The 41,952-nt window shown below is 39.7% G+C and carries 36 protein-coding genes; 26 read left to right on the top strand and 10 right to left on the bottom strand.

Annotation, left to right across the window (positions count from 1 at the left end; genetic code table 11):
• The 4 genes from Q1K78_RS12890 to Q1K78_RS12875 all read left to right on the top strand — a co-directional run.
• A partial coding sequence (locus tag Q1K78_RS12890) for an aromatic amino acid transport family protein (RefSeq protein WP_300179393.1) occupies positions 1 to 979 on the top strand: 979 nt, incomplete at its 5' end.
• Between the two features lie 85 nt (positions 980 to 1,064).
• Positions 1,065 to 2,231 (top strand): aromatic amino acid transport family protein, encoded by a 1,167-nt coding sequence (locus Q1K78_RS12885; RefSeq protein ID WP_300179390.1) that lies wholly within the window; start codon positions 1,065 to 1,067, stop codon positions 2,229 to 2,231.
• 69 nt (positions 2,232 to 2,300) lie between these two features.
• The gene (locus Q1K78_RS12880) at positions 2,301 to 2,660 is read left to right on the top strand and encodes a DUF2799 domain-containing protein (RefSeq protein ID WP_300179387.1); all 360 of its coding nucleotides are present in this window, start codon (positions 2,301 to 2,303) and stop codon (positions 2,658 to 2,660) included.
• Positions 2,661 to 2,715: 55 nt separating this feature from the next.
• Positions 2,716 to 3,075: a DUF2799 domain-containing protein gene (locus tag Q1K78_RS12875; RefSeq protein WP_300179384.1), complete on the top strand. Its 360-nt coding sequence runs from the start codon at positions 2,716 to 2,718 to the stop codon at positions 3,073 to 3,075.
• A 74-nt stretch (positions 3,076 to 3,149) separates the two neighbouring features.
• Here the strand turns inward: Q1K78_RS12875 and Q1K78_RS12870 are convergent, their stop codons facing one another.
• The 5 genes from Q1K78_RS12870 to pabB form a co-directional block, all read right to left on the bottom strand.
• Complete coding sequence (locus Q1K78_RS12870) at positions 3,150 to 3,701, bottom strand: hypothetical protein (protein WP_300179381.1); 552 nt, start codon at positions 3,699 to 3,701, stop codon at positions 3,150 to 3,152.
• A 204-nt stretch (positions 3,702 to 3,905) separates the two neighbouring features.
• Positions 3,906 to 5,267, bottom strand: a complete 1,362-nt coding sequence (locus Q1K78_RS12865; protein ID WP_300179378.1) for an L-serine ammonia-lyase — start codon at positions 5,265 to 5,267, stop codon at positions 3,906 to 3,908.
• Positions 5,268 to 5,363: 96 nt separating this feature from the next.
• Entirely contained in the window at positions 5,364 to 6,614 is a 1,251-nt protein-coding gene (locus Q1K78_RS12860; RefSeq protein WP_300179375.1) for an aromatic amino acid transport family protein, read from the bottom strand.
• A gap of 189 nt (positions 6,615 to 6,803) precedes the next feature.
• Positions 6,804 to 7,385, bottom strand: coding sequence for a CoA pyrophosphatase (locus Q1K78_RS12855; protein ID WP_300179372.1), 582 nt, complete (start codon positions 7,383 to 7,385; stop codon positions 6,804 to 6,806).
• 28 nt (positions 7,386 to 7,413) lie between these two features.
• On the bottom strand, positions 7,414 to 8,784 hold the full coding sequence (gene pabB, locus Q1K78_RS12850; RefSeq protein ID WP_300179369.1) for an aminodeoxychorismate synthase component I: 1,371 nt from the start codon (positions 8,782 to 8,784) through the stop codon (positions 7,414 to 7,416).
• Between the two features lie 168 nt (positions 8,785 to 8,952).
• Here pabB and Q1K78_RS12845 point away from each other — a divergent pair, with 168 nt between their 5' ends.
• The 6 genes from Q1K78_RS12845 to Q1K78_RS12820 all read left to right on the top strand — a co-directional run bounded on the left by Q1K78_RS12845 (position 8,953) and on the right by Q1K78_RS12820 (position 16,937).
• Positions 8,953 to 10,479, top strand: coding sequence for a fumarate hydratase (locus Q1K78_RS12845; protein WP_300179366.1), 1,527 nt, complete (start codon positions 8,953 to 8,955; stop codon positions 10,477 to 10,479).
• A gap of 147 nt (positions 10,480 to 10,626) precedes the next feature.
• Positions 10,627 to 10,983, top strand: a complete 357-nt coding sequence (locus Q1K78_RS12840) for a DUF2799 domain-containing protein (RefSeq protein WP_300179363.1) — start codon at positions 10,627 to 10,629, stop codon at positions 10,981 to 10,983.
• Between the two features lie 101 nt (positions 10,984 to 11,084).
• A complete protein-coding gene (locus Q1K78_RS12835) occupies positions 11,085 to 12,119 on the top strand; it encodes an efflux RND transporter periplasmic adaptor subunit (protein WP_300179361.1) in 1,035 nt (344 codons plus the stop codon).
• A gap of 2 nt (positions 12,120 to 12,121) precedes the next feature.
• Complete coding sequence (locus Q1K78_RS12830) at positions 12,122 to 13,201, top strand: efflux RND transporter periplasmic adaptor subunit (RefSeq protein WP_300179359.1); 1,080 nt, start codon at positions 12,122 to 12,124, stop codon at positions 13,199 to 13,201.
• Positions 13,201 to 16,278, top strand: a complete 3,078-nt coding sequence (locus Q1K78_RS12825; RefSeq protein WP_300179357.1) for an efflux RND transporter permease subunit — start codon at positions 13,201 to 13,203, stop codon at positions 16,276 to 16,278. Before Q1K78_RS12830 ends, Q1K78_RS12825 begins: the two co-directional genes overlap by 1 nt.
• Before the next feature lie 272 nt (positions 16,279 to 16,550).
• Positions 16,551 to 16,937 carry a DUF2750 domain-containing protein gene (locus tag Q1K78_RS12820; RefSeq protein ID WP_065591766.1) on the top strand — a complete coding sequence of 129 codons (387 nt, stop codon included), beginning with the start codon at positions 16,551 to 16,553 and terminating at the stop codon, positions 16,935 to 16,937.
• Positions 16,938 to 17,047: 110 nt separating this feature from the next.
• On the opposite strand, the gene Q1K78_RS12815 is transcribed toward Q1K78_RS12820, so the two are convergent.
• A complete protein-coding gene (locus Q1K78_RS12815) occupies positions 17,048 to 18,238 on the bottom strand; it encodes a cystathionine beta-lyase (RefSeq protein WP_300179354.1) in 1,191 nt (396 codons plus the stop codon).
• 143 nt (positions 18,239 to 18,381) lie between these two features.
• Between Q1K78_RS12815 and Q1K78_RS12810 the strand changes: the two genes are divergently transcribed.
• From Q1K78_RS12810 to Q1K78_RS12740, 15 genes are all read left to right on the top strand, one after another.
• Positions 18,382 to 18,732 carry a hypothetical protein gene (locus Q1K78_RS12810; RefSeq protein WP_065591768.1) on the top strand — a complete coding sequence of 117 codons (351 nt, stop codon included), beginning with the start codon at positions 18,382 to 18,384 and terminating at the stop codon, positions 18,730 to 18,732.
• 207 nt (positions 18,733 to 18,939) lie between these two features.
• On the top strand, positions 18,940 to 20,703 hold the full coding sequence (locus Q1K78_RS12805; protein WP_300179350.1) for a type I restriction-modification system subunit M: 1,764 nt from the start codon (positions 18,940 to 18,942) through the stop codon (positions 20,701 to 20,703).
• The gene (locus Q1K78_RS12800) at positions 20,696 to 21,964 is read left to right on the top strand and encodes a restriction endonuclease subunit S (RefSeq protein WP_300179347.1); all 1,269 of its coding nucleotides are present in this window, start codon (positions 20,696 to 20,698) and stop codon (positions 21,962 to 21,964) included. The genes Q1K78_RS12805 and Q1K78_RS12800 overlap by 8 nt, the downstream gene beginning before the upstream one ends.
• Before the next feature lie 174 nt (positions 21,965 to 22,138).
• A complete protein-coding gene (locus tag Q1K78_RS12795) occupies positions 22,139 to 23,431 on the top strand; it encodes an AAA family ATPase (RefSeq protein ID WP_300179344.1) in 1,293 nt (430 codons plus the stop codon).
• Between the two features lie 3 nt (positions 23,432 to 23,434).
• The gene (locus tag Q1K78_RS12790; protein WP_300179341.1) at positions 23,435 to 24,172 is read left to right on the top strand and encodes an HNH endonuclease; all 738 of its coding nucleotides are present in this window, start codon (positions 23,435 to 23,437) and stop codon (positions 24,170 to 24,172) included.
• Between the two features lie 26 nt (positions 24,173 to 24,198).
• Positions 24,199 to 27,417: an HsdR family type I site-specific deoxyribonuclease gene (locus Q1K78_RS12785; protein ID WP_300179339.1), complete on the top strand. Its 3,219-nt coding sequence runs from the start codon at positions 24,199 to 24,201 to the stop codon at positions 27,415 to 27,417.
• A 1-nt stretch (position 27,418) separates the two neighbouring features.
• Positions 27,419 to 28,135 carry a SprT family zinc-dependent metalloprotease gene (locus Q1K78_RS12780; RefSeq protein WP_300179336.1) on the top strand — a complete coding sequence of 239 codons (717 nt, stop codon included), beginning with the start codon at positions 27,419 to 27,421 and terminating at the stop codon, positions 28,133 to 28,135.
• Between the two features lie 194 nt (positions 28,136 to 28,329).
• The gene (gene yiaY / locus Q1K78_RS12775; protein ID WP_300179396.1) at positions 28,330 to 29,478 is read left to right on the top strand and encodes an L-threonine dehydrogenase; all 1,149 of its coding nucleotides are present in this window, start codon (positions 28,330 to 28,332) and stop codon (positions 29,476 to 29,478) included.
• A gap of 147 nt (positions 29,479 to 29,625) precedes the next feature.
• A complete protein-coding gene (gene ribA / locus Q1K78_RS12770) occupies positions 29,626 to 30,225 on the top strand; it encodes a GTP cyclohydrolase II (RefSeq protein WP_300179333.1) in 600 nt (199 codons plus the stop codon).
• 224 nt (positions 30,226 to 30,449) lie between these two features.
• Positions 30,450 to 31,703 (top strand): imelysin family protein, encoded by a 1,254-nt coding sequence (locus tag Q1K78_RS12765; RefSeq protein WP_300179329.1) that lies wholly within the window; start codon positions 30,450 to 30,452, stop codon positions 31,701 to 31,703.
• A gap of 168 nt (positions 31,704 to 31,871) precedes the next feature.
• Complete coding sequence (locus Q1K78_RS12760; RefSeq protein ID WP_300179326.1) at positions 31,872 to 33,275, top strand: di-heme oxidoredictase family protein; 1,404 nt, start codon at positions 31,872 to 31,874, stop codon at positions 33,273 to 33,275.
• A gap of 10 nt (positions 33,276 to 33,285) precedes the next feature.
• The gene (locus Q1K78_RS12755) at positions 33,286 to 34,305 is read left to right on the top strand and encodes an imelysin family protein (RefSeq protein WP_300179324.1); all 1,020 of its coding nucleotides are present in this window, start codon (positions 33,286 to 33,288) and stop codon (positions 34,303 to 34,305) included.
• Entirely contained in the window at positions 34,295 to 35,014 is a 720-nt protein-coding gene (locus Q1K78_RS12750; RefSeq protein ID WP_300179322.1) for a DUF1513 domain-containing protein, read from the top strand. The genes Q1K78_RS12755 and Q1K78_RS12750 overlap by 11 nt, the downstream gene beginning before the upstream one ends.
• Positions 35,015 to 35,109: 95 nt before the next feature.
• Positions 35,110 to 35,763, top strand: a complete 654-nt coding sequence (locus tag Q1K78_RS12745) for an MBL fold metallo-hydrolase (protein ID WP_300179319.1) — start codon at positions 35,110 to 35,112, stop codon at positions 35,761 to 35,763.
• Positions 35,764 to 35,966: 203 nt separating this feature from the next.
• A complete protein-coding gene (locus tag Q1K78_RS12740) occupies positions 35,967 to 36,353 on the top strand; it encodes a hypothetical protein (RefSeq protein WP_300179316.1) in 387 nt (128 codons plus the stop codon).
• A 160-nt stretch (positions 36,354 to 36,513) separates the two neighbouring features.
• Here the strand turns inward: Q1K78_RS12740 and Q1K78_RS12735 are convergent, their stop codons facing one another.
• Positions 36,514 to 37,431: a DUF3943 domain-containing protein gene (locus Q1K78_RS12735; protein ID WP_300179313.1), complete on the bottom strand. Its 918-nt coding sequence runs from the start codon at positions 37,429 to 37,431 to the stop codon at positions 36,514 to 36,516.
• 178 nt (positions 37,432 to 37,609) lie between these two features.
• Positions 37,610 to 38,782 carry an aromatic amino acid transport family protein gene (locus Q1K78_RS12730; RefSeq protein ID WP_300179310.1) on the bottom strand — a complete coding sequence of 391 codons (1,173 nt, stop codon included), beginning with the start codon at positions 38,780 to 38,782 and terminating at the stop codon, positions 37,610 to 37,612.
• Between the two features lie 239 nt (positions 38,783 to 39,021).
• Here Q1K78_RS12730 and Q1K78_RS12725 point away from each other — a divergent pair, with 239 nt between their 5' ends.
• Positions 39,022 to 40,257, top strand: a complete 1,236-nt coding sequence (locus Q1K78_RS12725; protein ID WP_300179307.1) for a CinA family nicotinamide mononucleotide deamidase-related protein — start codon at positions 39,022 to 39,024, stop codon at positions 40,255 to 40,257.
• Between the two features lie 52 nt (positions 40,258 to 40,309).
• Here the strand turns inward: Q1K78_RS12725 and yfaE are convergent, their stop codons facing one another.
• Positions 40,310 to 40,588 carry a class I ribonucleotide reductase maintenance protein YfaE gene (gene yfaE / locus Q1K78_RS12720; protein ID WP_300179304.1) on the bottom strand — a complete coding sequence of 93 codons (279 nt, stop codon included), beginning with the start codon at positions 40,586 to 40,588 and terminating at the stop codon, positions 40,310 to 40,312.
• A gap of 82 nt (positions 40,589 to 40,670) precedes the next feature.
• Positions 40,671 to 41,952, bottom strand: a 1,282-nt coding sequence (locus Q1K78_RS12715; RefSeq protein ID WP_300179301.1) for a sensor domain-containing diguanylate cyclase, incomplete at its 5' end; no start/stop codon positions are given.

Below are 41,952 nucleotides of genomic sequence, written 5' to 3'. Positions count from 1 at the left end.
TAATGTGGGTGGTGGATTAGGAATCAATACCAACGCACGTAGAACTTTAGGTAAAGGAGGACATCTAGTTACTAACGGTTTGCTGTATGCTTTACTGATCTGTCTCTTAATGGCTTATATCCTTGGGGCAGGGGATCTATTGAATAAATTATTACGTAATATTGGTTTTGATTTATCTCTAGTACAAAGCCAAGTTGCGTTTACTTTAATTGCGGGTGTAATTGTTGCATCTGGTACCGCGGTGATTGATAAGTTAAACCGCGTTTTATTTGCCATCATGTTGTTGATGCTTTTACTTACGCTTGTCTTCTTGGTTCCAGGAATTTCATTAGATAACTTAACTCAAGTATCAAACTCAAACCCATCAGAACTGATACAAACCAGTGCGATTATTTTTACTAGCTTTGGTTTTATGGTTGTTATTCCTTCATTAGTTTCTTATAACCATGAAGCAACACCTAAGCAGTTGAGAAACATGGTTATTGTTGGTTCTTCTATTCCTTTAGTTTGTTACCTAGTGTGGCTATATGCGGTGGTTGGTAACTTAACCCCTGAGCAAATTACGCACTTCTCTAATGTGTCAGAACTGATTTCAGTATTTAGTGCTGATCATGCATTTATTAATGCAGTACTTTCTAGTTTTACTGGTCTTGCATTATTAACGTCTTTCTTAGGTGTGGCGATGGCTTTGTTTACTCAAAATGAAGACACGTTTAAACAAAATAAAGTAGTGACTTACGTTATTAGCTTTATCCTACCTTTATTGGGTGCCGTTTTCGCAGCAGATCAGTTTTTATCTGTATTAAGCTATGCCGGTATTATTCTGGTTTTCCTCGCTGTATTTATTCCATTAGCGATGGTTATTAAACTTAGACAAACAGATATACATGCTAAAAGCTACTTAGCTGAAGGCGGGGTAGCAATGCTAATATTCTCGTTCATTTTTGGTAGTTTCTTACTGATATCACAAGTTATCTAGTTATATTGTGCTCTACTTTTTTATGAGTAGAGCACCTCTTTCTCGCTCTTAATGAGCCTCCAATCTCTAAAATTAAGAATAAGTAATGAATTTTAAATTATTTGGCAGTGCATTGATTTTATCTGGCACGGCACTTGGCGCTGGAATGTTAGCTATTCCAATGGTATTAGCGCAATTTGGTCTGTTTTACAGCACGTTACTGATGCTTGCTATTTGTGCAGGCACAACATATTCAGCTTTACTGTTAACCGAAGCATGCTCTAAAACAGAATTAGCTTTTGGTATTAATACCGTTGCGAATAGAACCTTAGGTAAGGGTGGCCAAGTGGTCACCAATATTTTGTTTTATTTACTGCTATTTTGTATGTTAATTGCCTATATTTTAGGAGCTGCTGACTTAATTAAGCGCATCTTCTCAATGTTTACTATTGAGATGAGTATTGAAACTGCTCAAATTGGTTTTACTCTTGTCGCTAGTGTATTTGTGGTGTGTGGTACTCAAATAATCGATAAGTTAAATCGTGTTTTGTTTTTGTTCATGGTTTCAATGCTTGCGATTACATTAGTGATATTAGTCCCTGGTATTTCAGTAGATAACTTAACGCAAGTAACGAATACAGATAAAGGAATGCTGCTCAATACCAGCACTATTTTATTTACTAGTTTTGCCTCTATGCCAGTTATCCCATCGCTTGTTGCGTATAACAAAGAAGCGACAAGTAAACAGCTTAGAAATATGGTTATTTTAGGATCAATCATTCCTCTGGTTTGTTATCTCGTTTGGTTGTATGCCGTTGTCGGTAATCTAAATGCAAATGATATTACGCATTTTTCTAATATTTCAGATTTGATCCAAACCTTTAGCGCTAAGAACGAATACATTGAAATCATTCTTTCTGTTTTTACGTCATTAGCGTTACTGACGTCATTCTTAGGGGTGGCAATGGCGCTTTATAACCAGAATAAAGATATGATCTCACACAATAAAATAGTGGTGTATGTGTGTACTTTTATTCTTCCACTGCTAGGTGCAAGCCTTGCCGCTGATCAGTTCTTATCGGTATTGGGTTATGCTGGGGTGATCTTAGTATTCCTCGCTATTTTCATTCCATTGGCGATGGTGATTGCTTTAAGAAAGAAAGTAAAAGAGGAAGATAAGTTACTGCCTCATACCTATCAGGCTGAAGGTGGGAAAATAGCCCTAGGAGTGACATTAATGTTTGGTCTTTTATTATTAATTAGCCAAATTTAATAGAAATTATGATCTAATCCTCTACAATTAACGTAAAAGGTAATGTGTTATTTGTAGAGGGTAAGCAAAATGAAAATTTTAATAATCAGTATCGCTGCTTTATTACTTGCAGCATGTTCAAGTACTCCAGCACCAACATCAAACGTAGACAGTGATTGGAATACCTTTGGTTATGAAAGAGCCATGAAAGGTTGGGTTGTTCAATCTAAATCAAAATTGACTAAATTAGCCGAAGGTAAGATGGTTAGTGATGCTAACTATCAAGCATACGTTACCGGTTATAATAAAGGACAGGAAGAATACTGTGATCAAAGCGCTTATATGCTAGGTGTCGTTGGTAAGCAGTATAACGGTATTTGTGATAAATCAGACCCGTTCTTCCGCCAAGATTATGTTAGTGGAATGCAATCTACGGCTGGTGGGATGTAATTTAGTTTAGTTACTTTATATTATTGGATGAATAGATAACAAGAGGGTAAGAGGTATGAGAGTAACCTTAATTGTGATTGTTTCACTTTTCCTTGCTGCGTGTTCAAGTACAGCACCATTAACATCTACACAAGACAGTGATTGGGGTACTTATGGTTTAGAAACTGGCCAAAAAGGCTGGAATTTTGAATCTAAAGAACAAATAGTCGAGCTTTTAGATGGCAAGGAATTTAAGGCTTCTAATTATGATGCGTATGTTGCTGGATATCAGAAAGGATTGCAGGGATATTGTGAGCAAGACGCGTTTGAGTTAGGAACTAAAGGCGGAGTTTATACTGGAGTTTGTGACAGTATAAATAAAGAGTTCAAATATGAATACTTACGAGGTAATAACTCGACTAAAAGAGGCATGTAATGTATATCTGATTACTTGTTAATTGATAAAAAAATGGTGGATAATTATCCGCCATTTTTATATGAAGATTTAAATCAGATCACTTTAATGATATTAAAGCGGCCCATTTTTTTTAAAATAGGTAAAAAATCTTTGTTCACTTCTAGCATGACTTTTTTGGCTTTACTGTAAGCACTTAATTTATCATTACCATTACCATGAGAGAATAAACGACTCTTTGGTTTATATTCGCCATCAACGATCTCTTTCCAACGAACAATATAATAATCAGTAGTACGAACTTCTCCAGAATGCAGAGTACGTTTTTTCGTGATGATATCTGGTTCTAGACTGTGAGGTAAGCGTTCAAATAGGCTAGGGTAGTTGAGTACCATACTCCAACAGTCCCCCCACAGTGCTTTGCCCATTTTATTGCGTTGTTTTATCGCTTCTTTCAAGGCTTTTTCTCTGCCTTCTTTTAAACAACCCACAGAGCGGTTATACATCCCATCATCGGGAGTATGGATGTGGATTTTAACGCAGTTAAATGAATGAGAAATAAAGCGGTGATCGCTATCCATCCCTGTCCATTCAGCTCGTAATTTTTGTGCTCTTGGAGAAAGTGTGTGCTTTTTCTTATTCATCATAGGAATGTACTAATTATTTGCATAAGGCCATTATTACAGTAACTGAGTCATTTGTTAATAGCTAGAGCGTTTTTATTCATTACTTTATTGTATATATTTAGTATAGGAAGAGATAACGAAAAAGGGGATAAGGGTGAACAAGAAGTGAGAAAAAATAAAAAGAGGGCGATATACGCCCTCATAATTCAGTAAAGTAAATTCTGATTAACAGATAACTTTAATCGCTAGGCCACCTTGAGAGGTTTCACGATATTTAGCATTCATGTCTTTACCTGTCTCAAGCATGGTTTCGATAACTTTGTCTAAAGAAACGCGAGGAGCAGATGAACGACGAAGCGCCATACGAGTTGAATTTATTGCTTTAACTGCGGCAATACCATTACGCTCAATACAAGGCACTTGTACTTGTCCAGCAACAGGATCACACGTTAAGCCTAGGTTATGTTCCATACCAATCTCAGCAGCCATACAGACTTGCTCAGGGCTTCCACCCATCAATTCAGCAAGACCTGCCGCAGCCATTGAACAAGCAACGCCCACTTCACCTTGACAACCTACTTCAGCGCCAGAAATTGATGCATTTTGCTTGTAAAGACCACCAATTGCGCCAGAAGCAGCAAAGTAACGGATGTAATCTTTTTCAGTTACTGTTTGAATAAACTTATCGTAGTAAGCTAAAACAGCAGGGATGATGCCACACGCGCCATTTGTTGGAGCGGTAACCACTCGTCCACCAGCGGCATTTTCTTCATTAACAGCGAATGCAAACATATTCACCCAATCGAGTACTTCCATAGGATCTGTCGAGGTTTTTTCAGAGGTAAGCAATTGTTGACGAAGTGCGGCTGCACGGCGAGGAACTCGAAGAGGTCCAGGAAGAAGGCCTTCAGTGTTCATGCCTTTTTCCATGCAATCGCGCATGGTTTTCCAAATTTTTGCAAAATAAGTACGAACTTCATCTTCTGCAAGAATCGTGTGCTCGTTCTTCATTACTAATGCACTAATAGATAGGCCATGCTCTTTACATAGATTAACTAGTTCTTCTGCACTATTAAAAGAATAAGGCACTTTAATTGGTGATTCTACTTCTTTACCAAAGTGTTCTTCATCAACGATAAAACCACCACCAATAGAGTAGTATGTTTTAGAGTAAGCTACTTCACCATCAATCCACGCATGGATTTGCATACCATTTTCGTGAAGTGAAAGGTTAGATGCGTGGAAGTTCATTCCACCGTCTTTTGGAAATTCTACTGTATGGCAATGCATGCCAACAGGTAGGCGTTCTGTTTCTTCTACACGAGCGATGAAGCCCGGAATAGAGTCAATATCTACGTGTTCTGGCGTGTTACCTGCCAGACCCATAATGATAGCGATATCAGTATGGTGACCTTTCCCTGTCAGTGATAATGAACCGTAAACATCAACAGTGATTTTAGTGATATCACGTAGTTTGCCCATACCACGTAAATCGTCGATAAACTCTTTACCTGCTTTCATTGGGCCAACAGTGTGAGAGCTAGAAGGACCAACTCCGATTTTGTAGATATCAAAAACACTAATCATGTTATTACCTCGAATAAGCCCCCAAAAGAGGGGGCTTTATAATCATTATTATTAACTTCGTATAACTTAGGTTTATATGAATTTATAAACTAGCTATTAAAGAGCGCCGTAGATTACAGAAGTAATCGCCGCAACACCACATAATGCTGTGAAGATTTGCACAGGTGCTGAAGTTTTGTACTTAGCCATAGCTGGTACTTTGCGCATTGCGAACACAGGCATTAGGAATAAGATAGCGGCAATCATTGGCGCACCCATTGTTTCAATCATTCCTAGGATACTAGGGTTAACGATAGAAACGATCCACGTAGTTACAACGATGAAGATTAGAGATCCTTTCTCAACAGTAGCAAGAGGTGCTTTTGTATGAGATTTAGTTAAACCTACAAGACCTTCATGAGCACCAAGGAAGTGACCGAAGTAGCTTGAAGTAATAGCAGCAAATGCAACGATAGGGCCCATGATAGAAATCATTGGAGATTCGTGTACGTTAGCTAGGTAAGAAAGAACAGAGATGTTCTGCGCTTGTGCTTGTGCTAGTTGCTCTGGAGATAGAGAAAGAACGACAGAGAAAACGAAGAACATAACAAAGCTCATCAGCATCATTGCGGCACCGCCAGTGATCATGTCAGTTTTAGCAACTGCATCTTCACCGTATACGCGACGTTGTTCTTTAGAGAACTGGCTGATCACAGGGCTGTGGTTGAAAGAGAAAACAATGATTGGAATTGCTAACCAAACAACTGAAGGCATAGAGCTCCAATCTGGGTCAACAGAAAACATTGATGTGTTCCAACCTGGGATTAAGTAGATAGACAATGCCATTAGGATGAATACAAGAGGGTAAACCATTGCTGATGTTGCTTTCAGCATTAGCTCTTTACCAAATACAACACCACATGTCATCAGAGTGATAAGAACACCTGAAAGTAACCAGCGTGGAATAGATTCCATACCCATTTGGTTAACCATGAAAGAGTCTACTGTGTTTGTAATACCAACACCGTAAATAAGTACAATTGGGTAAATCGCGAAAAAGTAGGCAAAAGTGATTAGGTTCGCGCCAGTTTTACCAAAATGTTCTTCTACTGTATCTGTAATGTCAGCGTCTGGGTTTTTAGCAGACAGAACAAAACGTGCCAAACTTTTGTGTGCAAACCAAGTCATTGGCGCAGCGATTAAAGCAAGAATAACTAGAGGCCAAAAACCACCTGCGCCCGCTTTAATTGGAAGAAATAAAACACCAGCACCTACCGCAGTACCAAATAGAGAAAGACACCATGTGAAGTCTTTATAAGTCCACTTTGTTTTTTTTGCACCTACTGATGCAGTATTTGTTGTTTGCATAATTTATATACTCTTAATTTTTTGGAACAGAAATTTTGGGAACGGCGCTATTGTCGTTATTTTGGCGAGAAAAACTTTGACCCAGATCGACTAATGAAAAAAGATGAATGAAGATCTAAAAATAATTGACAATGATCACAATAGATGTAGCGATAGTATTAGAAAAACTTAGCATTAATGCTAATTTATCTAAGTGTTAATGTAATTCATTGCGTGAATGATTTCAGCGGTAATACCCCAAATGAGTTTTTTCTCAAATGGGATAAAAATTAACTCGTAAGGGTGTTTTTTGTTAAAAACTTTATATCTTGTTGTGTTTTTAGGGTTGAGAAGATGCAATAGCGGTGCTTCGAATGTGCTACTAACCTCACCGTAATCGATTGCGGTAGTATAATTTTTATCAATGAGTGCGACTATAGGGGTTACTTTATAACCGGATATTGTTGGTATTGTGTTAAGTTTTACTAATGGGTTTATCTGTGATGGTAGGATACCAATCTCTTCATTTGTTTCACGAATTGCGGTATGAATAAGGGATAAATCAGAGGGTTCAACCTTGCCTCCGGGGAAGCTAATTTGACTTGGGTGGTGACGTAAATGTGACGCTCTTTGCGTTAAAATCAAATGCAAACCAGAGGGTCTTTTTACCAGAGGAACGAGCACAGCGGCAGGCTTGAAATTGTCATTTTCAAAGCGTGGGTGTTGCAATAATGAGTCACTATAAGAATTCGGCTTATTGAGTAGTAATTGGGTAAGTAAATATCTATCCATAAGCCAAATCCTTTATTGAAGCTGATGATTATAAAATAGGAAGAATTTTTCCTAATTTATGCAGTGTTTCTTCATATTCTAGTTCAACTTTACTATCAGCAACAATACCCCCACCAGCGGCAGCATATAATGTCTGTTTATAAGCAATTAACGTTCGAATAGTAATACTTGTATCCATCGAGCCACAACGGCTGAGATAACCAATACTGCCACAATATAAATTACGGCGATGTGGTTCTAGCTCTTCAATAATTTCCATCGCCCTTATTTTTGGAGCACCAGTGATCGAGCCACCAGGAAAAGAGGCTTTAAGTAGATCACAGGCGGAATATTCCGCTTTTAACTCACCAGTGATGGTACTTACAAGATGATGAACCGCAGGAAAAGATTCAATCTCGAACAGTTTCGGTACTTTTACTGATCCCGGCTTAGCCACTCGGCCTATATCATTACGCAGTAAATCGACAATCATCAAATTTTCAGAGCGATCTTTAGGGCTATTACGCAATATATCTGCTTCTTGAGCATCAAGTATTGGGTCATTTGAGCGTGGACGAGTGCCTTTAATGGGTTTGGTTTCTATTTGTTTATCTTTTACCTGTAAAAAACGTTCAGGAGATACGGAAAGAATCACTAATTCAGGAGTACGTATAAAAGCAGAAAATGGAGCCCCGTTATTCACCGCTAGCTTTTTATAAGCAAGCCATTCTGAGCCTTGATAATCAGCTTGAAAGCGTTGTGCTAAGTTAATTTGATAGCAATCACCTGACTGGAGATAGGCTTGAACCTTCTCAAATTTGGTCGCATATTCTGCTTGGGTCATATTTGATTGCCAATCAGACGTTAGTGAGAATTCTTGTTTTTTCTCTTTTATCGCTACAAATTGCTGTAACCAATCCAGACGATTACTACTTTCTGGTTGTATTAAAGTGAGTGTTGACGTTTTATGATCAGCAATTAATGCCCAATCGTAGATCCCAACCGCCATTTCTGCCGTTGGAATATCTTGTTCAGCGATAGAAGGTATAGATTCAACTCGACGACCTAAATCGTAGCTGAAGTAACCGACTGCTCCTCCAATAAATGGTAATTCGGCAATAGCATCGCAATGAGGCGTTAATCGTTCTTGATAGTGAGCAAGTAATTGAAAAGGACACGCTTTACTGGTTACAGGATCTCTTCCTACTACATTTATGTGAGTGACATCATGGTGAGTCTGTAAAGTGGCAATAGGGTCTGCAACTAAAATATCGTAACGATTATCAACGTGATTTTGAGCGGAAGAATGAAGCAACATTGCCCAAGGATGGTTTTCTATTGCAGAAAATAAATCAATCACAAAATTGGATTGATAATCAAGTAGGGTAATTTGTAGTTTTGCATCTAATTGATTGTTCATTTTGAGTTTTATAACCAGAATGTGATGAGCAACGATAGCCTTGAATAGAGAGCAAGAGTATCATACTGCAAGTTCTAAAAGAAAATAATAGATGGCGAATACTCACGTCATCATATAAAAACATACATACTTTACACGCCATGGAAGCACATATAATAAGAGGGTCTAATGATGACTGTTGGTAAAGAAACTATCATCCGTAATGAAGATGTGATCAGCTCTGTTGCTGATGCATTGCAGTATATTTCTTACTATCATCCACTTGATTTTGTTCAAGCGCTAGAAAAAGCGTATCACAAAGAACAAAGCCAAGCTGCGAAAGATGCGATAGCTCAAATACTAATTAATTCACGTATGTCAGCAGAAGGACGTCGTCCTATTTGTCAAGATACGGGGATCGTAACCTGTTTTGTTAATATAGGTATGAAGGTTCGCTGGGAAGGGGATATGACCGTCCAGCAAATGATAGATGAAGGAACTCGCCAAGCCTACACTAATCCAGATAACCCGCTTCGTGCATCAATATTATCTGATCCTGCTGGCAAACGTATTAATACCAAAGACAATACGCCATCGGTGGTGCACATCAATATGGTTCCGGGTAATACCGTTGAGATTCAAATCGCAGCAAAAGGCGGCGGTTCTGAAAATAAAACCAAAATGGTTATGTTAAACCCATCAGATGATATTGCGGAATGGGTAGAAAAAACATTGCCATTAATGGGCGCGGGTTGGTGCCCACCAGGTATGTTAGGCATTGGTATTGGTGGTACGGCAGAAAAAGCCGCGGTATTAGCGAAAGAATCGTTAATGGGTCACATTGATATTCAAGAATTGATAGACCGTGGTCCAGAAAATGCAGAAGAAGAACTGCGTCTTGATATCTTTAATCGTGTAAATAAACTAGGCATTGGGGCACAAGGCCTCGGTGGCTTAACAACGGTTGTTGATGTAAAAATTAAATCAGCACCGACGCATGCGGCTTCAAAACCTGTATGTATGATCCCTAACTGTGCAGCAACACGCCACATTCATTTTACACTTGATGGTTCAGGCCCTGCTGATCTTCAGCCGCCAAAGCTAGAAGAGTGGCCAGACATCACATGGGAAGCTGGCGCGAATACACGCCGTGTGAATCTTGATGGACTGACCAAAGCTGACGTACAAGAATGGCGCACAGGTGAAACGGTTCTATTAACCGGCAAGATTTTAACGGGTCGTGACGCCGCTCATAAACGTCTGCAAAGCATGATCGAAAGTGGCGAAGGTTTACCTGAAGGTGTCGACTTTAATGGTAAATTTATCTATTACGTTGGTCCTGTTGACGCCGTAGGCGATGAAGCGGTAGGCCCTGCTGGTCCAACAACATCAACACGCATGGATAAGTTTACTGACATGATGTTAGAAACGGGTCTGATGGGAATGATCGGTAAAGCAGAGCGTGGTCCTGCAACCGTTGCTTCTATTAAAGCCAAAAAAGCGGTGTATTTAATGGCCGTAGGGGGTGCTGCGTACCTCGTATCTAAAGCGATTAAAAAAGCACGCGTTGTTGCTTTTGAAGAGCTTGGAATGGAAGCCATCTATGAGTTTGATGTTGAAGACATGCCAGTGACGGTAGCGGTAGATTCAACGGGAGCTAATGCGCATCAAATTGGTCCAGATACGTGGAAAGTAAAAATTGCTGAAATGGAATAAATCTGTAAATAATTAGATTTATTCAATAATGTTAAGAAGCACTCAATAAAATGAGTGCTTTTTTTATATTTGCACCTTTAATGTAAATGAATTGAGTGTATTATGGCTTAATGTGAGTAAGTGTTTGATATTTAGTATGGAGGCGGGATGAAAACATTAACCATTGGTGTATTAATTGCCACTCTTGTTGGCTGTGCGTCTTCGACTCCCCATCAAGAAACAAAAAATGTAGATGACTGGTTTAGTATTGGTGAAAACAGAGCTAAAAATGGATTTCTAATTCAGTCAGAAAATCAATTAATCGAGAGTTATGCAAACGATGAGGTAACAACTCAATTTTATAATGCTTACCTTCAAGGGCATGAATCTGGAGTCAAAGCGTATTGTGCTCAAAACCCTTATATTTTGGGACTAAGCGAAGAACCATATTTTGGACTATGTGATCAAGATAATTCTAATTTCGCTGATGAATACCAAAAAGGCATTAATCACAAAAAGAATTAAATATAGAATTTTAATAATGAAATCTCATATGTTAGTCGGATGCAAAGAGAGAAATAAGCAATAATTCTTTCTATAACAATAATTTCAATAAGGAACAGTATATGTTCAAGAAAACGGCCATTGCAGCAGTGCTAGGCTCCGTTTTATTAGCCGGGTGTGATAGCAAGACGCCTCAAATAGCAGAGCCAGACTCTCGTCCTGCTAAAATAATGACAGTCTCTGTTGGTAATAATGAAACGTCTCGACTATTTCCAGCACAAGCGGAAGCTGGAGATAAAGCAGTACTTGCCTTTAGAGTTCCTGGGCAACTAAATACACTTGATGTGCATGCAGGACAGCAGGTATCAAAAGGGGAGTTGTTAGCGTCAATTAACCCGGATGAATACCGTTTAATTCAAAAGCAAGCTCAAGCACAATATCGATTAATCGATGTACAGTACCAGCGAGTTAAAAAACTACGTAAAGATAAAGTCGTTTCAGAACAAGATTTCGACACAGCGGTAGCAAATCGTAAAACAGCGAAAGCGACATTAGATCAAGCAACCGCAAACTTAAGTTACAGCAAACTTACCGCACCTTATGACGGCACCATTTCTTTATTACCAGCAGAAAACTTTGAATACGTAAGCGCAAAGCAATCGATCATGCATATCCAAACGAATGATCTGTTTTTTGTTGTATTCCAACTTCCTGATTATCTACTGCAACGATTCAGCTTCACAGAAGTCGTAGCTACCGTTTCTTTTGATTCGTTCCCTAACGTTAATTTCCCTTTAGAATTTGAAGAAGTTGATACTGAAGCAGACAGTAAAACATCGAGCTATACCGTTAAAATGAGCATGGCGAGACCGACTGGTCTAGGTATTCTTCCTGGTATGTCAGGTCAGGTAAAAGTCACTATTCCAAGTGGTGAGAGTGAACAGTTACCTCTATCTGCGATTGAGTATGAAGGCGAAACTGCTTATGTATGGCGAGTTGGTGAAAATGGCGTAATTGAAAAAGTTGAAGTGGAATTGAGTGAAAAACGTCAAGTGCTTTCAGGCTTAAACGATGGAGAACGAATCGTCATTTCGGGTACCACCAGTTTAGAAGATGGCATGAAAGTGCGTAAATGGGTTAAGGAAAGAGGATTATAAGCATGAAAAAATTAATGACGCTTTCTTTAATATCCACCGCTTTGATACTGAGTGGCTGTAAACCAGCCCCAGTTGATGTCGTGAGTGAACTGCCAAGAGTCGAGATTAAAACCATAGATTCTGGTTTGGTGAGTGATAAATTGTACCTCCCAGCAGTAGCAACTGCGGCAGATCGCTCGCATTTAAGCTTTCGCCTTTCTGGTGAGATCACTAACCTTAATGTTAAAGCCGGTGAAACGGTGAAAAAAGGCCAAGTGTTAGCGGTGTTAGATAAAACCGATTACAACATTGATGTGGATAATGCACGAGCACGATATAACGTGGCAAACAGTCAATACCGACGTTCAAAACCGTTAGTAGATAAAGGCTTACTTGCCAAATCACAATTTGATGAACTGGCTGCACAACGTCAAATTGCCTTAGCTGATTTAGAATTGGCTAAGCTGCGTTTAAGCTTTACCGAATTAAAAGCCCCGATAGATGGCATTATCTCACGTGTTAGTGTTGAGCAATTTGAGAACATTCAAGTAGGGCAACAGGTCGTGAATATTCATAATCGCAATGCGGTGGATATTATCGTTCAAGTACCAGATAAATTGTATTCAAAGCAGCCAAACAGTGGCGTTGTCGAAAAGATACAAGCGACGGTTCGTTTGGATAATGGGTCTTCTTATGAAGCAAAAGTAAAAGAATACACCACAGAGCCTGATCCTGAATCAGGCGCGTATCTTGTTACGTTGACAATGCCAATGCCAGAAGACCAATTTATTTTGGATGGAATGGCGGTAGAAGTCACAACCAAACAAAGTGCGTTGAATGAATCGAGTCAGTTTGGCATGATCATTCCTATTGAAGCTGTTTTCAATGAAGATGGTGATGCGCTTGATAAAAACGAAAAATACGTTTGGATAATTGATTCTGATAATAAAGTAAAAAAACAGAAAGTACTGACCACGAAAGCTTCCTCGTTTGGATTACGAGTAGTTGAGGGTATTTCAACAGGAGATCGTATTGTAATTGCGGGTGTCTCACGTTTACGTGACGGTATCGAAGTGAATATTATCAATGCGGAGGAGAAATAATGAGTCAAGAAAAAGGAATCGCAGCTTACTTTATAAAAAATAAAGTGATTAGTTGGATGTTGACTTTGATCTTCATGATTGGCGGAACATCGGCATTTTTTGGTCTTGGACGTTTAGAAGATCCTGCGTTTACCATTAAAGATGCCATGGTTGTCACTAACTATCCGGGTGCAACGCCAGAGCAAGTTGAAGAAGAGGTCACCTACCCACTAGAGAAAGCCATTCAGCAGCTTACTTATGTTGATGAAGTGAATTCAATTTCAAGCCGAGGCTTGTCGCAAATTACCGTAACCATGAAAAATAACTATGGACCGGATGATTTACCACAAATTTGGGATGAACTACGTCGTAAAGTGAATGACTTAAAACGTCAATTACCACCGGGAGTAGGAGAGCCTACGGTTATTGATGATTTTGGTGATGTATATGGGGTACTTCTTGCCGTCACGGGAGAAGGGTATTCTTATAAAGAATTACTGGATTATGTTGATTATCTCCGACGTGAACTTGAACTGGTTGATGGGGTAAGTAAAGTCTCGGTTTCTGGCGTTCAGCAAGAACAAGTCTTTATTGAAGCGTCTTTGAAACGCATGACAAGCTTAGGTATTTCACCACAAACACTTTATAGCCTACTGTCAAATCAAAATACGGTATCAAGTGCCGGAGCGGTAAAAATCGGCTCAGAGTTTATTCAAATCCATCCAACGGGTGAGTTTGAAGATGTGTCTCAATTGGGTGACTTGATTATTACCGAAGGTGGCGCTCAAGGTTTAATCTACTTAAAAGATATTGCCGAAGTAAAACGAGGTTATGTTGAAGTGCCAAGCAATTTGGTCAACTTTAATGGTAACTTTGCACTGAACATGGGCGTTTCTTTTAGTGCGGGTGTTAACGTCGTTGAGATCGGTAAACAAGTTGACCAACGTATGCTAGAGCTGCGAGATCAACAACCGATTGGCATTGATATTTCTGAGATATACAGCCAGCCAAAAGAAGTCGATAAATCGGTTAGTGGTTTTGTGGTCAGCCTTGCTCAAGCGGTTGCCATTGTTATTATCGTATTGCTTTTCTTCATGGGTGTTCGTTCTGGTCTACTTATTGGTTTAATCCTATTAGTGACTGTGTGTGGTACGTTCGTTTTCATGAAGTACTTTGCGATAGATTTGCAACGTATCTCACTAGGTGCACTGGTTATCGCACTAGGGATGTTGGTTGATAACGCCATTGTGGTGGTAGAAGGCATTCTCATCGGTATGCAAAAAGGCCGAACGAGACTGCAAGCTGCAACCGACATTGTAACGCAAACTAAATGGCCACTGCTTGGCGCAACCGTTATTGCGGTAACAGCCTTTGCTCCGATTGGTTTATCCGACGATGCAACGGGTGAGTATTGTGGGACGTTATTTACCGTTCTATTGATCTCATTAATGCTGAGTTGGTTCACTGCAATTTCTCTTACGCCATTCTTTGCGTCTTTATTCTTTAAAGAAACGGTTCAGGTTGAAGGGGAGAATAACGAAGAAAAAGATCCATACAACGGAATGATCTTTGTTATTTATAAGCGCTTCCTTGAGTTTTGTATGCGCTACTCATTAGCAACCATGCTGATTCTTGTTGTGGCACTTGGCGGCAGCATGTATGGCTTTACCAAGGTTAAACAATCGTTCTTCCCATCTTCAACCACGCCAATCTTTATGGTTGATGTATGGATGCCTGAAGGTACGGATATTCGCTCAACCAATAACACACTTAAAGAATTAGAAGAGTGGATCTTAGAGCAAGAACATATTGATCATGTAACAACAACGGCAGGTAAAGGCTTGCAACGATTCATGCTGACTTATTCGCCAGAAAAAAGCTATGCTGCTTATGGCGAAATAATGACAAGGGTTGATGATTATCAAGCTCTACCTGATTTAATGGCGAGGTTCCGTCAGCACATTGAAGCTAATTATCCTCAAGTTCAATACAAATTGAAACAAATTGAACTTGGGCCAGGTGGTGGTGCAAAAGTTGAAGCAAGAATTGTAGGTGCGGATCCAACAATACTTCGTGGTTTAGCAGCGCAAGTGGTTGCCGTGATGCATCAAGATCCCGGAGCGACAAACGTTCGTCATGATTGGCGTGAGCGTACTAAAGTGCTTGAACCTCAATTTAATGAAAGTCAGGCGCGTCGTTACGGTATTTCCAAAACAGACGTCAATGAACTGCTTGAAATGGCATTCTCTGGCAAAGCGATTGGTGTTTACCGTGATGGTACAACGTTAATGCCAATTGTGACTCGTTTACCTGAAAGCGAACGTGTTGATATTAGCACCATTGAAGGGATGAAAATTTGGAGTCCTGCACTGTCACAATACATACCATTACAACAAGTGGTATTGGGTTATGACGTAATTTGGGAAGATCCGCTGATTGTACGTAAAAACCGTAAACGTATGCTAACGGTAATGGCCGATCCTGATATTTTAGGAGAAGAAACGGCAGCAACATTACAAAAACGTTTACAACCACAAATTGAAGCGATTGATTTCCCTACGGGTTACAGCTTGGAGTGGGGTGGTGAGTATGAATCGTCTCGTGATGCTCAAGCGTCATTATTCCAAACTATGCCAATGGGTTACCTGTTCATGTTCTTAGTGACTGTGTTCTTGTTTAACAGTGTGAAAGAGTCGGTGATTGTATGGTTAACCGTACCACTTGCCTTAATAGGGGTAACCAGTGGTCTACTATTACTCAATACCCCATTTGGCTTTATGGCCTTGCTTGGTTTCTTGAGTTTGAGTGGTATGCTATTGAAAAACGGTATTGTATTGCTCGATCAAATAGAGATAGAAATACATTCAGGCAAAGAACCGTATCATGCGGTTGTTGATGCGGCATTGAGTCGTGTTCGTCCGGTTTGTATGGCAGCGATCACCACCATCTTAGGTATGATCCCACTATTGCCTGATACCTTCTTCAAACCAATGGCGGTAACCATCATGTTTGGTTTAGGATTTGCGACTGTACTTACTTTGATTGTGGTGCCTGTGTTGTACCGCATGTTCCATAAAATCAAGGTTGTAGAGTATTAATTCAGGATTGATTCATTAAATTCTAGTTCAAGCCCATATTGCCATACGCAGTGTGGGCTTTTTTTGGTATTATGCGGATACCAATCTACATAAATATTTGATCATTCTTGCTTGTTAAAATCGATTATAGCTGCGTTATAAATTGAAAAAATTAGAGCCACTAGTTATTACAATTTATGCCTTGCTCTAACCGATTGTTCCTACGCAATTATCTGCTCAACTACTTATCCAGATTGGTATAATATAATCTTTCCCACTGATAGGAATTGGTAATGAGCCAACTAGATCAACAAACAATGGACAAAATCGTAAATTCTCATGAAGAAGAGCGTTTTACTTACTTTATGAAAGAAGTTGTCGCTAATCGTGAGATTTGGATTTTGACTGATGAGCACGGTTGTGTGATGTTGAATACTGAAGAAGAAGATTGCGTTCCAGTATGGCCAAACAAAGAGTTTGCAGAAGCGTGGGCAACGGGCGAATGGGATGTATGTAAAGCAGAGTCTATCTCTCTAAACAAATGGCACAGCCGTTGGACTACTGGTTTAGAAGACGATGAACTTGCTGTTGTTGTTTTCCCAAATCAAAATGAAGAAGGGCAAGTATTGTTCCCTGACGAATTTGATTTTGAATTAACAAAACAAGAAAGAAAGCGTTAATTTTTTATCAGCCTAGATAGTAAATACAGACAGATATAAAAATGGCGACAAACAGATATTTTTTAAAACTGTAGTCGCCATTTTTGTAAGTAAAAACGCTATAAACGGAATTAAGCAGATAACGTTTCTTGATATCGAGCTAAACCTTGCTCTAAATCTTCAATCAAATCATCCACATCTTCTAATCCAATATGAACACGGATCAGCGTGCCTTCAAACTGAGGATGAGCCACCGTTCTTAACGCATTAAAGCTTTTAGGCTCATTCGCTAAGATCAAACTTTCAAAGCCACCCCATGAATAACCCATACTAAAATGACTCATGCCATCAAGCAGTGCGGTTGTTGCTTTGGTGTCAGACTGTTTTAGAACAAAAGAGAACAAGCCATTACAACCTTTAAAGTCTCGTTGATAAATATCATGACCCGGACAGCTTTCAAGGGCAGGGTGACGAACGTGATCAACCAGTGGATGCTCTGCCAACCAATTCGCTACTTTAAGACTGCTTGCTTCATGCTGTTTCAGGCGAACGCCCATCGTACGAATACCACGCATCGCTAAATACGCGTCATCAGGTGAAATACATTGGCCCATTAAATAGCTTTGCTCACGCAGTTGATCCCAATGTTGTTCATTCGCAACCGCCGTACCAAGCATCACATCAGAATGACCGACAATGTATTTGGTCGCCGCTTGAATAGAGATATCAACACCATGATCAAACGGTGAGAAATTCACACCCGCCGCCCATGTATTATCAAGCATTACCACAATATCCGATTCGTGTGCGATACGAGCAAGAAGCGGAACGTCTTGAACTTCCATCGTGATAGAGCAAGGAGACTCAGTAAATAGCACCGTGGTATTGGGTTTAATTAAATCACGAATGCCTTCACCAATCATTGGATCGTAATAGGTAGTTTCAATTCCCATTTTCTTCAAGATGGTGTCACAGTAATCACGAGTCGGTTCGTAGCAACCATCAACCATTAAGATATGATCGCCCGTTTTTACGAAACACAAAATCGCATTTGCTATTGCAGCCGTACCACAAGGGTATAAAGCACAACCAGCGCCGCCCTCTAACTCAACCATCGCATCTTGCAAGGCAAAGTGGGTTTCAGTGCCGCGACGACCATAGAAAAGAGTTTGTTTGGCACGATTGGCCATGGCGTTATTTTTTTCAGCAACAGTATTAAACACCACAGTAGAGGCGCGTTGAACCGGTGGGTTTACCACGCCTTTTGTCCATTTCTTGCTGCGACCTGCGGTAACGTATTTGGTCTCTAATTTATCAGACATCTGAATCCATTCAATAATAAGTAAATAATACCTCCATAAAGCCAAAGTGAAGGCGAAATATCAAGGATTAAAACGAATTCCTATCGAATAAATTTTTATTACTGATAAAATCACACTATTGTTAATCTAAGAGTTGAATCAAAATGCAACAGAATGAATTTGAAATACTAGTTAAAGAATTGTGCCAAAAAGAAAACCTTCCTCAAGTGCTAGAAGCATTAAAAGCATGTGAAGACCAAGATATCGTTGAAGCAGCTGAATCACTGGCGGGTCAATTCCGTCTTGCTGAAGTTGAAGGTGAGCAACGTATTTATCATGTATTTAATGATGAAGACGAAAACGGCGAAACTCAAGAGCTTGCAGAGTGGATCATGAACGAAGGTGATGATGTGATTAAATTCGTCGCTTGGTTCTTCTACGCAATGTTTGATATGAAGCAAAAAGAAACGTACCAAGCCGCAGGTAAAACGTACCAGCAGCCAAAGCGTTCTTAATTGCTCTTTAGCTATTAGCTATCTATTTTAATTATAAAAGCCAATGAATTGATTTGTTGGCTTTTTTCTTACCCATTCTCTACGTTTATCTTACGGTTCGATTGCCCCCAACTCTATAACCCCGTAAAATCCACCACATATCAATTCGTTTGAATAAACCCGTACCACTTTGTACGAGTTTGCCCCTTATTTAATAGGCACAATTGCATGACTAACAAGCTTTCTCTTCAACAGCTCGAATCCTTCTTATGGGAAACTGCCGACATTCTTCGTGGCAATATGGATGCGTCTGAATTTAAAGATTACATCTTCGGCATGATGTTTTTAAAGCGTCTATCGGATGCCTTTGAAGAATCTCAAGAAAAAGTCATTCAATACTACCTAGACAAAGGTAAAACTCAGGCTCAAGCACAAGAGTTAGCGAATGATGAAGACGAATACGACAGCACCTTCTTTATCCCAGAAAACGCCCGTTGGTCAGTGCTTAAAGATGTAAAGCACAACATCGGTGAAACGCTAAACAAAGCGACAGAATCGATTGAAGAGTTTAACTCGGCGCTAGAAGGCGTGTTAGTGACGATTGATTTCAACATCAAAAACAAACTGTCAGATAAAAAGCTGCAAGATTTACTGTCGCATTTCAATAAATATCGCTTACGTAATGAAGACTTTGACCGTCCTGATTTACTGGGTACGGCTTACGAATACCTGATTAAAATGTTTGCCGACAGCGCAGGCAAAAAAGGCGGTGAGTTTTATACCCCAAGCGAAGTGGTTCAGCTATTGGTTGAGTTATTAAAGCCCCATGCCGGAATGCGTATTTACGATCCAACATCAGGGTCGGGCGGTATGCTTGTTCAAACGCGTAACCAATTAGAAAAGCAGGGTGAAAATGCCGCTAACTTGTCACTGTATGGTCAAGAGATGAACTTGAACACATGGGCAATTTGTAAGATGAACATGTTCTTACATGGCGTACAAAATGCCGATATTCGTAAAGGCGATACACTGCGTGACCCACAGCACACCGAAGGCGGCGAGCTAATGAGCTTTGACCGCGTTATTGCCAACCCTCCGTTCTCACTGAAAAAGTGGGGCAAAGACGAGTGCGATAACGACGGTTTTGGACGTTTCCCTTACGGAACACCACCAAAAGACGCGGGTGATTTAGCTTTTGTACAACACATGATCGCCAGCACCAACAGCGAAGGCATGGTCGGAGTGGTTATGCCTCATGGGGTGTTATTCCGTGGCTCAAGTGAAAAGGCCATTCGCCAAGGAATTTTAGAAGACGATTTATTAGAAGCCGTGGTGGGTTTGCCATCAGGGTTATTCTACGGTACGGGCATTCCTGCGTGTTTGCTTATCATTAATAAAAACAAATCAAGCGCACGTAAAGGCAAGGTGTTGTTCATTAATGGTGAGTTGGAATTTGCAGAGGGCAAAAACCAAAACAAACTGCGCCCAGAAGATATTGCTAAAATTGTCGCCACCTTTGAAAACCATTCGTTTGAAAGCAAGTGTGATATTAAGCGTTACGCACGTGTGGTTCCATTCTCTGAAATTGCTGAGAACGATTTTAACCTTAACATTCGCCGTTATGCCGATACCTCACCTCCGGCGGAGATCTTTGATGTGCGTGCGATCCTTCACGGTGGCATTCCAATGCGTGAAGTGAATGATACCTACATTCAAGAAGAGATGTTAAACGGCTTTGATGTGTCGGCCGTCTTTGATATAAAAAGTGATAAAAAAGACAACGACTATTATGCATTCAAACTAAGCATTGAAAGTAAAGAGCAGATCCGTACGGTTGTTGAAGAAGCAGTCGGTGATGTTGATGCGAAGATCATCAGCCAATTAGAACACTGGTGGGACAAATACCAAGTATCACTGCATGAGTTAGATGCACAAGTGACCGAAGCCGAACAAGTAATGCAAAGTTACTTGAAGGAGTTGGGCTATGAATGAGTTTGTACCTGAAGGGTGGAAGTCAGTAAAATTTAAAGATGTATTCAATGACTATAAATATGGTCCTCGCTTTAGTTCTAAAGATTATGATGATTCTGGTAATGTCAAAACAATTAGAGGAACAGATGTATCTTCTGTTGGTGAAATTAAATACCAACAAGTTCCAACAGCTAAACTGGATAGGAACTTAGTTAATAATAACAAGTTATGTAATGGTGACTTAGTTATGATCACAACCGCTGATTGTGGGGTGACAGCGGTGTTTTATGAACAAAAAATTCCTTATATCGCTAGCGCATATGCTATTCGCCTAACTCCTTCAAAAGACATATCATCTGAATACATAAAGTTTTTTATGCAGACATTTAATGCAAAAAAACAAGTCGAATCATTAGTTCGTAAAGGTACGGTTGCTAATTTACCTGGCTCAGATGTAATGTCTTTAGTTCTAAAGTTGCCACCGCTCCCAGAACAACAAAAAATAGCCGCTATCCTCACCTCTGTCGATGAAGTGATTGAAAAAACACAGGCGCAAATTAACAAGCTCAAAGACCTAAAAACAGGCATGATGCAAGAGCTATTAACGCGCGGTGTCGGTGTAGATGGAAAACCACATACCGAGTTTAAAGACTCACCAGTGGGTAGAATCCCGAAGGGGTGGGAGGTTGTTAAGTTATCGGATACAGGCAAGTGGAAAGGTGGTGGTACACCAAGTAAATCAAATAAAGATTATTGGTCTGGTTCAATACCTTGGGTATCTCCTAAAGACATGAAATTAGATTTTATCTCTCGCACAAAAGATCTTATAACAGAAGATGCGATTAAAGGGTCATCTACTAATTTAATAACTAAAAATTCGCTTTTGATGGTTGTAAGAAGTGGTATTTTACAACATACGTTACCAGTGGCAATTGCCGCTTGTGATCTAACCATTAATCAAGATATGAAAGCTCTTTCTGTATCTAAAGGTTATTGTGTTAATTTCATATTTTATTATTTACAAGCTCATAATCATACAGTGTTACGAGCAACATTAAAGGCGGGCAATACCGTTGAAAGTATTGATTTCAACGAATTTGGAAAATATTTAATTCCTTCCCCTTCTTTAGAAGAGCAAGTGAGAATCTCTGATGTGGTGGCTTCTATTTCTAATAAGATTAAAGTAAAAGAATATAAATTAAGTTCTCTAAAAAATACCAAAAAAGCCCTTATGCAAGATCTCCTAACAGGTAAAGTACGAGTAAAGATAGACATAGAATAACCACATTAGCGTCAACTACACCTTGGGGCATTGGTGATTATTATCAATGACCCCCCAAGTTACCCCCTAAGTCACCCCCCAAGTCGGGACATAAAAATAGTGAAGCAACCACCTGAAAAGACAGTGGTTATAGGTTAAGATGTTAGGCAGATATTTCTTTACGTTGGTAACTCAATGAAACTACATACCGTATCAGTTAAAAATTTTCGTTGTTATAAAGACGAAACGTTTCGTTTTCACCCTCAAGTTAATTTAATTGTAGGGCAAAATGCGACAGGTAAAACAGCGGTACTGGATGCAGTTTCTGTCGCTATCGCAACATGGTTGCTTGGTTTTAAGAAAAAGAACGATAAAAAACGACTAGAGCCAAGTGATGCCACCTTATCGTATGTAGAAAAAGAAGATGAAGCTCAATTTATAGAGGCGTGGCCTGTGGTTGTTTCGGCCTCGGGAGTGGTAAAAGAAAAAGCCATCTCGTGGGAGCGTTCAAAAGAGTCCCCAGCAGGCAACACTCGCTATGGCAACGCAGGCGATCTAATTTCATTAGCGAAAGCGTGTGATGACAATCTTGCTGATGATATTTCACTGCCTCTTATTAGTTATTACGGCACCATGCGTTTATGGCAAGATCCTAAAGCATCGAAAGCCAAACCCTCATTAACTAAATCAAGTGCCAAACCATCCAGACTTGATGGCTATAAGCATTGTGTTGATCCGCGTATTGCTCTTAAAGAATTAGTTGCTTGGTTTGCTCGCCAAGAGTGGCAAGCGTTTCAGCTAGGCAAAGAGCCAACCATGTTGACGGTCGTTCGTAAAGCTGTGGTCAGTTGTATCGATAACGCAGAGCAGCTACGTTATGATCCTAAAAGAGAAGAGTTACTATTAACGCTCAAAGACGCAGAGCCTCAACCATTTAATTTATTAAGTGATGGTCAACGCTGTGTGTTAGCTTTAGTCGCCGATATCGCTCAAAAAGCCGCATTACTAAACCCACATCTTGGCGAGGCTGTTTTAGAGCAAACAGAAGGTGTGGTTTTAATCGATGAGCTTGATCTGCATTTGCACCCAAAATGGCAACGTCATGTCATTGAGGATTTACGCACTACATTCCCAAATGTTCAGTTTATTTGCACTACGCATTCGCCATTTTTAATTCAATCTTTACGCTCAAGTGAAGAGTTGATTATGCTTGATGGACAAGTGCCAGTACAGGTCGCAAATAAAACCTTAGAAGACATTGCCGTTGGTATCATGAATGTCAATTCACCTGAAGTCAGTGAAAGATATTCGGAGATGAAAGGGGTCGCGACAGAATACCTAAAAGCCCTAAATGAGGCGGATATGGTGGCTGAAGATAAGCTTGAACAATATAAAGAGAGACTGGCTAACTCATTAGCGCCTTATGCGGATAATCCTGCATTCCAAGCCTTTTTGGAAATGCAACGAGTCGCTAAACTAGGGGAGTAGACAATGCGACCAATCAGAAAAAGAGCGTCGCCTGTCGTTGGTGATTTTAATCAATATGAAGCTGCCAAGCCTGAATTAGTCTCTCGTCTTGGGTTATATTGCAGTTATTGTGAAAGGAAAATCGTCACCTTATTGGCCGTTGAGCATATTGAGCCAAAAGATGGCGCTTATGGACAACCGCATTTAGAAAAAAAATGGTCAAATTTTTTATTAGCGTGTACTAATTGTAATTCCTGTAAAGGCAGTAAAAAAGTGGATTTTAAACGGTTACTCTTTCCCGACCGTGATAATACGTTTTACGCTTATAATTACGACTTTGATGGGACGGTTCATTATTCACCTCAGTTGCTGCCTCGTCAAAAGGTCATGGCTAGAAATACCTTGCGCTTAGTCGGCTTAGAAAAACCAGTTCAGGTGTTTACTGATTCAAATAATCAGCAAGTTGCTTTAGACCGTAGTGCTCAAAGAATGGAAGCGTTTGGGGTGGCACAAGTCGCCTTATCATTATTGGAAAGTGAGCCTAATAGTGAGAGTACAAAAGCGGCGATAGTTATGATGGCTAAGCAGGCTGGTTTTTTTAGTATCTGGATGAAAGTATTTAATGCTTATCCTGATATGAAAGTTCGATTTATCCAGACGTTCGAAGGCACCGAAGAGAGCGGTTGTTTTGATATGACAACAGGTAATTCAATTGTGCCTGCACCTAATTCAGATAGGCTTACCCATGGTGGTAAAGTTTAATCCCTTCTTTTAGCAGAGAATACATTTTGGCTAACAACGAATTCAATAAAGTAGAAGCCCCTGCCATTGCTCAGTTGGTTCAACTTGGGTGGACTTACATTCAAGGTAAACAATTGTCACCAGATTATGCTTGCGCCGATGGCATTCCTGAGCGTACTTACCTGCGTGACGTGGTGTTAGTCAAACGCCTTGAAGCCGCGATTAAACGCATTAATCCGTGGATAAGTGATGAGAACCTTCGCAAAGTCTCTCGTGAAGTCACGCATCCTAATTTCGCCGCCTTAATGGAATATAACCACGCCTTCTATCAAACCATGGTTAATTACCTCTCAGTAGAGCAAGACTTAGGCAAAGGGCGAAAAGGGCAGACGGTTAAACTGGTTGATTTTGAAACCCCAAGCAATAACGAATTCTTATGTACCAACCAATTTAAAGTAGAAGGCGCAAACCAAAGTATCATTCCTGATATTGTCTGCTTTGTTAATGGCATTCCGCTCGCCGTGATTGAATGTAAATCACCATATATCTCCGCGCCGATGAGTGATGGCATTAATCAATTGCGCCGTTACGCGAATCTACGTCATACCGATGATCACGAAGGGGCTGAAAAACTGTTTTGGTATAACCAACTCATGGTATCGACCTGTCGAGATCAAGCCAAAGTGGGCACCATCAGCTCAAACAGTCAGCATTATGGTGATTGGAAAGACGCGTATCCTTTTTCTGATGCACAATTAGCACAACAGTCATTACGCGATAATATCGTTCCACTTCATTCTGCTATTACAGTTCAAATCCCTGACGATGCGTTAGACGAGAGTGAAGATAACTTAGCAAAGCATGATGAGTGGCAACAAGCCGCCGAGCCAGCAGCAAGTTATGAGGTATTAACAGAAGTTACCGCGCAACAGCGTTTATTGGCGGGCATGTTCAGTATTTCAAACTTTCTCGATATTCTGCAAAACTTCATATTATTTGAAACTGATGACGGTCGCTTAATTAAAAAAGTGGCACGTTATCAGCAATATCGCGCGGTTAATAAAGTGATTGAACGATTGAAATCAGGCAAGGATCGAAAAGAAAGAAGTGGCGTAGTTTGGCATACTCAAGGCAGTGGTAAATCACTGACCATGGTGATGCTTGCCGTAAAAATGCGTCGTGATGCCGAATTAAAACAGTATAAGTTGGTGTTTATTACCGACCGAACTCAACTTGATGAGCAGCTATCAAATACCTTCCGTGATGCGCAGGGTGAGACGGTGTATAACGCAGGCTCCGTGGCAGAATTAAAAGAATTACTAAAGAAAGACAGCTCTGATCTTGTGACCGCGATGGTACAAAAATTTGCTGATCTCGAAAAAGAACAAGAGAAGCAAAAAACAGTAGCAGAAGGCTTTGCTGATTTAAACCCAAGCGACAAAATCATTGTTCTTGCCGATGAAGCGCACCGAACCCAATTTGGTGGTTTGGCAATGACGATTAATGCCGCGTTACCCAATGCGCCTAAAATTGGTTTCACCGGAACGCCATTGCTGAAAACTCAAAAAATGAGCCAAGCGTTTGGTGGTTACATCGATGAGTACAAAATCAACCAAGCAGTAGAAGATGGCGCAACGGTTAAATTGCTTTATGAAGGCCGTGAAGTGAAATCGGAAGTGGCAGGTGATTCACTCGATAAGCTGTTTGAAGAATACTTTGGCGAATATACCGAAGAGGAACAGCGTGAGATCAAAAGAAAATACGGTGTAGAAAAGGCGGTTCGTGAAGCTCCAGCTCGTATTCGTTGGGTTTGTATCGATTTAATCAAACACTATAAAGAACATATTCGTCCTGATGGCTTTAAAGCAATGATCGTGGTGGGCAGTCGTCATGCGGCGGCTATCTTTAAAAAGACGTTAGATGAATTAGGTGCGCCTCACTCAGAGGTGATTATCTCTGGCGATCACAATGATGAAAAGTATCTGACTCAATACACGGATAAAGTGCATCAAAAGAAAGTCATCACCAATTTTAAAAAGCCTTTTGGTATCGATAAGCAAGGTACAAAAGAGGAAAATAAAAAGTTTAACAACACTGCTTTTTTAATAGTGAAAGACATGCTGTTAACGGGCTTTGATGCGCCTATTGCCCAAGTGATGTACATCGACAGAAAGCTGCAAGATCACACCTTAATGCAGGCCATTGCCCGCGTTAACCGGACTTATAAAAACAAATCATGCGGTTATGTGGTGGATTATCATGGGTTAGCAACGTACCTTACTGAGGCGTTGGAACTGTTCAGCAGCGATGATGTAGAAGGGTCGTATCAAAGCTTAAAAGATGAGATACCAAAGCTAAAAGCCAAGCATACTCGTGCCATGTCGTTCTTTAAGCAGGTACTTAATAACGGTAAACCGAGTGACGATATTGATGATTACGTTTTAGCATTAAAAGATGAAACAGTGCGAGCGCAATTTGACATGGCATTTAAGCAGTTTGGTAAGCAGCTTAACGTTATTCTGCCCGATGCTGAGGCCGCTCCGTTTATTCCTGATATGAAGTTATTAGGCAAGATCCACAATGCCTCGAAAACCAAATATCGAGACGAAGGGCTAGACATGAACGACATTGGTGCCAAAGTGCGCCAATTAGTGGATGAGCATATTCTTAGCACGGGGGTTGATCCGAAAATCGCACCGATTGATTTACTGGCAGCCAATTTTAAAGAAAGCATTACAGCGATTAAATCGGACGAATCTAAAGCGTCTGAAATAGAAAATGCCATTAAGCACCATATTACGATTAATTTGGATGAAGACCCTGAATTTTACCATTCATTGAGTTTACGTCTGCGTGACATTATCGAAAAAACAGCTGGTAAATGGGCACAGCAACTTGAGTTAATGTTAGAGATGAGAGGGGATATTGGCTCAGCGTATCAACAGGCGGCGCAAGATGTCGGCTTGTCTGAAACTGAGTTCGCTTTTTACAATATTCTTATCGCCGAAGTCACCAACGTCAGTGATGGCGATGTGATTGCCGAATCAACTCATGATGAGATTAAAGCGGTAACGCAAGCGTTAGTTATCATGCTTGATGAAGCGACGGAAATTGTCGACTTCTTCAATAAGCAAGATGAAATAAAACGCATGAAGAAAGAGATCAAGCGTGCTGTGCTTGATCAACCATTTGGTGATAAAGCTTTGGTAACGGTTCTACAAGATCGCTTTATGGATTTGGCGAAAACCAAGTTCGGAAATAAGTAGCATGGCAAAAGAGAAAAAGGCAGAACTGATTCAACGAGAAAGTTATGGTGTTTACATTGAGCGTACTTCTCGTAGAAAAACCGCATCCATTAAAGTGGAAGAGGGAAAGGTCGTTGTCGTTGTGCCAAGAAAGCTCGATCTTGAACGCATAGAAAAGTTAATTACAGATAAACACCAGTGGATTATCGAAAAGCTCGCGTTAAATCAGCATGTGAGACCGATGAATACGAGAGAGTATGTATCGGGTGAAGCTTTCCCTTACCTTGGGCGTAATTATCGTTTAAAAGTGGTGGCAGGTGATCTAACTCAAACCAAATTGATTGCGGGGCGCATTCTGGTCACGGTGCCTGAACCTAAGCATCAACCGCAGTATATTAATCGTGCCTTGGTGAACTGGTATAAGCGGAATGCTGAAAAGAAAATTCGTGAAAAAGTTCACCGCTATGCGCCGATGGTGGGAGTTGAAACCGCGGTTATTCGAATTAAAGAGTTTAAAAGCCGTTGGGGGAGTTGTACGCCTTACGGAGATTTAGAATTTAATTGGCTAATCATGCAAGCGCCAAATCGCGTGGTGGATTATGTGGTGATTCATGAATTGTGTCATCTCATTCATCACGATCATTCGCCTCAGTTTTGGAAAGAAGTTGAAAGAGTGATGCCTGATTTTCAAGAGTGTAAAAAATGGCTTAAAGAGAATGGCCACGTATTAAGTGTTTAACTTGTTGTTTTTATTGTCAATAATTTAGCGTGTTTTTATGTGACCTCACGCATTAGTGCTAATGCTCTAGTTCACGTTTTTGCTGTAACAAAATAAACCCGTTACAAAACTTGTCTTAGATCAAAAATAAGCATAATCAAAAAGTGGTACAACATAACCAGTTGTTAAATTTTATATGAATTATATTGGAGTTGATTATGAGTGCATTTTTTATCCCTAGCATAAATCTAATGGGTGCGGGTTGTCTTACAGAAGCAATGGACAGCATCAAATCTCAAGGCTACAAAAAAGCGTTAATCGTTACTGATAATGTATTAGTTGCAATCGGCATGGTTAAGCAAGTGTCTGATTTGCTTGCTGAGCGTGATATTGAAGTGGCTGTTTTTGATGGCACACAACCTAACCCAACCATTGGTAACGTAAAGGCTGGTCTTGTCATTCTAAAAGAAAATAATTGTGATTTAGTGATTTCGCTAGGTGGCGGTTCACCACACGATTGCGCTAAAGGAATCGCTTTAGTGGCGGCAAATGGTGGCGAAATTGGGGATTATGAAGGCGTAGATCAATCGCCAAAACCTCAAATGCCTTTAGTTGCTATCAATACAACGGCAGGCACGGCATCAGAAATGACGCGTTTCTGTATTATTACCGATGAAGCACGTCACATTAAAATGGCGATTGTTGATAAGCACACAACGCCGTTAATGTCGGTGAATGATCCTGAGCTAATGCTTGCTAAACCGGCCTCATTAACCGCTGCGACAGGTATGGATGCATTAACGCATGCAATAGAAGCGTATGTGTCTATTGCGGCAACACCAATCACAGATGCCGTAGCGATTAAAGCGATGGAACTAATTCAAGCACATTTACGCACCGCGGTAGAAGATGGTCAGAATCTTGAAGCGCGTGAGCAAATGGCGTACGCACAATTCATGGCTGGCATGGCATTCAACAACGCTTCTTTAGGTTATGTTCACGCGATGGCACACCAATTGGGTGGTTTTTACGATCTTCCACATGGCGTATGTAATGCCATTCTTCTTCCTCATGTACAAAGCTACAACGCAAAAGTATGTCCAGAGCGTTTAAAAGACGTGGCAAAAGCAATGGGCGTAAATGTAGAAGGTATGACGAACGAAGAGGGTGCTCAAGCGGCACTTGATGTAATTAAGGTGCTATCAAAAGATGTTGGTATTCCTTCAGGTCTTACTGAGCTAAATGCAAAAGAAGAAGACTTTGATACGCTAGCTGAAAATGCATTAAAAGATGCGTGTGGGTTTACTAACCCTCAACAAGCAACACATGATGAAATTGTGAGCATTTTTAAAGCGGCAATGTAATAAATAAGCAATATATCTATAAAGGTCTAACATTTGTTAGGCCTTTTTTTTGATTCTTGCACTTTAGCTCGGTATGCTTATGATCTTTTTATCTGGTTAAATCGTAGAAGGTCTACTCTTCTCATTGAAAAAAGGCAGTAAATCAGCATGGCAGACGTAAGAGCTCGTATAGAGTTAATGGTAGGGCAACAAAGTAATATCCCTGCAGAAATGCTTTCATTTGAAGGGTTAGAGACTGAAAAAGAACACGTTGCTGTCATTTTCAATCAAGCAGATAAAACCCAAACAACGCCTTTAGTTCGTATGCATTCTGAGTGCTTAACGGGTGATGTTTTTCACTCATCACGTTGTGACTGTGGTGAGCAATTAGAAGAAACCATTAATCGCATGGCTGAAAGCGGTGGTATTATTTTATATCTTCGCCAAGAGGGACGCGGTATTGGTCTATATAATAAACTGGATGCTTATGAGCTACAAAGCCAAGGCATGAATACTTATGAAGCGAATAATCACCTAGGGTTTGGGGATGATTTACGTGATTTTAAAGAAGCAGCGCAAATGCTTAATGCGCTTGGGATTACTAAAATAAAGTTAGTGACCAATAACCCGAAGAAAATAAAAGATATTCAGGATTATGGTATTGAATTAGAGGAAGTGGTTAACACTCATGCTCATGTGAAGAAAGGCAATGAGCATTACTTACAATCTAAAGCTGATCATGGTCATAAACTTAATTTTGATAAATAGATAATATCGAAATCATTAAGTAAAGTTACGATTTATATAAAGCCTCATCATTGAATGGGGCTTTTTTGTATCTATTTTAAATTGAGTAACCTAAATGATAAGTATTTGCATTTCCATTTCAATTGCGTATATTACGCAAATAAAAATAATTATCATTAATGAATGCTTACAAAATTCACTTAATGATTTACATACTCTATTCATTTGCTCAACAAGGACGATTTATGAACCGCGTTAAATTTGCCCGAAATATCATTACCGCTTCTCTTTTTGTTTTACCGACGTTTTCTTATGCAGCAACGCAAGCAGAAGTGGTTGAACACTATGCAGATATTGCTCATGCGGTATACAGTGATTCATTAACAACAGCTCAGCAACTTGATAAAGCCATTCACACTTTTTTGAATAACCCATCTGAGAAAGGCTTACAAACGGTTAAAACTGCATGGAAAGCAGCGCGAGTTCCTTACCAACAATCTGAAGTGTTTCGTTTCGGAAATGCCGTTGTTGATGATTGGGAAGGACAATTAAACGCGTGGCCATTAGATGAAGGCTTAATTGATTATGTTGCTGATGATTACCAATATGAATTAGGTAATGATGGCGCAAAAGCAAACATCGTTGCTTCTACCTCAATCAAAATTGGTGCAGAAACACTGGATGTGAAAAGCATTGAAGCGGATAAATTGGCTGACCTTAATGAGCTGGGTGGTTCAGAGGCAAACGTAGCAACAGGTTACCATGCGATTGAGTTTCTTCTATGGGGCCAAGATTTAAATGGCACTAACGCCGGAGCTGGTGAGCGTCCATATACAGATTATGTTATTGGCTCTGCATGTACTAATGGAAACTGTGAACGCCGTGCTGAGTATTTGAAATCGGCTTCTGAGCTGTTAATCAAAGATTTATCTTGGATGGAAAAACAGTGGAAAGAAGGCGAGAAAAACTACCGCGCTGAGCTGCTATCGGAATCATCAACACAAGGTTTACGTAAAATGTTGTTTGGTATGGGTTCATTATCATTAGGTGAACTTGCGGGTGAGCGTATGAAGGTGGCATTAGAAGCTAACTCTACTGAAGATGAACACGATTGCTTCTCTGATAACACGCATAACTCTCATTATTATAATGAGCAAGGTATCTATAACGTCTACACAGGGACTTATACGCGTACTAACGGTTCAACATTATCTGGTCCAAGTATTCATGATCTTGTTGCGAAAGAAGATAAAAAAGCAGCGAAAGAAATTAAACAACAATTTGATGCAACACGCACTCAAGTTGGTACGTTAGTGTCAGCGGCTGAAAAAGATAACCAACATTTCGACCAGTTGATTGCATCAGATAATGTGGCGGGTAATGCACTGGTGAATAAATCAATCATGTCTTTGGTATTACAAACGGCGTCTATTGAGCGTGCAGCGAATGTTATTGGGATTACAAGCTTGAACCCTGATACCGCAGATCATGAATTTTAATTCTAAGAAAAAGCAGTGAATCACTAGCTCAATCATTTTCTAATAAAGTGATTGAGCTCTTTTGTTTTTTAATATTGGGCTTATCGATATAAAAATAATTAAATTAATATTACCGATACTAGGTATATTGATAAGCGCGATAAAATGATAATCAGGACGTTCGATATCATGAAACCCGCAATACTTGGAGCAATAGCTTTACTATCAATTATCTCTTTCTCTGCTTCTTCATCTGATACTGCTTTTGTGGATATCGCCTCAGGTGGAAAAACCAGTGTTAAGAAGAATGGCCAAAATGCATTTTCTTTACCTGCCGCAAACTTACCAATGAGTAAGCGCCTCGACTTTAGTGTCGGAAATAGTTTTTTTCGTAATCCTTGGGTGCAAGCTCCGGCATCAACAGATGCGCGTGATGGTTTAGGACCGCTTTTTAATACGAATGGATGTCAAAGCTGTCACATTAAAGATGGGCGAGGTCACACACCTAAAGAGGGCGATACAAATGCGGTTTCTATGTTGGTGCGGTTAAGTATTCCCGCCTTAACCCCAGAGCAAAAAAGACGTGTTATTTTGGAAGGCGTGATCCCTGAACCTATGTATGGTGGTCAGCTACAAGATTTTTCTTTACCAGGGATTGATCCTGAGGGGCAAATTAAGATCACTTATACCGCGCACCCTATAACCCTTGCTGATGGTGACGTTGTCACATTAAGAAAGCCAAAGTTATCGATAACTGATTTAGCTTATGGTGAGATGGCAGACAATGTCTTGTTATCTGCTCGTATTGCACCACCAATGATTGGTTTAGGCTTATTAGAATCTATTCCTGAGCAAACTATTTTAGATTTTGCCACACAGCAAAAAGAAGAGAATAAAGGGATTTCTGGCAAGGCGAACCGTGTATGGAATGTTAATGTTGATGCATTGACATTGGGACGTTTCGGATGGAAAGCAGGACAGCCGACATTAATGCAGCAAAATGCGGCGGCGTTTAATGGTGATCTTGGTTTAACTAGCACGATGTTTCCTAAAGATGATTGCACTAAGGAACAGGCCATTTGTGACAAATTTCCTCACGGAGGGGTTCCTGAAGTGAGTGATAAAATCTTAGATTTTGTTGAGTTTTATTCACAGCACTTAGCGGTACCTATTCGTCGAAATACAAAAGATCCTCAAGTAATTAAAGGCCAAAAATTATTTAAAGATATCGGTTGTGAAAGTTGTCATAAAACGAATATCAAGACGGCAAAAATTGAAGAAAGACCGGCGTTATCAAATCAAATTATTAATCCTTATACCGATATGCTCCTTCATGATATGGGACAAGGTTTGTCTGATAATCGACCTGAGTTTTTAGCTAATGGGCAAGAGTGGCGAACACCACCCTTATGGGGGCTTGGTTACACACAAGAAGTGAATGGCCATACTGAGATGCTGCATGATGGTAGAGCTCGAAATGTACTAGAAGCTGTTTTATGGCACGGTGGTGAAGCACAACAAGCACGCGATAAAGTCGTGCAGTTATCAACACAAGATCGTAATGCGTTATTGGCATTTTTAGATTCGTTATAAGGTGTAAGTAATGAAAAGTATCTATCTATTGTTAAGCAGCACGGTGTTACTTACTGCCTGTCAAAGTACTAATGAAGCGAATCAAGTTCCTAACTCCACCAATATGATTGACCATGTTTATTATATTGAACAACAATCAGCTCAACGCTTAGTTGGATCTAGTCAACGATTGGCTGAGAGTTTTGACGGGTATTGTGCAAATCAAACAACAAAAGAAACGGTTGTTATGCAGTGGCAACAAACCATGCAATCGTGGATGGCGTTGCAAGGTCAAGAGAGAGGACCAGAAGCGGCGCTGAGCTTAAATTGGAATATTCAATTTTGGCCGGACAAGAAAAACACCACTGGGCGCAAAATGTCTCAACTGTTGAAAAAAGATCAAACGTGGAATAGTGAGTTGATCCAACAACAGAGTGTGACTACCCAAGGTTTAGGTGCGGTGGAGTGGTTATTATTTGATCCGGCATCGACGTTGCCAGCAGAAGAATCGTGTCAATTAGGTCAAGCTATTACTGAAAATTTGGCGCTTAATACGAAAAAAATGGCTCAAGCATGGCAGATAAATCCATGGACACAGTTAGATGAAACCATGTGGTTAAATGAATACATCGCATTGCTTGCTAATCAACTTGATTACAGTATGAAGAAGCTCAGTCGCCCACTGGCAAATATTGGACATCCACGCCCTTATTTTTCAGAATCATGGCGCTCAGAAACCTCGCTAACTTGGCTTAAATACAATGTAGAAGCAATGCAGAAACTCTATTTGGCAAATGGCGTTGGGCTTGATAATTATTTACGTCAGCAAGGGCACGCTGATTTGGCAATCAGAATCGAGGATCATTTCAATTCCACGTTAGAGACATGGCCTGAAGCATCGTCTCTGTTTAGTTCATTACAAACTAAATCTGGTTATCAAAACACGTTGTCTTTGTATAATAAATTAGAGTATTTGAAATACTTGATTCATGAAGAAGTGGCTATCGAACTTAACATTGCTATAGGATTTAATGCAACCGATGGCGATTGATAAACAACGACGAAAAATCTTGCAAGGCAGTGTTAGTGTTATGGCATTGTCTCCATGGTTAACAGCCTGCTCATCTACAGCACATGAGGATAAAAAAGCCTCTTTAATCTCTTGTTCTAGAACGGATAAGGGGCATTTTGGAGCGGTGGTTGCCGATAGTGAAGGTTATCCTATTCACTCTATTACTCTACCAGAGAGAGGGCATGGTGTTGCTATATCTCCTAATGGTGAGTTGGCGGTTGCCTTTGCTCGTCGTCCGGGAAATTATATGCAGCTGTTTTCTATTAAAACAGGTCAAAGTGATTCTATTACCGCTGCCATGCCCAATCGTTATTTCTATGGGCATGGTGTGTTTTCTTCTGATGGGCTTACGCTGTATACCACTGAGGGTGAAAAGGATACGAGTGAAGGTATTATCGGTGTTTATCAATTACGAGGTACTAATTTAACTAAGGTAAATGAGTTTACTGGTTTTGGTATTGGTCCACATGAAGTGATCCGAATTGATGATACAACGTTAGCGATTGGCGTTGGTGGTGTTCATACCAAGGGTCGAGTCCCTGTTAATCATAACGACAGTCCTTTTTCACAATGGCACATTAGCTCAGGAACAGGAAAGGTAATTAGCCGAACAGAAAAGGGCGAAGTGACAAGCCATCAAACGAATGTGATGTGGGATAACCACTGGAGTCAAATACCATCACAGTAATAGTTCGTGATGATGGAACAACAAGATCATATCTAAATTCCCCTAAAATAATAGCCGTGGTATTCTTAACGTAATTATTTTAGGAAGAGAAAACCATGAGTTTACAATATCAAATTATTCCAGTGACTTCTTATGAGCAAAACTGTTCAATTGTATGGTGTGATGAAACCATGAAAGGCGTCGTCATTGATCCCGGTGGTGATGTACATTTATTAAAACAAGCGATTGAGGCATTAAATGTTGAGGTTGTGAATTTGGTATTAACTCATGGGCATTTAGATCATGTAGGCGGCACTGAAGAGTTAGCTGCAATCACAAATGCGCCTATTGTTGGCCCCCATAAAGAAGACGAATTTTGGTTACAAAGTCTACCAAATCAAAGTCAACGATTTGGTTTTCCTCATACTGATGCATTTGAACCTAGCAAATGGTTGAATGAAGGTGATGTGATTGAGTTTGGTAATCAAGTATTGCATACCATTCATACTCCAGGGCATACGCCAGGTCATGTTGTATTGTTCAATCAAGACGCGAAGATGGCTTTTGTTGGTGACGTACTATTTAAAGGGGCGATTGGTCGATCAGATTTTCCTAGAGGCGACTACGATACGTTAATCTCGTCGATCAAAACAAAATTGTGGCCTTTAGGGAATGAGATGAAATTTGTACCGGGTCACGGTCCTGAATCAACCTTTGGTTATGAACGTAGAACTAACCCTTTTGTAGCAGATGAAGTGCCTCTTTGGTAAGAAATTTGGCAAAAGTGGCGTACTTTTCGCCATACAGTGTCACTGTCTCTATAAATATTGCGCGTTTTTTGGTATAAAACGCGCTTCGCCAATTCCGATACAACTATTTGAGTTTCACTTTAGGAATTGACATCTTTTTTCCGCTATCACCTTTGAGCGTATTCCGCTTAAAAATAGATATAGCGCAACGGAGTTTAAGTTTCATGAAAATTGCTCACAAACGTAAAGTACAGTCTAAGCTGCATAAACGCATTAAAGCAACTGCACCAAAAACTGAAGCAAAAAAAGCAGTTAAACCTGCAAAAGTAGCTAAACCAGTTGAAAAGAAAGTTGAAGCAGTAGTTGCAGCAGCACCTAAAGCCGCGGCAGTAGCGACAGATATTGCTCTTACGCCAAAGCAACTGACGGTATTTGATATTGTTTGCCAGAATCCTGAAGGTATCAATTCAAAAGAGATTGGCGTAGCTGCTGGTCAAGAAGAAGCAAAAGCGGCAGCATGGGCAACTGGTGGCTTGAAAAAGCTAGTTGAAGAGAGCCTAGTTGTACGTGAACAACTTGCTGGTAATAAAGTAATTTACAAAGCAGCTTAATGTTTTAGTAAGTCGCTTTATGCAGACACAAAAAAGCCGAGTTAATCTCGGTTTTTTTGTGTCTGTCATACTGCTTTTTTGGATTAGTCATAATATTGAGATATAAAAAAGGACATCACTCTGGATGCCCTTTGCTATGATAATTTAGCGTATTACACGCTTAGAACTTCAATTTAACTTCTAAGCCAACAAATTGATCGGTATAAGGCATACCCGCATCATAGGCAAATTGTGCCGCATCACCATTACTGAACCATGCATTGTAAGCTAGGTTAACTTCTGTATCGTCACCCCATGCATCAGTAACCCAATAATGAATGTGACCAACAGGGTTTAAGAAGAACAAGCTAAAGCTACCCAATGCTTCAGAACCCATTACTTCACCGCCATTCTCGGTAATGCTTAATTCTTGCTGTAGCATTAATTCACCGACTACGGCACCAAAGAAAGGGGTTACAAATAAATCTTGAATTGATGGGACTTCGGCAAATGCTTCAACACCATATTCCCAGAAGAAAGTAGACATAGTGGTCGAATATAAGAAAGATTCGAATTCATTAAAGCCAGCGTGACGAGCAGCAGTATAGTAAACACCACCAAAGTAAGGATGCATTACATAGTTTAAGAAATGCTCATCTTTATCCCATACAGGGCCCGCACTTACGTTATCTTTCCACTTATTGCCAAGACCTTTAAGGCTTGAATCTTCAGAATCCCATTTAGTAATACTTTCTGGTAAAAATGTCATTAAACCAACGGTTGCAACACTTAAACCAAGAATGGTGTAAGACTGCTCCATTAAGTAATCCCAATCACGCTCATCAGAAACGCGTAAATAATGAGGTAGGTTTGTATCCGTAGAAAAAGCATCAGTTTCAGCGATTTTTGATGGGGTGGTATCGCCGTCTAATCGCATCGGCGAAAAGTCAAAAGAAGTCGTTGAACAATAGCTAGAATAAATACTTGATGAACAATCACTTTGATATTCCATGTCGTAGGCGCTATTAGTATCTAGTGCATAGGCTTGTGTTGACGCTGCACATCCTAAAAGCAAACTGGCTATTGCTTGTTTTTTCACGGAAAATCCTTAAAGTAAATACTGAGCTAGATCACAATTATCTACTATTCAATGAGAATTGCAAAACATAAAAGCAAAAAAAGGCCTGTTTATCCCTGATTAAATTGGATAAATAGGCCTTAAATACAGAGGTTTACAATCTATGTATTTAGTTCAATGCTAACTGGTTATAAGAACATTATAGTGAGCTGAATAATTGGCTGCTAATAATAACGACGCCAAAAAGGACAACGCTTAATAGTGCGAGTTTGCCACCAGCAACTTTGTACTCAGGATTTTTGTGTTGTTTTCGTGCTGAGATTACCAAAGCAACAGGTAAAAATAGAGCAAGAATAACCAAAGCAATAGCAGCGTAACCTAATGCAGTAATGAAACCTTGCGGATAAAATAAGGCAAACATTAGCGGTGGTGTATAAGTTAATAAGGCAGTAATGATTGATGATTTGTGCCATTTTTTTGATGAATCGCGTAAAAATTCAAACAGACCTAGACTTACACCAATAAAAGAGGTCAATAGTGCTAAGTCAGCAAACAGCGATAAAGCAAGTTGAATAAATTGGTGGTCAATCGATTGTTGAATGGTCGTAATAAACTGGTTTAACCCGCTGATTTGCTCAAATTCAGTTTGGGATAACTGCCCTAAGGTAATGCCTTGCCAAAATAAGTAAATAATTAGAGGAAGAGAAGAACCTACCAATAGGCTAGTTTTTATCTTTTTTATGTCTAAATCTAAGTAGTTAACAATCGCAGGAATACTGCCATGAAAACCAAAAGAGGTAACAATAACCGGCAGCGCGGTAATAAACACACCTTGGTGGACAGGGAGCGACATTAAGTACTCACCAGTGATATTGGGAGTAAGAAAAAACAGAATCGAAACTAGCATGATCAGTTTTAAGGTAAACAAACCACGGTTAATGACATCAACGGTTTTTGTACCCAGCGTAATAATCACTGCGACAATAATAGTGAAAAGAATAGTAGAACTTGTTTTTGATAGTTCAAGAGGAGAAATGATATTTATTTTTGAATGGAACTGTTCACTCCCTCCGGCAATGTAAGCTGCGCAAAGTGCATAAAAGAGAAATAACATTGAGAAAGTCGCAATTCTTTGGCCATTTTTACCAAGAAATTGAAAAGCAAGACTATGTAATGTCGCGCTACGCTCACCATACTGATGTACTTCTAACATTAATAAGCTGGTGTAACTCATTATTGCCCAAATACCAACCATAAGAAGACTGGCTGTAAAGAAACCGAGACTGGCAGAAACCAAAGGAAGAGCGAGCATACCTGCTCCAATAGTGGTTCCTGCAATAATTAGAGCGCTTCCGAGTACTTTTGTCTTCATTTACACTACTTCTATGCTAAATAAATTTGAGTTTGATACATTTTATGATGATTAGAATGTACTCTGTATTAGAATTTAACTCAATCATTTTGTACAATTAAGATTACGTTAGGTGTAATTTAATGTTTACATTTTGGATTGTGAGGAATATTCATAATAATTGAAATAAGATGGGTTTTTTAAATCGATTAATATGATAAATTAGAAGGAATTATAGAAATATCAAAGAGGAAAGGTGCATGTTGCAAGTAGCAATGATTAGCACAGGTGAAGAAGTTCTACATGGTGACATTGTGGATACGAATGCCGCATGGATGGCTCAGTTATTTTATCAACATGGTTTTAAGTTATCGAACCGCTCTACGGTTGGAGATAATATAGACTCCTTAGTTGCTGAAATTAAGCATCAAGCCAATAATGCGTCTGTTGTCATTGTTAATGGTGGTTTGGGACCAACTTCGGATGATATTTCTAGTGAAGCTGCTGCTCAAGTATTGAATACGTCTTTAGTGATGTCTCAATATTGGTTAGATCGTATGCAAGCTCGTTATTTAGAGCAAGGCAAAGAGATGCCGCACAGCAATATCAAACAAGCAATGTTACCTGATGGGGCACAATTGATTGATAACCCAGTAGGTACTGCGTGTGGTTTCTTTATTGAAGTTGATAAATCGATTGTTATTTTTACTCCCGGTGTGCCGTCTGAATTTAAAGTAATGGTGGAGTATCAAATTCTACCTCGAATGAAACAATGGCACCCAATGGTAGAAGCGTCTAAGTGCAGTCGCGTATTTACCTTTGGTCTATCAGAGTCAGGTATTCAAGATAAATTACAACAAATACGTCTGCCTTATGGTTTTGAAATTGGTTATCGCTCGTCTCTGCCTTTCATTGAAGTAAAGTTGTTTGGTCCTGCTAACCATGATGGGCGTTTTCCTGTATTAGAACGTATGTATCATTTGCTTGGCGACAATGTTGTAAGTGTTGATGAATCTATGCTTCCTAATGTTGGCGCATTATTGAGTGAGTTTTCACTAAACTTAACGGTTGCAGAACAAGCAACGGGTGGATGGTTAACTAATTGGTTGCAAGAAGATGAGCAAATTCGGGCTAATATGAAACAAGGTTGGATTTTGTCGTCACAAGTAGATCAACAAATGGCGGGACAAGATCCTCTTGCAGCGGCACTAGCATTAGCCGCAGCGACACGAGAAAGAACGCAAACGGCAATTGGCTTGTCTTCTGGCCCTATGCTTCAAGGAAAAGTGGCTGTTGCGTTATCAACGCCTTATGGTGAATGGGGGCAGTTAATCAGCTTAAAACGGAATTATAGCTACAATGAAATGCGATCAATCGTATCAACATTGATGCTTGATATGCTGCGCCGATGTTTAGAAAAGAAACCTATGTTTGGTCATTATGAATCACTGAACAGAGAGTCAGAGATTTATGTACCGCAGAGTGCTTTGTCATAAATTGAGTTTTCAGTAAAACAAAACCAAAAGGCGATCCAATAGGATCGTTTTTTTATGCCTTTTTTGCCGCTATTTGAAAATGAACTCCTTCAATAACAAGATCCGTTGTTGCTCTACATACACAAGGTAGGATTTCATTAGAAGATAAGAAGGCGAGGGGGGATGTTTGATAACTCACTTCTCCCGATATCAACGTACATCGGCATGCACCACAATCCCCATTACGGCATTGAGACTCAACTATCATTCCTTGATTTTCCATTACTTCTAGCAAGGTGCAATTACTTTGGTTCTGTAACGTGATGATTTTATTAATGTGTATTTTTGTCATACGGAGTAATAGGTTCTAATTCCTGAATTAAACCAGAGAATACCACAGCTGTTAGTATAAATGAGTCATCCAAAGTGATTTTTTAGACTAATTCTTTAATCTGTGAGGACTCATAATAACAGTCTCGGCCTATTTTTTTTGCCGTGTACAATGCTTTATCAGCATGTTCAATTAACTCATTGAGCGTTAAAGTATGTAAATCGTCCTCGATATAGGTTACCCCAATAGATGCTGACACATAATCTGAGCAAGTCGATTGTTCATGTGGAATAAATAAGTATTTAATGTTTTTAAGTAAATAGGCTAACTTACTGTTAATTTTAGGCTTGTTAATATCAGCAATAAGTATGAAAAATTCGTCTCCACCATAACGATATACTTCAGTGTTTAATCCATAAAAATGTTCTTTGATTAATTTACTTATTTTGATTAGTACTTTATCACCAGAAATATGACCGTAGGTATCGTTATATTCTTTATAGTGATCGATGTCGATCATTATAGCGGTGTAGCTTTCTGAGCATTGATTTTTTAATTGTAAGAAGTGTACCTCAAGTGATTTACGATTCCACAGTTGAGTAAGATGATCAGTCTGTGAGAGGCGCAATAATTGTTGACGATTGTATTGGTTTTCAAGAGCTATAGAGATATAACTAATCAGCTGAGTAAATAGCTCAAAATGAAAGGTTTGATATTGGTAGCTTTCTTTGGCTTGTACTGTAAATCCTGCTCTAATTTCACCGTTAATTTTTATTGGTGAAAACATAATAGATTTAAACTGAACTTGTCGGTTGCATTTTTCACCAAGCATCGTTAATTTTTGTTCACTATTCATATGATTATAATAAAAAGCCGAGTCACTTCTTATGCAGTAGCTCATATATGTCGCTTCACTTTTACAGTCGGTAATATAAGGTTCTTTAACCGTACCTTCGTCATCGAGGTAATGAATCGAAATTTGGTTTTTGTCTTTGTCGTAGAAACCTAGGGCTAATGTATCTATCTGAAATAGGTTGGAAAGATCCTGTTGAATCGTTGGAAGGGTACTTTGAATATCAGTACTATTATTGATGTATTGACCAATTTTATTAATCAGTGCTAGATTTTCAGACAATGATTTCATGGTGCTTAATTCTAATTTAGCGATGTTTAAGCGGTATAATTGCTGTAGGTAATCACTTTCTCTTTTAAGTAACTCTCGACGTGAGTTAAGTAATGAAGAGGTCAAGGTTTGGTAATGCTTTTCACGAATTTCAATATTTGAAATATCTTTAATTCGCATAAGTATAATGTCATTAAAACCGTCAATCAGTTTATCGCTTTCGATGGCTTTAGCGATTTTTAATCCGTGTGCTATATAAACA

The organism is uncultured Aliivibrio sp., assembly GCF_946479765.1.
Classification (GTDB): Bacteria; Pseudomonadota; Gammaproteobacteria; order Enterobacterales; family Vibrionaceae; genus Aliivibrio.
The sequence above is the reverse complement of the archived record's forward strand: the minus strand, read 5'-3'. Positions and strand labels throughout refer to the sequence as shown.

What these genes read in the sequence shown, in the direction of transcription:
- Q1K78_RS12885 (WP_300179390.1), top strand. Translation starts at nt 1,065, where the DNA reads ATGAATTTTAAATTATTTGGCAGTGCATTGATTTTATCTGGCACGGCA.
- Q1K78_RS12880 (WP_300179387.1), top strand. Translation starts at nt 2,301, where the DNA reads ATGAAAATTTTAATAATCAGTATCGCTGCTTTATTACTTGCAGCATGT.
- Q1K78_RS12875 (WP_300179384.1), top strand. Translation starts at nt 2,716, where the DNA reads ATGAGAGTAACCTTAATTGTGATTGTTTCACTTTTCCTTGCTGCGTGT.
- Q1K78_RS12870 (WP_300179381.1), bottom strand. Translation starts at nt 3,701, where the DNA reads ATGATGAATAAGAAAAAGCACACACTTTCTCCAAGAGCACAAAAATTA.
- Q1K78_RS12865 (WP_300179378.1), bottom strand. Translation starts at nt 5,267, where the DNA reads ATGATTAGTGTTTTTGATATCTACAAAATCGGAGTTGGTCCTTCTAGC.
- Q1K78_RS12860 (WP_300179375.1), bottom strand. Translation starts at nt 6,614, where the DNA reads ATGCAAACAACAAATACTGCATCAGTAGGTGCAAAAAAAACAAAGTGG.
- Q1K78_RS12855 (WP_300179372.1), bottom strand. Translation starts at nt 7,385, where the DNA reads ATGGATAGATATTTACTTACCCAATTACTACTCAATAAGCCGAATTCT.
- pabB (WP_300179369.1), bottom strand. Translation starts at nt 8,784, where the DNA reads ATGAACAATCAATTAGATGCAAAACTACAAATTACCCTACTTGATTAT.
- Q1K78_RS12845 (WP_300179366.1), top strand. Translation starts at nt 8,953, where the DNA reads ATGATGACTGTTGGTAAAGAAACTATCATCCGTAATGAAGATGTGATC.
- Q1K78_RS12840 (WP_300179363.1), top strand. Translation starts at nt 10,627, where the DNA reads ATGAAAACATTAACCATTGGTGTATTAATTGCCACTCTTGTTGGCTGT.
- Q1K78_RS12835 (WP_300179361.1), top strand. Translation starts at nt 11,085, where the DNA reads ATGTTCAAGAAAACGGCCATTGCAGCAGTGCTAGGCTCCGTTTTATTA.
- Q1K78_RS12830 (WP_300179359.1), top strand. Translation starts at nt 12,122, where the DNA reads ATGAAAAAATTAATGACGCTTTCTTTAATATCCACCGCTTTGATACTG.
- Q1K78_RS12825 (WP_300179357.1), top strand. Translation starts at nt 13,201, where the DNA reads ATGAGTCAAGAAAAAGGAATCGCAGCTTACTTTATAAAAAATAAAGTG.
- Q1K78_RS12820 (WP_065591766.1), top strand. Translation starts at nt 16,551, where the DNA reads ATGAGCCAACTAGATCAACAAACAATGGACAAAATCGTAAATTCTCAT.
- Q1K78_RS12815 (WP_300179354.1), bottom strand. Translation starts at nt 18,238, where the DNA reads ATGTCTGATAAATTAGAGACCAAATACGTTACCGCAGGTCGCAGCAAG.
- Q1K78_RS12810 (WP_065591768.1), top strand. Translation starts at nt 18,382, where the DNA reads ATGCAACAGAATGAATTTGAAATACTAGTTAAAGAATTGTGCCAAAAA.
- Q1K78_RS12805 (WP_300179350.1), top strand. Translation starts at nt 18,940, where the DNA reads ATGACTAACAAGCTTTCTCTTCAACAGCTCGAATCCTTCTTATGGGAA.
- Q1K78_RS12800 (WP_300179347.1), top strand. Translation starts at nt 20,696, where the DNA reads ATGAATGAGTTTGTACCTGAAGGGTGGAAGTCAGTAAAATTTAAAGAT.
- Q1K78_RS12795 (WP_300179344.1), top strand. Translation starts at nt 22,139, where the DNA reads ATGAAACTACATACCGTATCAGTTAAAAATTTTCGTTGTTATAAAGAC.
- Q1K78_RS12790 (WP_300179341.1), top strand. Translation starts at nt 23,435, where the DNA reads ATGCGACCAATCAGAAAAAGAGCGTCGCCTGTCGTTGGTGATTTTAAT.
- Q1K78_RS12780 (WP_300179336.1), top strand. Translation starts at nt 27,419, where the DNA reads ATGGCAAAAGAGAAAAAGGCAGAACTGATTCAACGAGAAAGTTATGGT.
- ribA (WP_300179333.1), top strand. Translation starts at nt 29,626, where the DNA reads ATGGCAGACGTAAGAGCTCGTATAGAGTTAATGGTAGGGCAACAAAGT.
- Q1K78_RS12765 (WP_300179329.1), top strand. Translation starts at nt 30,450, where the DNA reads ATGAACCGCGTTAAATTTGCCCGAAATATCATTACCGCTTCTCTTTTT.
- Q1K78_RS12760 (WP_300179326.1), top strand. Translation starts at nt 31,872, where the DNA reads ATGAAACCCGCAATACTTGGAGCAATAGCTTTACTATCAATTATCTCT.
- Q1K78_RS12755 (WP_300179324.1), top strand. Translation starts at nt 33,286, where the DNA reads ATGAAAAGTATCTATCTATTGTTAAGCAGCACGGTGTTACTTACTGCC.
- Q1K78_RS12750 (WP_300179322.1), top strand. Translation starts at nt 34,295, where the DNA reads ATGGCGATTGATAAACAACGACGAAAAATCTTGCAAGGCAGTGTTAGT.
- Q1K78_RS12745 (WP_300179319.1), top strand. Translation starts at nt 35,110, where the DNA reads ATGAGTTTACAATATCAAATTATTCCAGTGACTTCTTATGAGCAAAAC.
- Q1K78_RS12740 (WP_300179316.1), top strand. Translation starts at nt 35,967, where the DNA reads ATGAAAATTGCTCACAAACGTAAAGTACAGTCTAAGCTGCATAAACGC.
- Q1K78_RS12730 (WP_300179310.1), bottom strand. Translation starts at nt 38,782, where the DNA reads ATGAAGACAAAAGTACTCGGAAGCGCTCTAATTATTGCAGGAACCACT.
- Q1K78_RS12725 (WP_300179307.1), top strand. Translation starts at nt 39,022, where the DNA reads ATGTTGCAAGTAGCAATGATTAGCACAGGTGAAGAAGTTCTACATGGT.
- yfaE (WP_300179304.1), bottom strand. Translation starts at nt 40,588, where the DNA reads ATGACAAAAATACACATTAATAAAATCATCACGTTACAGAACCAAAGT.